The sequence below is a fragment of the Bacillus sp. BC08 genome (genome assembly GCF_054326875.1).
The window spans coordinates 1-53,682 of the sequence record NZ_JBTGPA010000041.1 but is presented as its reverse complement, the minus strand read 5'-3'; the positions used below and the strand labels follow the sequence as shown (position 1 = coordinate 53,682).

The following is a 53,682-nucleotide window of genomic DNA, read 5'->3' as shown; positions in this document are numbered from 1 at the left end:
ACAATTTCGTCCGTCATAACGTCACAACACCTCCTAGTGACAGTATTCCATGACGAATAGGAATCTCCTGCAAAGAAAAAAGTCCTATGCAGCCAAGGTTCCTGGCTTTTTTTGAGTTACTGAATCATGAATACTTATCCTTTTATAATTGTATAATTCAAAAAAAAAAATATATTTTTTAATTTATATATTCGCTTTTTTCTAAAAATATATTGAATTCTAACAAAAATATAACTATAATGGTAAATGTTTAATAAATTAACTTATTTTGGGAGGTTTTTACGTTGAAAAAAAAATTATTGTCAATATCTTTAGTAATCCCTTTAGCCCTATCCGTATTTCCTTCGTTACAAGCATCAGCAGAAACAGATAATCTAGGTTATGAATATCAAAAGAAAAAATCAAGTGAAATAGATTTCACTAATTTAGATCAATATCCTGTATTATTAGACGGTGAACCAACAAACCCTGATGCTGTATATGCTGTATATGACTCTAAAGAAATAGATAAATTTGAAAGAGATAATTATCTTTACAATCCAATCTCAGGTTCAGATGCGCCTTTAATTATGCGAGCTTCTGCTCCTACGAGTTGGTCCTCTTTCTATTCTTCTGGATCGTGGATAACAAGAGATGGGGTTATTTCATTAAGCTTATACCCTAAAAGCCCTGCTTATGTAAAAAGTCCAAACGCAATGGTACAAGCTCATCATGAAAAATATCGTTGGTCAGTTGTTTATAATAGATTTAGTGGGGATAAAAGATGGAAAAATACTGGAAGTATGAAAGCGCAATTACATTGTCATGCAGATTACGCTAAAGGTCATAAAACTCCTTGGAATTTAGAACCTCACAGAACAACAACAAATTACCAAGTAACTGTCGCTAATGCATGCAATCCAAAATAATATATAAAGCACAAAAAAACAGTCTATTAAGCTAATAGACTGTTTTTTTGTGCTTTATATAAGAAAATCCCTAAAGTACCCATATTAATAAAAATATTTAACCATCTTATAATATGGCTTAAATTGTTTAACTCCCCTAAACCGTAATAATCTGTTATAGATATTTCTAAAAATGAAGCAATAGCGCCAATTACCCCTAATATAATCGCTACAATAAACGTGAAAAATAAAGTTTGTTTTTTCTTAGCTAAAATAGCTACAACAAAACATATAAATGTAAAGATTAATATTGTTATTAAAAGTGGTAAAAAATAAGTGAACAATTTATCTCCTCCTATATTTTAACAAAACAATAATATCATTCCTTTTGTGAAATTACCATTAAAAATAAATTTTAACATAGGAATTTTCAAAATATTATCTCTGAGTCACAAGTACAATCAATCTCGTGACCTCTATTTAATAGATTTTATTTTTTTATATCATTACATTTAAGCTATGGTATTAACAATTTCATCTTGAATAAAGTAAATTAAATTGTCTTTTGTTTTGTTATATTCTATATAGCTTTAGCGATTTCAACTAACAATCTCATAAACAACGGAATCATTTGAACAACTATATAACCAATCCCAGCACGACTTATTAGCGAGAATCCCCGTTCCTGACTACCAACCATAATGAATAAACCACCGCATAATGCTACAACGGATGCGATTAGTTAGGATACTACTTTAATCCCAAAGATAGTTAGCTCAAAACCAATTCCTTATAGTTTGTTTTATTTTTTTGAAAAAGCCTCTTCGTAAAAGAACATATATTCGTATATAATAAGAACTAACGTTCTGTTATTTAGGGGGAATAACGGTGTATGACTATTCAATATTGCCAAATCGAATTGTTTTATGTGTAGATCTTCGTTCGTTCTATGCCAGCGTATCGTGCATCAAAATGGGATTAGACCCACTTCATACTAAATTGGCTGTAGTTGGTAATGTGAATAGGAGTGGCTCAATTGTTTTGGCTGCAACCCCACCATTAAAAGCATTAGGCGTTAAGAAAATGGCGAGATTGTATGAAATACCACGTCGTAAAGACATTCTTGTGGTAAACCCAATTATGAGCACTTACATAAAATGCTCTAATTACATCACTAAGTTAGCTCTACAATACGTACCAATTGAGGATTTCCACCAATATTCCATCGATGAGTTCTTTATGGACATTACGGATAGTATGCATTTGTTTGCTAACGATCCATATGAATTCGCTTTAAAATTCAAACGTGAAATTTATACGAAGACACGAATCGAATGCACGATTGGAATTGGTCCTAATCCTTTAATGAGCAAAGTGGCTTTAGATGTGGAAGCGAAGAAAACAAAAGATTGCATAGCATACTGGAAGTACGAAGATGTACCCATAAAATTATGGCCAATACGACCACTCAGCAAATTTTGGGGGATTTCAGGAAAAACAGAAGCGAAGTTAAACCGAAAAGGAATCCATTCAATCGGAGACTTGGCACAATATCCACTCAAATATTTAAAACAGAGCTTTGGGGTCATTGGCGAAGAACTACACTTACATAGCAACGGCATTGATTTTAGCCGAATATCAGAAAAATACGTTCCAGCAACAACTTCTATTGGTAAAAGCCAAATACTTATGCGTGATTACACAATAGAGGAATTCCCAATTATTCTACTGGAACATATCGAAGAAGTTTGTTATCGAATGCGAAGGCAAAACAAACTAGCTCAAACTATTCATTTTTCTATTGGTTACAGTAAAAATTACGCTGGCGGTTTCAGAAAAACTCACACCATGAACCGACCAACCAATTTAACAATGGATATATATAAGATTTGTACATATTTTTTACACGAGTTTTATACTGGAGAACCCATTAGATCCATCAATGTTTCTTTAACTAACTTAATCAATGAGGGTGAAGAACAAATCTCACTATTCGATAACGTAATACAACGAGAAAAAGAAATGAAACTAACTAAAGTAATGGACGAAATACGCACTAAATTTGGTAAGAACAGCATATTAAGAGGGATTTCGTATACAAATAGTGCAACAGCAAGATACAGAAACACATTGTTAGGGGGACATAAAGCATGAACAACGCTAATATGCCAAAGGGAAGAGGAATGGTCAAATGGACTCCATTCGCAGCGATGCCCGAGCAATTCACTGGTATCCGTGAAATTGTTAAAGAAAACACGAAGGTAGAACGCCCTATATTAACCCAGGATGAACAAGAACTTATTGAGAACATGTTGTTATGTTCATTGTTATCTGAAGAAGAAATATTGATTACATATTACGAAGGCGGTTTTTTACTCACTAACTATATGACCGTTGTTGATATTGACCCGTTGAATAAATCTATACTTTGTACAGATGCATTTTACAATAATATGACGTTGAATTTTATTGATATTGTTGATGCAAAATAAACAGGAATCCACATAGTGGATTCTTTTTTATGAAACTCTATATCATTTTTTATAAAAGTTTAAATGCCAGTAAATCTACTTTATTTATAAATAAGGAAATGGTAATATATTAATATATAAAATGTATTGAGGTGTTTTTTGTGAAAAAAGCAAGTCTGTTACTAACTACTTTTGTAATGATTCTGTCATTTTTTATTCCTAATCTTGCAAGTGCTAAATCTTTCCCAGATGTACAAACTAATCATTGGGCGTACAAAGAAATTAACTATTTAACTGAAAAAGGCATTATTAATGGTACTCCAGAAGGATACTTCAAACCTAGCGATAATGTAACTCGTGGTCAAATGGCTGTAATGTTAGATAAAGCATTAGATTTAAAAATGCCATATAACTACAAAGACACGTACCAGGATATTCCGGCTGATTCCTATTACTATGATGCTGCACATAAATTAATGCATTACGGTTACATAGCTAATAGTTTTAATTTCTCTGGCGAACGAGAATTAACACGCGCAGAAATGGCTGTAGCACTGGTTAAGGCTTTTAATCTAAAATCGACTGGAGCTCACGTTAGATTCAAAGATGTCCCACTTACTCATTGGGCATATGACTATGTTGTAATCTTAGCTCAAAATAACATTACTGTTGGATTCCCAGATGGCTCATTTGCACCTACAGCAAAAGTTACTCGTGAACAGTTCGCTGCTTTCTTAGCGCGTTTACAAGAACCAAGTTTCCGTCCAGTTCGTAATTAATAAGAATTATTAAGTAAACACAAAAAAGGGTCTGCTCAGATATGAGCAGACCTTTTTTCACCTTATTTCACATAAATATTATTATACTAATCTAAAGTTTCCGTATTTACATTTTTTTCTTTTTATCTCATAATTTTAATTGGGGAAAGGGAGGAAAAAAATGGTTCAAATCAAAGTAACACCTGAAATGCTAGAAGAAGTTGCTAATTGTGCAAATAATACCAGAATCGCATTAGAATCTATACATAATAATCTATGTAATGAAATAGATCGTTTATATTTTCAATGGGTTGGTGCCTCTAATCAACAATTCGTTCAAATGTTCAATGATGCGAGACCAAAAGCTTTTACAGCTATCAATTCAATTATACAAGTGGAAGAAGATTTAAAACGGATTGCTGAAAAATTCCGTAATGCAGATGATCAAGATGTTACAATGGAAGAAGGTGCAATGTGTGGTAAGCCTTCTTCGGAGGAAAAAGGCTTTGATGGTAAAAAATTAGCCAGAGATATAGCTGGTGAGATAAGTGGAGAATATGATATTAAAAGGGCCTGGGATGGAGTTGATCCTTCTACTGGCGAAAAACTTTCAACCTGGGATAGAATTTTTGCAGGTGGAGTGGCAGTAGCTGGTCTTACACCAGTTGGAAAGATTGCTAAAGTAGGAAAAGGTGTTAAAATGACTGCAAATGCGGTAGAGACTGCAAATACAGCTAAAAAAGTCACTGTTGGGGAAAATATCGGAGCGAATTCTACTAAAGTAATTAAAGAACTTAACGGCCCAGTTATAGATGGAAAACGAGTTGGGAGTGGGAAAAAGGTTGATAAAGTAAAACCAATTTGGGGAAGAGACGAAAAAGGAAAACCTTTTATAGAAAAAGAGTTCCCTCATGTATCAAAAGAACATGGTTTTTCTGATGTTATTGATAATTATTCAAGATTTGCGGAGGAGTTTCCACTGGTAGGTGGGGACGGTATTAAAAGGGAATTATATCAAATAACAGGAAGTAATAATGGTAAGAAAGGTGTTTTTGAGTGGATTGTTGAGCCACATGGTGACGTGAGCCACAGGAGATTCATTGAAAATGGTGTTATGACGGGTAAGCCAAATCAAATTCCAAAAAAGTAAGAGGTAAATAATATGAACTTAAAAGATTTAAAAAATAAACATATTAAGTATGACTGGAAAACTATTTTTGTAGGTGTCCAAGAAAATTATTTTAATAAAGATGTTATTTCTGATTATGCGGTAGAATTGATGGATATTGGTGATGAAAGTAGTTTTGTTAGTGAACTTGCATGGGGAGTATCTAGTGAAGATTTAGATAAGATTATGTTAGAAATAAAAACTAATTATTTTCCTCAATTAGATGAAGAAAGCACAATGTTAGTAGAGGAGAATAGAAAACTAAGATTTGTTTGTTTATCTGAAATAAAAGAAAGATATAAGGAGGACACTGAATTATTAAATGAAATTGCAGAGTTTTATGGAAATCATAACTACCCAGAAGATATGGTAAGTTTTATTAATTATATGCCTCAAGAAATCCCAACTACGAAAGAAGATATGATAAATAGATTTGAAAATTTTTTAAAATTAGAGAGATTGAGATTTAAATCCTAATGTATGTAATACGGGTGAGTATAGGTGAGATGACATTTTACTTACAAGGACCACTCTAGATACCATACTGTTAATATAAAAACACCTTAAAAAACTTGCAAAATTAATAAACTTAGAAAATATATAAATTTAAAGCACTTGTTTGTCTATGAAAAGCACTGGATGCTTTGTTAATCTTTGAAAAGAATCCTTATTTATCAAATGAACAAGTTAGAAAGATTATGAATAAAACTGCCCTTCCTCTTGGTAACAAACCCTAACATGGTAATGGCAAGATAAATGTAGACGTTGCTCTAAATATGGAAAATTAAACATAATGTTAAAAGGTGCACTTAAATATGAGTGCACCTTTTAACATTATTTCACACATACATAGGCTTCATTTACAATTACATAGATTGTTAACGAAAAGACGAAGATAGAACGGCCTACATTAACCTAGGATGAACAAAAGCTTGTTGAGAACTTGCTACTATGTTCATTGTTATCTGAAGAAGAAATACTGATTACATATTATGAAGGTAGTTTTTTACTTACTAACTATATGACCATCGTTGATATTGATTCGCTGAATAAATATATAATTTCGGTAGATTTCATCCGGATTATCCAATAGCACAAGGATGGAAACGTCTTGAAAGTGGAGAATTTTTATCAAATGATATGGAATTAATTAGACATGAAATATTCGAATCTCGATTTGAAGGGATTTTTAAAACTGGTTATAAAACAGCACATGATGCAACTTTAAGATCCGGTCGCCCTTGGAAAATACCTGATATAGATGCAGAATAAAAATGGAGGAGATACACTATGGCAATCCATATAACAATGAATAAAGAATTTGAATATGAGGAGATAGTTGTATTTCAATATTATCCATCTGAATCACCAGAAAAAGTTGGGAAAATGTATTTTCATAAAAAAGAGGAAATGTTTTATGATTTAGAACCTGTTCCAGAAGAATCAATCGGAACAAGAAAGCATTATTTTAATTGTGCGATTTCTAGGATAGTAATATGCCTGAGAAATGGCGGAGAATTTTTGGAAGAAATGACATACGGAGTATAGCACAACAAACAAGGATATAAAAAAGAAACCGGCTCAAATAAAGAGCCGGTTTCTTTTTTATACTGTTACTAGGTTAATAGACTTATACATAGACTTCTTTTACGGTAACATCTTTACCCTGCCAAAAAGAGTATTATTGAAACATAGATTATTAATCTATAAACCCTGCTGATTAATAATAGGAGGAAAAAATATGAATTACATGGCATATGTAGAAAAAACCGATGAGCTAATCGATGAGGAAGTTACAATAAAAATTAACGGTGTAGTATTCACAGGGTTCTCCACTGTTTGTCCATATAAAATTGAAGAAGGAAAAAATCATCCTGTTATTCTCGACATTACAGCTTTTGATGATATTGAAATAAATGAAGGAATAGATGGAGCAACTTTTCATAGGGAAATTATTGACGGCGTAAAAATTGATGTAATAAAAATAGGTGACAATGTGGTTAGTGGATATCCAACAGGTCAAATTAATGCACCATTACCAGGTGTATTTACCAAATAGAGGAGGAACATAAATGTATGAAAAAGTAGATGCAGTATTATCTGAAAATAGCTCAGATAATTACTTCTATGATGATGAATTTATGTATGTACAAGAGTTGATAAGTGAATTTACTGAAAATGATTGGGATAAATTGCTTCAAAATCTAAAGGACAGAGATGATAAATATAAAATTAGATTAGTATATTGTATAGATGAAGATACTGGGATGAATGGATTCAATTTATTACTAGATTTACTCAATGCGAATGATGAATTAGCTGAATATGTAATAGACTCTTTGCGTTCTTTTAACAATGAAGAATATAAAAAAATAATCGCTTCCAACAAGAAAATAATGGATAAAGCAGAGAGTCTACTGAAAAAATCGAGTCTGCCAGTTAAAAGAATTTTAGAAGCATTTTTACAACAAAATACACAGTCTTAGTATTTATATCTTTAGAAACAGAATTGTTTAAACTAAATAAAAACGAACTCTATTATTCGATTGGCGTCAAATAATAGAGGATTGACTAGTAAGTGTATCACCTGAGATTCCCAGAAACGTATGGCGTGAAGCTGAAGTGTCTGAAATAGAATGGCGTTGGAGATAAGTAAAAAGGTTCTCTTACTTTACTGAGAACCTTTTTTATTTTACTCCACATACACATAGGCTTCACTTGCTGTAATATAGTATATTTTACTTAACTTCATACCACCAACCTTTACGTTCAAGGTATTCCTTCATCGCGTTTAATTGTGTATCACTCGTAGGATCTGTCACTAAGAAAGTTAATCCATCTCCTTGGAGAAGAAACGTACCTGTCATTTTCAAGGAAGAAAGTGCTCCTGCTACGTCTGGCACCTCATAAGGTGAAAACGCTCCTGTTTGAATGATATTCTGCTTAGTTGGTTGATCAGATACAACACTTGAGCTTATTCCTCCACATTCTTGTCCAAAGTAAGCGAAGATTACCGCTGAAGTAATTGCATCAACATTCCACTTGGCCATATCTCCATCATTATCTATAAACCCTGCTTCCACCAAGAAGAACGGACAGTTAGATGAGCGAATTACTCCAATGTCTGGACGTATCTTGGCTCCACGGTCTTTCCATCCAGTACGTTTAGCGATTTCTGCTGAAATACGAGCTGCCATAGGTGCTTCCTTCGCAGAATAACAAAGTACTTCTACTCCGTGACCATTTCCATCAGAGGCGTTGAGATGCCATGCAAATCCTACATCATTAGGTCTATCATTGATATTTCTAACTTGGTTACCTACAATAGCATTTGCTGTGCGGCCTACATCATCAGTGTCGTCCTCTACAGAATGACCTAAAGAGCGCAATTTATTAATGAAATCCTTATTACACTCACGATCCATTAGATGTTCTTTACGGTTACCCCAGTTAGCTCCTGGTACAATAGCGTTATGTCCTCCGTGGCTTGATACTCTCATTATTCAACATCTCCTTTTTGATTGCCGTCATGATCTGACCAAATCCCTAAAGCAATACCAACAGATAATAAATAAGGCGCCAGTTCATCTAAGAAAGTCTTAGCTTCTGGCACCCCAAATTTCGTAAACAAAAATCCAAGCAATGAAAAAACCGCAATCCAGGTCTTCCAATTGCGGAGTCGTTTTTTGATATTCTCTTTTGATTGATTCATAGTTAATTTATCTCCTTTTCTACATTATCAAGGCGCTTATGTGCTTGTTTAGTACTTTCCTCGACCCTTGTAATCCGCTCGCCAAGTACAATCATCTGTCTTTCATTCGTCTTTATATCTATACGAATATCATCAACACCTTTACTGATGTACTCTAATTTCGCGTTAGTTTCTGCTCCCTGTCTACCATCAGACTTAATTTCTTTCGAGCGATTCAGTGAATAAGACATATACCCTATTAACGCTGATACGATTGTAATAAGAACTCCTACTTCAATTGTCATTCTTTCACTCCTTTCAAAATAAAAAAGCCTGCTGCTGCACGCTTATCGTTAAAAGCCGTATTTTGTACAAAATAAAAATCCCACTATAGTACGCTAACTGTAATTAAATCTGCTCTTCCATTGTCAGTTAGGTATTTATCAATTCTTTCTTTATATGCCTTCATTTTTACAATGATAAATGCATACGTAAAAACTTCATCGATTACTCGTTGCGCCATGTATTCTGCCATTTTGCATACACTCCTTTTATTGAATACTAGTAATGATTAACTCATCTACAGCTTTTTGAATTAGCTCTTGTTGTCCAATTAGCGCTTTGAATTCTTCTTGCCCTGAATTTTTTATAATCATTTCATCCATTGCTTGCTGCATTAGTTCCAGCTGTTGTTTAATCTTTTCTAATTCGGACGGTTCTTCAGGTTGTAGTTCTACTGGCTCTGGCTCAACTGTTTTCACCCATTTACCATCTCTGAATCTTGGCTCGTAGCCTAACCAAGGGCAAACCTCTAAAGTGCAATTTTCAGGAATATCAGGTTCAAAACCTATGACAACATCTTCCTCGTACGGTACTTTAATAGTTTCATAAGCTACATTCGCCATTACACAATCGGAACACTCGTATTTACTGAGGGGTTCTGTCTCGTCCTCATACGTACCGTCCTCAATTGACTGGTGTAGCTCACATAACTTTTCTTCTGTGACAACTTCTTTCTGTTCTTCACGTTCGAAAGTCTGTTTCTCGTAAATTGGTTTCTCATCAATGGGAATCATTTCAGTGAACTTCCCGTTTTCGTCATAACAATAACCGTAATATTTAGCCATGTTCTTTCCTCCTTTTTAGTCGACTACGTAAGTGAACGCTATCATAAAACGTTTGCCTTTTGAAGTGTTATCAGCTATATGGATTTCCCCATTAAATCTAAACATAATACGTGAAGGTGTTCCGTCAGTAGCAAATCCAGTATAGTTTATAGTATCTGTCGGTCGCATTCCTTCTGGTAATGTTGCCATTACTGGGTTAGTAGAATCTGCATTCCTGATAACGTCCATCATTACTGTTACGGTGTTACCTCTACGGGTCGCCACTTGGACAGCAGTTCCGCTACTCGGAGTTGCATCAGCAGTTAAAGTTAATGTAGCTTTTCCGTCTTTCTCGTTCCCTGATAAGCAGACCCACTTAGGAGTAGGTGTATTATTAAAATAAAGTCCCCAATATTTGTCGTCTGAGGTGCATCCAATTACATACCCATAAGCAGTTCCTTGCATATTCACGACTCCACGGAAAGGTTTTCCTCCAGGGGGGCCGTTTAAAGCTGATCCTGGAACGTAAACTGTACGGAATCCTCTTCCTGCTTCTAGAGCTTTAGCAAGGAAATCCTCTCCTGCCTTTATTGACAGTGTAGCATCTCCGTTGGGAGCACTTATATCTAGCTTCATATTAGTAGTATCTGCACTCTGTATCCAGCCACCCCATATCCCATTATTTTTAACTCTGAGGAATGATGCGCCTGATAAAAAATTAGTAGCTTTCTGGAGAGAGAAATTGTCACTATTATAACGAATTACTTCAACATAAAAGAACCCCGTGTTACCTTCTGGGCAGTTTCCTAATCTCTGCCCCGTGTACTGCCCTGAATCTATTAAGGTGTTTAAATCTACATCGTTAATCACTTTAGATTTCCCAAGAGAATCCGTAAACCCACTATATATCTCACTCTTCTTGACAACGTTAGAGTCCCGTACAATAGTAGTTGTCCCCGTTCCTCCAAGTCGTAATTCCTGCGTAGCAGGTCTATATTCAATAGGGATTACATTGTTCTTAGCATCCCATAACATGAAGTTATTAGACCCATTAAGTCCCCATCTAAACGCCTCAGTCCCATCTATACTCCATGCAAAGTTTCTCCAACTAGAACTGCTTGCAGGAGACTTATCAAGAGTAAGGTTCCCTGTCATCGTATCCCCTGTTTTCTTTACGGCCCCCTCCGCTTTCGCACCAGCGGCAATAATTTCATTAATATCTACGCCCTCAAGTTTCTCTCCTGCTTCAATTGCTTTTTGAATTACTGGGAATTCATTTGTAGATGCCACTGCTTCATCAGACATTATCGATTCATCAACAGCAAAAACAAATTTGCACGTTTCAATTACTTTGTTATTAGGGAAAGTTAATCTTAATTGCGCAATCACGTTTCCGTATGCAATAAGTGTTTGTGTGCTCAATACTACATAATACTTACCTTGCATTTGGTTTACATTCTGTACTTCTTGGAACACTCTTTCACCATCAGGCTTTAAAAATGCAATTTGTACCTTTGTGGCCGTTGAAAAATCCGTAACTACTTTGTCATGAGTTACATTGATTAATAGCTTGGCAGAGTTTAAATCATTCTGATAAAACCGCATTACCTTTAGTTCTTCTTCTTTTGTGGCAAAGTCTTTATATTGCATTGTATCTACTGTTAGCTCTCTTACTTTTAATAGTTCTGCCAAATGGATCACTCCTTTTGTTCAAAATAAAAAAGCCTGCTTGTGCATGCTTTTGGAAAATACTTATTGTTGTGTTACTTGTACTGCTTGTTGTTGTAAATTAGTTAAGCAATCAGAGCACACATTTAATGTACCTAGCTTATGCAAATGAGCATTCTTTTTGCACAACTCACAAAATGTATCTGTTTTACGTAAATAAACCTGGTCATGATCTGAGAAAATCTCAACTACATCACCAGGTTTAACACCAATATCGGCTAATTTATCTAACGGTACTTTTACTGTCCCATCTTCAGAAATCGTTACCGTTACTCCTAAGTATTGATATGTCATGAATACCTCCTATAATGAAATGTTCATAAATGCCCATCCGTTTGTACCTATATGAAGATAAGCGCCCCATCCTTTACTTCCATTCATGTATTTGATAGTTCCTAAGGCGTCAGGACCGCCACCAGCAATATTTACTCCTTGTGTACTTACTTGGCAGTTAAATGAAGCTTTAGGGGCAATTACCGCGAATGAATTTGATGGGTTTGTTATATTGAAGGTTACACCCTTATATGCTTCAACCCAATATGAACCATTTTTTGCATAATGACTAATCCCGGAATTCCCTCTAATGGTTACACTGTTATTTGAATCCATCCATATTGGACCGCTATTCGCATATTGTGTTATCCCTTCAGCTTCCAACCAGAATTGCCCACCTCTTGCATATTGGGTTAAACTTTTACCGGAATCAATAGTTATGTTATTATCTCCTTGTATAAGAGTATCACCATTAGAAAAGAGGTTAATCTTACTAGGATATTTCGGATCACCTGAAACTGTTTTCCCATTAACTACCCCCATACTAGCAACATAATAACTACCTATATTTTGTTGCGCAATTACCATTGTTCCATCTTTAAAATCAGATGAGTCTACATTCTCGTGTAATAGAATTGTAGGTTGAATTCTTCCGTCTTTATTCCAATAGTAACCAAGATACATTCTATTTAAATTCGATTCCATCAAACGTATGAATTGTTTTTCGATATGAACGTAGTTAGATCCACTATCAGTGCGCAGTGTAGAACCTTTAATTTCTCCTGCTAAAATCCGTTCTGCAACGATACCTCTTCCTGTAATCGCGTTCCTAAAGGTCATTCCTCCGTCAGTACTTACACCTAATCCGGCACTATTCAAGACTACAACATAATTTGGATTATTCTTATCCTTCGCGATTAATCCTTGTGGTGTGATATCTAATTCACTAGTTACGCCTAAAATCATACTCGTGACATTTGCAACTTCTGCTGCCATTGCATTAATTGGGAGCTTCTCTCGACCCTCGATCAAATCATTAATTGTTTTAGCGGCATGATCTAAATTAGACTGATACCTTTTGGTAATGTCTTGATTCCCAAAGGTTAATTGAACATCAAGGATATTTCCGCGCCAATCACGTAATACGCTGCGATTCACAACACGTACTTCAGCATCCAATCCAATTCTTTCATCAATAAGAAATACCCGATCACCAAGTCCACTCTGAGCAATCGGGTATTTCTGTTTCGTTAAATCGTGTATATCAGCGGTTACGCTAATTTTTAAACTTTCATTCACAATCTTTTTTAAACCGCTATCCATTGTGGCGGATAATTTTATGCGGCCGTCTTTTAAAGGTGGAGCATGACGCACTCCAATTCCAGGAATACTTGCAAGTGGTGATGTATACTCACGAATCAATTTAGCACCTTGCCATCCATCTTCTTCTGTGAAATCACCGTACCCTTTAGCGTATGTCCAAAAACCTGATGCATCAACTTCTTGAACTATATTTGAAGCATTCAATCTATGGCGGTACATGACGTTTAAGTCAACTCCGATTTGAGGTTCAATGGTTACAACCTTGCCGAGCACCTTAAATTCTGCCCCATAACGATTCAATGCATCTTTAAACATTTCAAGTCGGGTAGACCCACCACCAAATCCTTCCCATTGTAACGAATTATAACTACCATTCAATTGATAAACATAGCCACTTCCATTAAAAATGGTTGCAAAACAAGCATTCGCAGTAAAGGATTGATTATATTCTTCATACACACGGCCATTGTCGAAGTCATCATAAAATTTCGGTACCGCTTTAATCTCAGCAGTTAACGTTTGCCCTTCACCCTGCTTCTTCAGGTAAACAACTTTGTATTCCGTTTCATTATCATCAACTAAAGTCCACATTTCTGAGAGTCTATTAAGAAATATCAAGTTCACTTTATTAGGTGGTATCTTTGCAGAAAACACGCTATTCCCATTTAATTCTTCTTCAATTAGATAGGTTATTTGTGTGATATACTCTATATTTTCTAAATCACGTACATACATATTAAATCACCTCACTTGTAGTAAAACCTAAAATCAAATTCTATCGTTGCTGAGGTGCAATTAAACACTTCAAAAGTATTCCAACCTGGGACTAACTCGATGAAATCTTTTTTTGTATTTCTTAAAAATTCTAATCCATTTCTTCCAATATTCGGGCCGTTATAAATTACTATATCTGAACTAGAAAGAGGATAATTAATTGTAGCAGTACTAAAATTCGTTAGATTTTTCACTATAAAACGTATAGAACCACCTACAACATCACTAATAACTATCTTTAATTCTTGTTCAAAAGGATGAACTGGTATATTACCAGGATTGTAAATTTTAAATTTCTGACCTGGTACGATATTATGCTTATATTTGTGTGAAACAGGATCAACTATAATACCCATTCCTGCTCCCCAAAGTCCACTCGACACATCTATACCATCGCGTTGGATATCAGATGATTTGCCAATCGATTCAGCGAATGGTAAGTCTGCTGTTTCGAATTCTATCTCACCAAATCCATATTTGAGTTGCTGATCTATATCAAATGTAGAGGAGATATTAACTTTGTATCGTTTGCCACTAACGATTAGATTATCTCCATTTTGATACTCTAATCGTCGTAATTCACGAATATAAAAAGATTCCGTACTTAGCATCATTTCAAATAGTTTATCTCTCGTTATTGCTACATCTAGTAAATCCTGCGCCTTAAAATAAAAAGGTACGGTTATAGTCCGTACCCCGTAAGTAGATCCTGTGCTAATTCTTCCATTTGCCCCTTCTACTTCTGTATAAATAGGACGCATTTCAATCGATCCCACACGGAAGTCTTGCGCCTGGACGTTTATGTCAGATAGCTTCATAGTTTGTCCATTCATTCTTGTGATTTGCACGTCCATTAGAAATACCTCCTTACTGTGTTTTCGACTGCATTCCCTTCATTTACATGAGGTCGTACAATACGTCCTACCGTTTCACCTTCCATAACAACTTGTAGATTATCTAATTTGTCACCTAGATTTTTAACTGCAGCTGCTACTAACCTATTATCATTTTGACTTGCAACATTAGCTGATTGAGAGTTAATCATTGCTTGTTGCCCGAAATCTGATGATGAATTAACACCAGATACATATGATGGGGCATTGTAACTTCCTGAAATTGAAGGAATCACAGGAGCTACTACATTACCAGGAAGAATGTCACCCATCTGAATTGAATCTGTCAAACTGGAAAATCCATCTTTAACAGCAGATGCCATGTCTAATGCAGTACGTACAAGAGGATTTATCATACTATCCATTCCTTGATCCAAACCTTGACCTACGTATACCCCTATATCTCTCATCACACGTGAAGGAGAGTGGATACGGAAAAATCCGGTAATTGTATCTTTTATGGAACGACCAATATTAAACACCTGGTCTATAAGTTTATTAGCATAACTGTAAATACCATTAATAAGACCAGAAATCATTTGCTGACCAATTGTGAAAAAGGAACTGACAAAACGTTGGACTGTATTTACTGCTTGTCCTAGTACCCAACCAATCGCCGAAACCACATTGTTCATTTTGCTTTGTATTCCGCCTATAATTGCATCCCAAATTCCCACAAAGAAATTTTTGAACATACCGCCCCAACTTTGCGCTAGACGGGTTATAGTTTCTAATTTCGAACCGAAGAATACATATAAATCTGCAAGGGCATCATTCCAAATTTTCTTTATATCTCCCCAAAACTTACCGAATAACCGACCTATGTCATTTCCAAATTTACCAAGCCACTTCAGGACTCTTCCAGCACCCCATAATTGCAGGTAACCCCAAATCGCTTCTAGTGCTCCGAACCAAATTTCCTTAACCCCTTCCCAAACTCCAGCCCAATCACCAGTAAAAAGGGAAGAAAAAACTTTCACGATTCCGAGTATAACTTTTAGAATTCCTTGGATAAAATCACGTATCGCTTCTAGCGTTCCAATCACAATCTCTTTAATAATCGGCCACGCAAATTGGAAAACTGCGACTATAATCGGCATTACCGATTTTATTATTTCACTCGCTACGGACCAACAATCGGAAAAGGCTTGTTTTATCTGGCTGCCGTTTTCTAGCCAAAACTGAGCTATTTGAGAGCCGATTGCAGTCATGAAGGACCAGATTTCGCTTAAAAATTCGCTTATTGCTTGCTTGATAGACGATACAGTATTAACAACCGTTGTAATTGTTGCCTGATTCATCCCTAGCGATTTTAATAATGCTGTTCCGTTTTCTTCATCACCTGCGAACAACGCAAAAATGCCTTGCATGAATACTGCAAAGCCTGAAAAAACTTGTTTAATTGTTTCAATTACCCCTCGAACTGTTTCACCAAATGATATAATCGCTCTAGTATTCTCTGGTGACATTCCAAGTGAAGTGAGCATACTAGCTGCACCATCGCTATTTCCTTGTAAAACTTGCCAAAACGCTTTAAAAACGGTTATCACGTTATTTACCGCGTTCCTAAATGGTTCTATATTTTTATAAGCATAAGTAAATCCTAAAGCTAAACCTGTTATCGCAGCTGCTAGCGCCCATGCTACAGGACTCGCCATGGCTAACACCATTACTGCCGGTTTAATAATCATCCATAAAGCAGCAAACGCCGCTCTATATCCTTTTAATAATCCCATTCCTGCACCTAATGGCAGCAATAGGAGTGTTAAGGCTGGAACTAACATCATTGTCCCTTGGATGAATTTTGCTAAAGTAGGATGTGCTTCATTAAATGCGATGACCATTTTTGCCATTGTGTTAACAAAATTATAAATAGGTATCATTAAAGCAGCAAATGCATCCCTCATCGGTTGTAACGCTTCAGTAAGTGACTCCATCATGTCTTTATATGCTTTTGCGTATTTAGGGTTCATTTCCATATTAGCTTTATGCAATTTGCCATAAAACATAACTGCTCCAGCACCAACGACTAAAAATGCTTGTCCCATTCCCATAACAGATTGGTTAATAATACGAATTTGATCATTTAACTGCTTCATATTCGCAGTAGGCCCAAGAAATTCTAAAGCTAACTGCGCAGCACTACTTCTATTCGCCAATCGTTCCATTGCGTTTGTTGCTGCTAAAGCCCCTCTAGAAACGTTGTATAATGGGTTACCCATACGTTGTAAGTTACCTTGTAGTTTACTTGATGTTGTAGACATATTGTTCAGCATACCGATGGTTTGCAAAATACTAGCTTGTTTCATTCTGTCTAGTTTCATAATTTCATCATTCGCGGTTTTTTCTGCTTTACCAATTCTGTTAACTTGAGCAATTAAATCCTGGGCGCTACCAGAGTATGTTGCCATGCTCATAGCAGCATCCAAATAAGCAAGTTTAGTTCGTTTTAACTCTTCAATATGAGGCTTCATCGCTTCTCGTTGTTCGTATTTCATCTGCCTTAATCGACGACTATATTCACTGTTTGCATCTCCCATATTTTCAATACTACGTCGATATTCTCTGGAGCTTCGACTGGTTGATGTAACAAAATCGTTCATTTCACGACGCATCTGTTGAATTTCACGACGCATTTGATCCGTTTCAGCCCTGAACTGAACAACTAATTCTTCTTGTGTAGCCAAATCTCTCCCTCCTTTCTAATTGAAGTTGAGATTTTGTAAGAACTGCATATGTTCTTGCGCTTTTTGCATTTTTTCTTCAATAGTTAACTCTTGATTATTTTCTCCATTCAACTTATTACGGTCGAATAAATCAGTTGGTTTCAATTTCTTTTTAGGATCATGATGATAGGCTACACGCATCATAAGTGCAAATACGCTATTTGTTTGCAACTCATCAAGGTGTTGCTCATTCCGGCCTATCATCAAATTTTTGAATTCACGAGGGGTAAGCTCCATAACCTCGCTAGGTAATAATTTTAAATACCTAAACCCATCTTGCTGAATTTTATCTAAGTCTTCGCGAGTAAATTCTTTTATTCTTCGACCTTCCCGAACATTTCCTCTACCATTTCCATCATCTCTGGGTTCTCCGCTGCTTCTGGATTCTTTGCTAGATACTGCTTCTTCATTTGTTTTCTCAACTTTTTTGTAGTCTTTTGGTAAAAAGTACTTTCTGCTACCACCTCATTTAAAAGTTCTTCAATAAACTCTTGAGAGATTTTCCCCTCTTCAAATTGTTTTTCAATGTTCTCCATAACTTTATCGCGTGTAAATCCTTCTTTTGCATGCATTAATCCAAAGTAGATAGCATCAACAAACAACTCTAAATCTCCTTGCATACAAGCCATTACAACTTCGTTTGAACCACCTTCATATTTTTTATTTAATTCATAGATGTTTCCGAAGGTAAGTTTTAATTCGTATTCTTTTTTATCGATTTCAAAACGCATATATATCAATCTCCCTTTAATTGGATATTATTTTCAAATTTAAAAAGGACGGTAAAAACCGCCCTTTACTGCCCTGCACCTTTAGGAATTACTGTAAGTGTTTCTGTCCTTACAGATCCGGATAATTTTACTTCAACTGAATAAGAAACAAATTCACCGTTAGATGAAGAACGTTCAAAAGAAGTAATCATATAGCTACCAGCTTCTGCTTCTTTCGTTCTCATATTAATTTCATAAATCTCCATATATTCACCATTTCTAATGGCAGCCTTAACAGCAGGATAATATGGATCTCCTTCTGCTAATGTACAAGAGAATGAACGAGTTTCTTTTCTTTTTCCATAATCGGAATATGATCTATCTTTAGACTCTGCTTCAATTTCATCAGCCTCAATATTATGAGAGTCTTCGGTTTGGTCAAATGGTCTAACTAATATGGATTGATTGGTCTGGTCCTTTATTTTTGCAGCGATAATAAACTCATCACCACGGTACATTTTGTTCTTAACTGTTCCAGGTGTTTCAGCCATAAATTTCACACTCCTTAATTTACATAGGCTTGTTGGTATTCAAAAATCATTGTTAGTTGTGCAGAACCAACTCCACTTGGAGCGGTTGTTACTCGCTTAAAATAAACCGTGTCAGACGATTCACTACCATCTTCGTTACGAAGGTATAGCGTTCGACTGCGCCTTATCTTATCTGCAATTTCTTCTGCAATTTGCATAGCTTCAGATGAAGTTGCATAAAAAATCCTTACTGTCATCGTGTACAGTAAGGTGAATGAATCTTTTGTATTATTCATGTCATTCGTTGATAAGTGCGGGAAGTAAACTGAAGGTATCCTTATTTCTTCTGGGACCTGCTCATGGTAAGCAAATGTTCCTTTCGGTAAATTATCAAAGACAAAAGCCTTCATAGATCCATGTATTTGTGCGTACATACTCTAACCTCCATTTACCCACTGTCTAAATTGGCGGTCAAATGCAGTTTGGAACATGCGCTCATATATAGCGATAGCATTATCCCAGTAAGGACGACCTTCTATGAATTTAGCAGTAAGCATCATCCCAGTAGGTGCATGTGGATCATACTCGAAATTATGGCCTTCCCATCTTCCTGGGACGAATCGTCTCACTTGTTGGTGACCGTCATTCAAGACCTTAGCATAAGAAACCGAAGTCCCCACATCAAGCGTCACCCCACCGTCAGAGGAGCGCCATACGTTCTCTCCATCTCCTTTTGTGAATGAATTCAAAAGAAGCCTAGTATCTACAACTGCTAATGAAATGATTTGATTTTGCACCTCTTCTAGAAATTGAAATCCGCTAGCTTCAAGCCATAAAGCAACGTTCCGATCTAATCCGCTTGCCATACGATTCAACTTTGCACTGAACTCACGAAATCCCCTAGTTGTTATTTGGCTAGCCATGGCTCACTCTTCCTCTCCGCAGTGGCCTTTATATGTGAAACCTCACCAGTAAGTGGATGTACTACTGGAAATGGATTGCGTATATAGTAAACGACACTAGTATTCTTCTTGATTACCTTGTCATTATGTTTTATATCTGTACCAGTCATAAATAACACTCGTGTATGCTGTTCATTTAACTGGTTCGGCGCAGATTGTATTGCAGTAGGTCTAGCAACCGCCATATTCTCTGCAAAGTAGCAGCTTTGTTCTGCTATATCAGGAGTATCATGGTATAAATAAACCTCTTCTCCTGGTTGCCCATACTTCCCAGGATTTGTTTCCTTCTGTAAATGGTAAATATCACATTCATGGACCATCATCCCTTGCAAAGACATTAAATAGCCCCCATTTTGAATGTGATTTTATTTTTTCCTTTATGATCCATAAACTTTTGCAAAAGGTATAATACAGAAGGTTTTGTGATGCTGGAACTATCCTTTGTATAAGAATAGTCACCACTACCAATACTTTCAGACTTAATACCCTTCATTGCAGTAGTATCAGCATTTGTATACGCATAATACTGAGCTAATTTCTTACAAGCTAGTTTTACCTCTTCGGGAATTACCGGGAATTTCGTCTTATCAGCAAAATTAGCTATGTTAGGGATATTATTAATCTCTGTTTCTGCCTCAAGAATATCCTGCTCCAATAGAGGAACAGGACGTTTCTTCACTTCAGGCAGTACAGTGTAATCTATTAATTCTTGAGCAGTAATAAGCGGCATACTTATCACTCCTCTCCTTTAGATTTGCTACCTTCTTTTCGAACTTCAAATTGTTCATTACCATTTAGATAATCATAAGTTTTCTTTGTAACCTTATCTTCTTGGCCCAATAAAAAAAGACGTTCATGGACGTCATATGTTTTACCAACAATTAATTTAACGTAATAATTCAAAAGTCATCACTCCTTAACTTTGATAACTTTTGCAACTGCATCTTCCTCTTCGAACTTCACATCAACCTTCGCAGTTAAAACAATAATGAATTTACGAGAGCGAATATCCTTATCTACCTCAATTCGAATATTACGGCTCATACCTGTCACAATATTTTTAGGCGGCGTTAATAAAATATCAGATACAGTATTTTCTCCATCATTATATGGTTGTAACATAGCAATCCCCTCTACTGGAACACCATAAGCAGAAGCTAAACCACCTTGAAGTGAAACATCCCCTAAGTTAGTTTGTCGCATCGCTACTTGGTCTTTCCATTCAATTTCTAAACCATGCGATGTGTAAAACTTCCAGTCTTTAGGGTTACGTAGGTACTTAGCAGGAACAGCTTTATAGGCTTTCTTAAATACATCTTTAGTAAATGCACCTGCAGCACAATCTACAACATGCGAAGTTGCTTGTTTGCGAAGCCCATCTAATAAAGCTAAATATGAATCTGTAGACGCTATATCACCATTCAAAATTAGCTCTTCGATATCTAATGCAGCACGATCTGCTATCATCTGCATGATAGTATTTTGAAGATTACCTCCCTCAATATTGTTTTCCAATGTATCATAAGTAATATGCACTTCCGCAATTACTTCTTTAGCATTTAACGTAATTGTGCTAGTTGATGGAGCAGAGCGATCAGAGTCTTTTAAAGGTACACCTTCAACACCAGGGCGAAGAATACGGGAACCAAATCCGATTTTTTCAATTTTAAGTGTGTCTGAAGCCATTTGAACAAAACGTGAGTCCTTTAGAATAGTAGGAGAATTTTGCACCATACGTAAGAATGTATCAGCTTGTTCAGGATTCATTAAACCACCACTAGCTAATGTGGCAAGAGTAACGTCCGCTTTTTCAATAATTGTTTTGTTATTAAGTGTCATATATTTTCCTCCTTCAGGCTTACAGTAAGCCATTCCATACAGATTTTTTAACTTCTGCTTTCTCGATAACATCAGTATCTTGCTGGTTACTAATACCTTGAGATTTCTTTAATGCTTCAATCTCTTCACGTAAAGGAGCAGTAGCAGCTTCAACAGCTTTTTCTACCTTAATATCTTCTTCTGTTTTTTCCTCGTCGAGATTAAGGTGTTTCTTAACAATAGCTAACTCTTCCTTAATTGGACCAACAGCCTTTTCTACTGCTGAAGTTAATGTTTTTTCTAATTGTTCTTGGTTAAACTCCATATTGTTTCCCTCACTCTCTGCGCCTTCCGTTGAAGGTGTGACGCGTGTTTTTATATTTGTTAATGACTCAATAGCAGCGTCGATATCTCCCATGTTTGGAACACTGATCTTCTTAGCTGCTTTCTCTACTTCTTCAGCAAGAGATACAACAGGTTTTTCCTCCCATGCCTTTACAACTGCTTCTGTATCCTTCAATTCATTGATAATCTCAACAAATTCAAGTGCGGCTACTTCAATACGATCTAAGTCGATAGCATCAGCAGTAGGGGCATTCCATAACGATTGATAGAAAGTATCTTCTAATGCAGAGAACGAGGCGTTAACATCACGGCGGTGTTTATTCTGGTTAAATTTATCCCTAACCTCGCCTTTTTGAACGTTTTCTCCACTAAAAAAGCCCTTCACCAATTGGAAGAAGGACTTCATTTGTTTCTCTTCAGTTTTCGTTACTTCTTCCTCAATTACTTCTGTTTCAGCGATTCCCGCTAAAGAATAACCTTTGTAGTCACCCTTCTGGATTGCCTCCCATACCTCTTCGGTTGCTTTAGTGACAAGTATCCATGTACCTTTTGTAATAGTCTCACCATTCACTTCCATATCAGCAGGAGCGATATAGGATTCTACAACTTCACCAACACCCGCTTGGAAATCGTGGTCCTTATCGATTTGACGATATTTCAACATGAATTCATGAGCTGCTTTTTCGATAGTTGATTCGTCCGTGAAATCGTTATGACTGTCTAAAACGCCAGGTTCATAAACAATTCCATATACTAAACGTTTTTCTTCATCATTTGATTTAATAACACGCACTTCTTTTTCAAAGTTCGGTTCTTGGTCTGATTTAGTCAAAAAGAATTCTCTTTTATTTGCACCTGCATTTACATAAGAAACGTGTGAGACTTGTAGATTCTTCAATTTTCGCTTTGTCATCTGTTCTATTCACCTCCTTTCAAATATGAATCAGCATAGTTTTAGAAGTCTTCATTTTCTACTCAACTCCTTCAAAGTTTCTTCCCTAATCTTCTGCTTCTCTTCTTCAGATAGCCCTAATATGTTGTTATCTACTGCAGGCTGAAGAACACATTTGCAATTTACTCTTTCTTTCGCACTTAACGAACTATCACGAGGAAACATACATTTTTCACCGGAATCTGGTAGAACGAAAGGTTCTTCAACCGGAACCGTTGTACCGTCATACGCCACATGATTGTCACGCGGTTGGTTATTCTTCGCACCGCTATGACGCCACTTCTTACCCGTAACCGCAGGGGATTGGCAATATGATTCAAATTGAGAAGCGGAACATGCTGCAAGGACTTCGGTCTGCGCTGTCCTCTTCGCTCTTTTACGGTCGAATTCCGGAAGCTTCGCAAGTTCTCCTGCTATTTCACGAATACCTTTCCCTTTCTCTAATCCTTCGTTTAAAATCCGCTCTACTGCTTTGTGAGAGTTAATCTTCATAATCTTTCCTAATTCATCCGCCCAACTTTCAATCCACTTTGTAGTACGTTTTGAGAAGATATTAAATTGAATATCCGGGTCAATCGCATCCATAAAAGCTTTTGTCATGTCCTTCATCGTATAATCAAGAAACTTCCTTGCTGCTTTGCTCAGGCTTTTAGCAAAGGTATCCGCCCCAAATAGGCTACCAGTGACAAAGTCGATAATGTCCTTTATCTTGATACCCTTCTCCACATCATCTTTTTTCATATAGTTCTTAATTCCATCGACAAAGTACTTCTTCTGTTTCCGAAGCAGTTTAGCAATTTCTTTTTCAAATTCCTCAACGTATCCTGGTAACATGTCCAATACTTCTAGATCAGTAGGCAAAGAAACTGTGAAATCGTCCGTATCAGCCTTTGCAATCCATTCATTAAGAGAAACTAAGAGCTTATCAATCTTCTGCATTTTGCATCGACTCCAGTAAGTCACATAGGTCTTTCATTACATTGACTAGTTCCTCATTTGAATTGCTGTCAGCTGACTTCTGTAGAGTTTCTCCTAATCCTTTTTGCCAACCACTTACTTTACGATGTCTTTCTAAAACTAAAGCAACCGGTTGATCTACTTCAGGAATATCATAATCAGAGAACTCTTTATTTAGCATATTACCAGCGATATTACGTATATCTCGAAATGTTAAACCGCCCTTATCAGCCAATACCTCAATGGTTTTAACCATATCTTCCGTGTTACTAATTTCTGACTTACGTAGGTTCACATATACGTGTTTTAATCCATATGGAAGCAGAAGAACGTTATTAATGATGAACTCTAAGCTGTTACGCTCAGGTTCAAACACCTGCTCTTCTGTAATCTCACGCACAGATTCAGCAGTTGCTCTGTTAAAGTCTCTAATGTAACCAACATATACATCTGGCAAACGGAATGCTGATTGTACCTTTTGGCGTGATTTCTCATCGTATTCAAGGAATAAGGCATCATTTTGCAATACATCCGCTAGTGATTTCAACTCTATATCAATGTTTGGCTGTGTATCACCAACTACACCTTCATCTGCATTTTCAACTTGCAATAAGAGATATTTATGTTGATTATCTTCACCTTCGACATTTGAAACATAATCGGTAAGAGCAGCTTCGCTTTCTTCTGATAGAATGCCATTCTTCAGCAATATAGCCATTGGAATATGCCTACCTTGTTTGAAATAGCGAAGGTTTAATTCTTCTGCCTTTCTAGCCCCTACCATGTGTACAACATGCGATACCCAACGCGGAATGCCATATGTTCCATTACCAATCTTCAAATGAATGACTTCGGTAGCGTTTTTCTCTCCTAACGAAACATCGGAAAACTCACCAGTCTCTTTATTTAAGAAACGCGGATCGCCAAACTCTTTGAAATAAGTATCTACTGATCCTACTCGTTGTACATAGCGACGGAACCTTTTCTTTCTTTTGACTTCTTTTCCGTTAATTAAGTATGTAACTTCTTGGGGGTTATCATCTTTACGAGTCACTCGCATGTACTGCGGTAACATATTTATTAATTCAGCAGGCTTTCCTTCTAAATTACGAATCGCTTCAATATAACCATTGCCAGTCGTCTCTTTATCATCAATGCCCGTTTCAAGAATCTCCTTGAATGGCTTTTCGAAGCTAAATAACGGAATAATTTCAGTATCAACTAACGTCCACTCCGCCCTCATTTCAGGGGTTTCTTTGTTATCATCTTGCTTATACTTCATTTCATGACCAAACCCAGCTATATTACGCTTGTACGCATCAATACATTGCCCAAGAATCGTACTATTTTCTCTAATCTGCTGTAGGTCTTCTATTCTATAAGGTGGTTCAATGATTTCATTTACAGCATACTTCTCATTTTCACTCTCTTGCTGGCGGGATAGTACCTGAGCACTTGTTCCCGCCGCCTTAATTACTTTGGCACTAACTTTCCTTTTATTCATCATTAAGTTGCTTCACCTCTTTTCTTTTTCTTCTTTTTACGCAGTCCGTAAATAATTGTATTAACAAAGTATCTTGTTTCGTCCATATGGTGATCATTCTCTTTCAGTGGCTTATCTTCACCACGTTCAACTGATTTTTCATCCCATATATAAGAAGCGAATTCTTTAAATGTTTCGTTACAGCAATCGTTAAAATAAATAATGCCCGTGTTAAGTGCAACACCGACATTACCAATACCCTCTTTAACATTATTTCGGGCCTTATATACTTTTCGTTTGTTCCTAACTAGCAAAGCTATAAATGAAGCAGCGGACGGGTCAACTACTGTACCACGGATTGGCAACTCCCCTACAAATCCCTCAAAGTCTTCGTAGTATTCCTGATCTGTTTTCTGCTTTTCTGTTTCTCTACCGCTATAACGGTACTCTTTCACCTTGTACCATACTTCTTCACCTTTTTCGATGCACTTACCCCACAATCCATATACCATGGCGTTCTGCGTACCATAGTCACAAGAGACAAAGTATTCAACGTACTCCCTTTGAATCGTAGGAACTTTATGCTTATTTTCATCAAACATATCGAATATAAGTCCAGAAGCAGCTGCCCAAAGTCCTAATATATACCGCTTGTAGAAAACTCCACTGTACATTTTGTAATAACGCTTTTTTACTTTTTCGGACAGTGATAAGTTGTCATTCATAGTAAAGCGAAGGTGCAGCATGTTCTTTTCTTTCGCTTTATCTAGCCATTCTGTTTTAAACCAATGATACGGACCACCTGGATTGCAGTTAAACCAGACTTTTGAACCTTCTACAGAACAACGGCCAGTCGCTTGGTTAACAAATGAACGTACCATAAGCACTACTTCATCAAAGAAACATCCGGCTAAAGTGATCTAATTGTTATCGCAAAGGCTTTTTATCCTCTGCTTCTTATAGTTTCCTATAAGTTCGGCGTACGTTTTCAACCAATAAAAAAGACAACCTTTTACTGGCTGTCGGGCACTCTTGGAGGGATTATATTTATTCACCCTCTACGCTCTACGGTGACGAGTAGCCTTTCGCAATCTACTCGTTTACCTCGGCATTCACTTATCTCTTTTTAACAGGATCTAATATTTCTTCTACAGTCTTACCTTTTTTTCTTCTGTTTGCTAATGTTGAATACGGAAGTTTTAAATACCTAGCCCATTCAGGCAAAGTCATTGTTAATCCGTTGTGAGTCAACACGATATTGTTTCGCTTGTTATTACCTTGTGTGATGTCATCAACCCACCTACAATTATCAGGATTATAGTTCCCGTTATAATCGATTCTATCAATAGATAAATCATCATTATAACCGTTTTCCAAAGACCAATTGTAGAACGATAAGAAGTCATTTCTCCATTCATCACACATTTTAATACCTCGTCCACCATATAAATGGAACTCTTCGTATTTTTCGTAGTAACAGCGTTCTATTACTTTTCTATAAATTTTATATAATCGTGTATTTGACAAACCATGAGTTTTATTTGGATTATTTTCATTGAAAAATCGCTTTGAAAACTCCAGTCGATAGCAACCGCAACTTTTATAGCCACGTTTAGTTTTTATTTGGTCTGTTCTTCTCACAAACTCTTTTCCGCATTCGCATTTACACTTCCAAAAAGAACGGTATCTCTTATTCTCATAAGTTTTATGAGAAAATTCTAAGACTGTAATCATATCAAACACTTGACCTGTTAAATCTTGCAAGTATAACACCCCTTTCTAATATAAATATATTACGCCACCCAATGTCATACCCGCAAATACCAAAGACTTAGCGTCTGCCGATTTTGCCCGATGTTTGCCACCATATTACTATAGTGGAGGGCATCACTACCCTGGATCAAATCCTGGGAACTTTCATCTTTACCACCAAAAATATAAAAGAAGTTTGTTACGCTATCTTTAGTAATGGTAAGCATATTCTCACTTCTATGATCTTTAACCCTATACCCGCGTGACTTCAGCATCTTTTTAAGTGGCGTTATAACGTTACGACGGTGTGATCCAATCGTTTTACCACACATACCAAAGTTCTCGCCTTCAAATGATTCCATTGCCCACATAACATAGGAAAGAGCCATCGATACTGTTTTTCCCGCACGAATAGAACCATCGCAAATAATCCCGTCATAATCTTTAACGGGACTGTTAGGCTTCCACCAGGTTAATACCTTCAGCTGCTTTTTGGAGAATGGCTTAAATTTGAATGGAGCAGGTTTCTTTTTACGCTTCGGAATCGTTATCATGGTCATCCCACACTTTCTCTACCTTACCTTCTAGCGCTTCTTTGAAACCGTCGTCTTCGTACTCTTCACCATCTTCACCCTTAATACGAGCAGTATCAGCTTTCGTTTTCTCTATATCAGCTTTCAATTTATCTAACTCTAATCTTCTCTTATCATCAACACTCGCTAGTCTATCGAATCTTTCTATAAGCTGCGATAAAGTAGTCATTGCCCTTGATTGTGCATTTAAGAAAGTAGCATGTTTGTCCCAAGCAAATTGAATTTCCCATTCTTCTTCAAAACCACTCTCAGTAACTTTATTTTTTCGTAGTTCTTTTGTTGTATCTTCTTGATATTCAACAAACATCAATCGTTGTGCCCTAATAATTGCTGTATATTGAATCGTTATGTTTTCCCATAACATATCAATTGGATTCTTCTCCATGATCTCAGCAGCTAAATCAGCCACATCTTCTGGAAAGTGTTTTCGAAAGAAACCATGCGTCATAGCGTTATGGTTCCCTTTTGGCGGGCCATGCCCTACAGCATTCTTATTACCCCATTTAGGATTCTTGTTGCCCGAATTACCCACTGCATTCTTATTGCCAAGGGGTGCACCCGTTTTCTTGGTTTTGGTGCATCCTTTTTCATCTTTTGGGTGCACCCCTTTTCGATTCCAACCATGCCTTTTTCTCCAGGACTTAATTGTATTAATACTGACCTCATATTTCTCAGCCAGTTCCTTATACTTCATACCTTGCATGTAATCTTCTTGAGCTAACTCGTGTTTTTGTTTCACTCCATATCACCCACCACCTTCTATATAATAAGAAGAAACTCGTTATAACTCCTCCTTATGGTAATTCCTTTTGAAAATCCTTTTATTTAAATGTATAATTATATAAAAAGTTCTAAAAATTCGAATCGAGGTGAAAATCATGAGAAGTTTTGGCTCATTAATGATTTCTACTGTCTGCTCAGTACTTCTTGTAATTTGGAATGCCTATGAATTCTATAACGGATTCACAACAGGGCGCACATACTACTGGATTAATGGCATCGGAGCTGTTATCTTCCTTCTATTCTTTATCCTCAACATGCGAGATTTCAAAAAGAAAAACTACAGAACCTCATAACAATAGGAGTTGATACATATGTGGAAAAAAATTAAGAATTATAGATTGAGCTTAAAAGATTTGAAATTCATGTTATGGTTATTCGGTATTACATGTTTTATATACGGCTACAATTTTATTACAGGATTAGCTTTTGACCACAAATTCCAAGTCTATTATTTAGGTGGTGCTATAGCTACATTCGCCGCATTTATGGATACTAAAAATAGGATTAAAAATAAAAATTATAAGACAGCGTAATATAAAAGGGAGCCTTTGTGGTTTCCTTTTTTATATGCAAAATAAAAAGCAGCCTATTCGCTGTCTGTCATATTCCCCTAACTCACGGTAATTCCTTTACATTTCATTTTAAATCCATTAATACCCATGTATAATTGTATAAAAAGTCACAACTTTTAGAACCGAGGTGAACACCTTGAAAAGTTTTGGTACGTTAGTAATTTCTACCGTCCTTTCAGCAGGCTTATTATATTATAATGTCGATTCCTTTTATAATAAGTTCACATCAGGAAATACATATTACTGGGTAAATGGTATCCTAGCTGCTGGATTTCTTATATCCTTAATTATCAATATAAAAGATATCATCAAGAAAAACTACACAACTTCTGAATCGAATTAATCAGCCACTATGCGAACACTTCATGGTATTATATTTAAGCTATATTAATGTAGTGTAGTGCTATCCTAAGGAGAAGTAAAAAATTCCTCTTGGTAATAGTACTATTTTTATACCGTAAACAGTTGTTTTGTGCCTTTTAAGACACTTACAGAAAATTAGTATTTTTTAAAATCCTAATCTACCCCTGTTTCAATTTAACGCAGATTGTTTGCTTTTCGCGGCTACGCTTTCCTGAACACGATAGCAGCACCAAGCGCCGAGGCCGCCGGTACGAAGATGTCGCCCGAGTTCGTCTCCGCTATCGGTAAACCGTTCTCTTCGAGATAACTTCGTGTGTGGGAGATGTCGCTCACTGTTACCGCGTACCCGGCGAATCCCGGCACCGGGGGTGCCATCTCTCCTGGTAGCAACTCTGACAACCGCGATTTGGGAACGATTGTGATGCGAGCCCCTTCCAAATTGAAGATGTGTGTCACTCCATTCGTCCGGACCTCACAATCCAAGTATCGGCCGTATCGCCTAGTGAATTCGTCCAGCTCGGTATCGTCTACGCATAAGATTGATTCGACTAGATCCGTCGCCCCATTCGGATGGTTCGGAGGCATTTGCCCCTCCATTATGGCTGAGGGTGGGCTTTCCGCTGCAGCCAAACGACCTTCGTGCACGTTGTCCCCGTCAATTTCCAAATAGCGCACAGGAATAAGTTGAATTCCCCCGGACAACTCAAGAGGTCGCTGCACGGTGTTAACGCCGCTATGACTGATTCCACTCCGTTGGAAACGGTCCGCTGTCTGGTCGGCATCCTCTGTACCGAAACAAAGAATATGCGCTCCTTCATAACGGGATAGACATCTGGAGACAGTATCGACAGTGCGTTTGATTTTTCTAATTATTTCTTGGAGCACATCCGGCGATGCCTGCAACGGAACGAGTTTTGCATTGATCGGAATCCTCGCGCCTTTCTCGGCAACCGTTACGATTTCGATAAAGCTGCTTAAAAATTCAACATGCGAATTGGCTGCTCCGAATGGCTTCGGAAGTTCTCCTTCATTTTCAGCCAACGCCGGATAGGACGGCGGTGAACAGACAAATCCCAGTTTTCTGTACAGCTCGAGTGTAGCTTCCATATCGGAGACTACATGGCCGACGTGATGAATGAATTTAATTTCAGCATGCATCTTCATCCACTCTCCTTGAATTCAATAATTGTGATAAAAGAAAAATTCGTTTTAATTACATTGAACAATTTGGGCTAGAGACACATAGCCATCAAGCTAAGGTTTTTTTGCACCCCTAGAACGAAATTTTTAGGCATTCTTGTAATGAAGAAGCTTATTTATCGTTTTTGGGGTGACTTGTTTTCTTAAGTTGATGGATATGTGGTGGTACCCCAATTTATAATCCTTTGTTTAGTTGATTATTCTTATTTTTAAGATCCTCGATGCTTTACATCTGCGGATACGCCTACCGCTATAGGCTATGTCCTCCTCCAAAAGCAATTAATCCCTTATATAATTCCTTTGTTTTATACTCTTTCGCGTATAGTATGTAATCTTATATTTTCAGCTAATTTATTGTGAAAAGACTATGGAAATTCAGATTGATATATAGGTGAACGAATGGAGAATAAGCAACCTGAACAAAAGTACGATCTAAGCAAAATATACACATACAAAGAACATCCCGATAAAATCAGCGGTCACTGTGATAATTGCGACAATACCGCATTCAAGAGTTCCGTTAAAGATTTCATCTTCTTAAGAGAATGTCGTCAATGTGGTATGAAGAAAATCATATAGCCTAGGTAGGGCTTTTTTTCTTTATAAAATAAAAAAAGCAGCAGATTCGCTACTTTTAATTAATTATAATTTCATATTGTTTTCTAATTAACAATGATACAGTTGACCACGAATTTCGCCATTAGGATGTTGTACTGTATGAACATTAATATAAATATTTCCAGCCATGATTTCATTTACAAGAGCATCTAATGTTTGACCAGCCAACGGCCCAACCAAATCCTCTTGAGTGATCATTCCTGTAAAAGTTGCACACTCTATTGAAACCGGATTTGTTATAGGTCCAAATAAAAAAGCTACAACAGGACCGTTCGTTCCTTTTGCTCCTAGATGCAGATGGGCAACTACTACATTCTCAATATCGAATAACTCCAACTTGAATTTTAAACTAAGCTCGTCCCGGCTTAATTTAAAGAAAGCTTGTCCTCGAGCATCGGTTTCTACTGGCGGAACTTCATTTCTGCCACGTAACTTTGCGAAGAACATATTTATCACTCCTATGCCTTTTATTTACTCCTAATATATGCTCGTCCTTTTTAAATGGTGACAAAATAAAAAAGCAGCGGATTCGCTACTTTAATTCTTTAGCTTTAGCATAAATAGTAGAGCGTGGGACACCAGTCATTTTAAAAATATCATTCACACTTAAACCATTTTCTTTTCTATTAAAAAATAAGTTCATGGCTTGTTTCACTTGTTTTTCATCCTGCCCTTTACGTCCCATATGTTTGCCCATCGCTTTAGCCCTTTCTCGGCCTTCAGATGTTCTTTCATTAATTAAATCTCTTTCAAACTCAGCAATAGCCCCTAGCATAGTAAACATCAATTTACCTGCAGGTGTTGAAAAATCAATTTGTTCTTTAAGAAATACCACCGCTATTCCTCGATCAGCTAATTCATTTGCAATCTTATGTAAGTCGAATATTGATCTAGCTAAACGGTCTATTTTACAAACAACAAATTTATCTCCGTCTCTCATATACTCTAATGCTTTTTGCAATTCTTCTCGATCGCTATTAGCTCCACTGTATTTTTCAGAATATATTTTGTCACATCCATAATCTGTTAACATTTCAATTTGCGCATCTAAATTTTGATCTTTTGTACTTACCCTTGCATAACCAACAATAGCCATCCAAATCACCTCAAAATAGTCTAAAAGTCTTAAGAATTATATACTTTAATTTTAGACTATCTTCTAGACATTAACAACTATCCATTTACCAAGTTTTTAATCTATAAATTTTAATTGTACAAAAGGGTCAACTTTTAGACACACGAACAGGACATATGATAATAAATAAAAACAGGTTTGATAACCAAAAAAATAATTATTTAATTCGCTGATCCTCCTTACAAAATTATTGAACACAATATAATAAACATATAAGCAATGGTACTAATCGATTAATAATCAAACATTACTTCGGAAAGAGGCTTACACATGAAATTAAAACTAGAATTCAAATCATCTAATGGAACACAATTAAAAATTAATACGGACAAGAAACAGCGAAACTTCACCTCTTTAGAAAAGATTTACTTTTCAGTCCAAACCATATATGTTTTTATCAAACTTGCACAAGCATTAGTTAACTAATGCTTATTTTCGTTCGTTGTGTTCGTTTGTTTTGTTTAAATGGGCTAATCTATCAATTATATCAAATCACTTAATCAAACTATTACATATTAGTGATTGATTCATATACTATAGTAGATTGCTAGAAAGGAGGCGTAACCATGGATAGTTGCGTAGTGTTTGTAAATGGACAACCTTTTTTAGTTCTCTCAGTAGCTGGTATTGAAATTGCTAGATTAGAGATTTCTCTTCAAGTAGCATTGGCTCTAAGAGTGCTTGGAATACCAATCTGCGATTAATTACCACATCAAAAAAAGAGGGCATTAGCTCTCTTTTTTTATTTACCCCTTATCTTTCCTTAACAACAAACAAGACACCATCAGATCACGGCAGCGCCTACGATAATTGCTATTGGTTTTATCATGCGTAATTCCATCCAATTCATGGTTACTATTCTAAATAGACCAACGATGTATTATAATCCTTTATATACCCAAGGAGGTTTATCATGCTCAGCTTTCATAAAAAACTACCCATCTTAGGATTCTTTTTGTTTTTATACGGTTTCATCGGTATCATCTTTTTATTACTATTCCTTAACGTGTAGGAACACAACGTATAAATATATGTTTAATATGTAATTTTTATATAACAAAGAAAAAAGCATCCATATTGGATGCTTACTGTATACTAATATTAATATTGAATAGCTTCATTGATAGGATTTCTAGAACAATAAATATACTAGCTGAAACTGATCTATATCCGATATTCTTTCCTGTAACATTAATAGTAATCTCCGCTAAATGGGTTGGTACATTATCTTTTTCAAAAATTTTATCTTCAACCTTTTCAACTATTGCTACATTATCCACTTCTTTAAAAGTTTTCAGCAATTTTGTTTCTAATAAAGTAAAATCAAAATTTTCATCTTTAATCACATCAAATATAATCTTCATTTTTCTTTCCCCATTTTTAACTAGTTAATATATTAACATCAATATAATTATATATATTTGTATTAAATAATTCAAAAAATATGTTTTATAAACTTTCCCATAGTTAACCCATCTAATAGAGAAAGAAAGAAAAAACAAATGGAAGAAGTTCCTCTTCCAAGGTCAAAATCACACTCTCAATCTTCTCGTTTATATCCCGTAGAGCTAACTCAATACTTCGGCTACTTAATGTCATTTTCGCCTTTTCTGGCCAATATTTAATTATAAAGGATTTATATCAAGACGTATGTGTTTCTTCCGACGCCTTGTTTGAACCAATACACTAGAGGGACGGAAGGGGAATGTTTCCGCTGTATTGGCTCAAACAAAGAGTGGAACTCTTTGCCCTCGTTTTGGTCATTAATAAGAATCGTGAGTAATTACTAATGCACGAGATCACGTATACTTTTTAGATTTTTAGAATGCAAGCGTCACTCAATCATGAGCAACCACCCCCATTCCACTTTCAAGAACCGACATACTAGAGAGTAATAGACTTATATTTATTATCAACCCAGAGGACGCGTTCCGAGCTGATTGATAAATACAAATTAGAAACAGTATGACGAATGCGAGTTATCTCACACCCGCCACACTGGAATTTGTCATTATTAATCATTTAAGGGAATCTTACCACCCTTACGGCGAGATTCTTACCGCCCATGCCCGCCCTGCCGCGGTATACGTTAAGGAGTACTAATCCTCTTCGATATGCGGTTTTCAAAGAGCTTGTACCTAAAATTTACCGTTATTTTCATTTGCAAAAACTCCCCAAAAAATATGCTATTTCTCTGCTTTTTCTCTGCCATTTTTAAATGATTCCTAATGCAGTAGCGATCAGTTTAATTGCACTCTTCTTCTTCTCGTAAAAGTATGAGTTCTTCATCATCAATTCGTTTTGTACGAATGAATCTTTAACTGGTTTATTATCTAGGAACTTCATAGTAATGATATTTCTTTCATCTTCATCCAAGATGTTATGTAATGCCTTTTCAATTTGTTGTACCTTCATCCTACTTGTTACCCTTGAATCACGTAACTCAGGGAATAAACTGATTCCTTCCTGTTCCACATCATTACTGAATCGCATCTTAAGTGCTCTGTATTCCTTTAATACGCTTACTACTTCCTTTTGTACTTTCTTATCATCGATAGCTGGTAAGAATGTTAATTGTCTTTCCATGAAGGAATCCCCCTATTTCGAATTTTGGTTTTTACATTCACATCAGGTACGTGAAATTTTACTATCTCTTTGTTGAATAAGGGAAACATTCATAGCGAGTAGCCCCCACCATCCACTCTGCATGGTTCCGTTATCCATTAAGCCTTTAATAATTTTCGTTGCTTGTTGGCCATCTTCTCTTTCGCTGCTTCAATGTTATTCGTTACCTTTTTATGGTCCTGATCAAATTGAATCATTCCATCAAACATAACTGGTGCTACTACTTCATCTACATATTGTAAGTAATCCACTGGCGCTCTTTCTGTCTGTTCTACTAAGTACCCATAAACATCAAAATCTGCTCTTGGTATTGACTTCTTGCCTTTTGGCTGCTGTGCCATCCCTACGTAAGATTGGATGACTGAGAGTGGTACCACGAATACTGACTTATCCTTACTAAACTCTATAAGGAAGAAGCAAATCGCTCCCATCTTCTCTGCTTTCTCCAGGTAATCCAACTGATGCTGCGCAATATTCTTTAAATCAAATCGTGTAGCATTCTCTGTAGACTTCGCTTCAAATGCTATAGCTCGTCCCTTATACATGCCGTCATAGTCTACCGTACTCTTAGCTTCATAGAATCCATTTAGTACACGGCCACCTTTACTTTTTAACACCTTCACAGGAGTCGGACGCTTGTTTATAAGCGCCACTTCCCCTCTCTGATACATTTCATTCGCTAGATTGATAAGCATTTCAAAAGCCATACCACGGTTTCCTTGTCCCATTGTTATTCCCCACTTTCTAATTCAATTGAATATGCAATATTTCATATTTTCTTATTATAATATTCCTTTATTAAACATCATTTTCTATCAAACCATTAATACTCATTGATAAATCAACATTTGTAATTTAATTCCTGATGTTTAATCCCTTTAAAACACATTTAATTTATATATCAAAATAATTGTATTGGAATTTCTTGTTCTACACATCTATACGTGTTTTGTGTATTATATAGTGGAAGAGTAAGGTAAGAGTTACTCTTTGCCATTTTAGGAAAGGTCCTGTTGGAGACAACGGGGCCTTTTTTCATATAGAGATAGTTTTGTTTAATTTTTCGCCATTAACCACAAAAACATCTTATAATTGTTATATGCTAAATCAATTAATGTATTAGGAGTAGATAAAATGCCAGTTACACTCGAACTTACTCTTTTCATTCTTATAGCAATTAGTGCTGTTGGCTATTTGTTAAAAGAATCTCAAAAAGCTAAGAAAAGAACACTTGGAATTTTACTAGAACTTTTAGTTCTTTTCTGGTCAATATGGAGAATATCGACTATCATAATCCAAATTTTAGAATATAATCTCTCGTGAATAAAACTCAATATTCCGTCAATAATATAGATAGGCGATAGCCTGAACCCATTTAATGAAGTCCCTAGCCTTTCTCCTAGTTCCCCCTTGGAGATGAGCAGTTAGCTTTTGCTAGCTGCTCTTTTATTTATGAAAAAAGATAAAATTTTTTATAATAATTCTTCTTTATTTCTCAATATAAAGAGTCCTGGATTTTCATTAACAATCTTATAGTATATAAACAAAGAGTAAGGTAAGAGTTACTCTTTGCCATTTTAGGAAAGGTCCTGTTGAAGACAACAGGGCCTTTTTACATATAGAGATAGTTTTGTTTAATTTTTCACCATTAACCGCAAAAACATCTTATAATCGTTATATGATAAATTAATCAATTAATTAGGAGTAGATCAAATGCCAGTTACACTAGAACTTATTCTTTTCATTCTTCTAGCAATTTGTGCTGTTGGCTATTTAGTAAAAGAATTTCAAAAAACTAGGAAAAGAACACTTGGAATTTTCCTAGAATTCTTGGTTCTTTTCTGGTCAATATGGAGAATATCGACTATCATAATCTGATTTGTAAAACATGAATTCCTTCGAATAAAACCCAATATTATGTCCATAATGTTGATAGGCTGTATGCCAAAATCCATTTAATTTTCTCTGTATCTCCTTGTATTGAGCAGTTAGCTTTTGCTAGCTGCTCTTTGTTTGTAAAAAAGCACTCAATTGACAGGAAATACATATAATATTCTGTGTTCCTTTCTTTATAAAATAGTCGTTACAAAATGAATCTCGTCACAAGAGCACTTTATTAAGTGCTCTTTTTTGGTTTAAAACTAAAACAAAATGAAGTTTTTACCATGAAGATAATTGTTAAATATTTTACGCCCATGCATTATAATAGAATAGTTATTGTATATTGGCGTTAAGAGGAGCGACCTGATTAAGGGCTTCTCTTTTTTATTAAATATTGATAACTGCCCTTTGATCTCAACCTGTTCAATCATTTCCTCATTCCCCTTTCAAATAAAAAAACATTTTGTTAGTTCTACTACGCCATCAATGTATAGACAACTATATATCAAGGTGTTAAAATATTATTATGATTCTTATATAGAGTCATATACGACCTTTTCTTTGTTCATGGGGCTCTTACATAGTAGTAAGGGCCATTTTTTTATAAATAAATAGTTTATTTATATATTAATTCGAATATACAGTTGTAAAAATCATTAGTTAAGTGTTAAAATTCCCTATATACTCCTTAGGGAGTTCTTATGTAATTAACAAGAGTTTAAAACTTCTCGAATCTTAAATCTTAGCCCCTTGGAGCGCCCTCCAAGGGGCTGCAACAATTAAAATAACGTTTTTGTTCACTTTTTTGATACATTTATGAAACATTCATGTGTTATCTTCAATACGTTCTATTCTTTTTATTATGTCGTGTGAGATATACCAAGTTTTGAAACCCTAGACCCCCTAAACCTAGGGTGATTTTATTTAATTACTAGTTTTCATCAACCCGATAACTTAGTAATTACATCCACAGGCTCAACTCTCTCCCTTTTGAGAATTGAGCTTTTTTATTTAATCCCCGTTGATCCGAAGCCATAGCTTCCTCTTTTGCTCTCAGACAACTCGTCCACCTCAACGAAATTAGCTGTTTCCACTGGCGCTATGACACCTTGAGCAATACGAGTACCCTTTTCAATTACACTAGCTTGCATGTTTGCTGCTTTAGGTATTTCGATGTTATCAACTAGTACTCCAACTTCTCCACGGTATCCACTATCCACCGTACCAAGAATAACTCTTAATTTTGTATTACGCGTCATACCGCTACGCGGGCGCACCTGCAACTCATATCTTGGCGGAATCTCAAAAGCCAATCCAGTTTGTACAACCTTTGTTTCGCCCGGCCATATAATCGTGTCCTCTGCTGCTACAAGATCAAAACCACTATCCCCTGGCCTTGCGTATTTCGGTAATTCCACATCTCTCAATCTTTTAATTTTCACTCTTAAATTCATTTTCTCGGCTCCTTATACATAACCTTTCAATTCCTCTTTCCGATTCTTCAGCTCTTCCAAAGAACGCTTTGTTTTCCGCTTCTCGCTATCCAATCCAACCAAGTGATATTCCATCTTACGAATCTCACTTTCGATTACTTCGAGTTCACTTTGCACCTGCACCGCGGTTTCTTTTTTCATCACTTACCTCCCTTTGATTCGCTAATTAACTCAGTGATTTCGAATAAACCATTCTCCATTGGTTGCATTACTTATCATCTCCTTTCAATAACTGTCTTAGTTCCTCACATGACCCTTCATATAAATCACGGCCATCAGGTAATTTAAATACATGCCTATCAATCAACCGCTCTATTAACTTGGCTTGCTCGCTCATGTTGCCTCCTAGCTGATTTGTTTCTTTTTATACTTACGTGGCGGCTTTGTCGCTGCTTTGTATGGATCCATCTTCCTTTTAACCCTCTGGTAAAAGGTCTTATTACTAATACCATTCGATTCCGCTAAAGGAATATACTTCTCGAATCCTTTTGCCGTGGTAGCTACATCGTATGGCGTCATGCCGTTACGTTTTCGTCTGTAAAAGGTGGATTCACTAATCCCATTTTTCTCAGTTAATCTCAGTCATTTTTTATTCTTTTCATTTCCTTCCCAGCTTGTACTGACTGGTGTCGTTATAGCGCGTTTCAAACTCCAATGTAACTCTCCCATTCGTTGATCTACATTCTTCTTGCTAACGCCAATTTCAGTAGCCTTTGCATAATCTTTTAATGTTGGCTTCTCCATTTGCTCCCTCCTAATCCAGTGACATAATTTCATTTCGTGTACGATTAGAAATAGTTATCCTATAAATTACATAACTAGAACTCCATTAGGGAGTGGAGCAGTTAGCGAAAACTAACTGCTTTTTATAAATTAACTATTTTGTTTAAATTTACCTTAATTCATATCTAATTTTCTTAACATTCTAATTAACGACTGTATAATATAATTAAACTATTTGTATGAGAGGTGATTATTATGAACTGGAAACAAAAATACAATCCAAAGTATCTCTTTTACCGCATGTATAGTTATATTTATAAAGCCCTTGATGATATATCATGGTCCTTAAAATAATTTAGATTGTTATGAGTACACATTTTTTGTGTGCTCTTTTCACATTTCTATAAAATAACTATTTTATTTAATTTCATTGTTCAATTTTCTTATAGACCTTACAAACTTGTAATATTACTGTCACCTAAATGGATAGTTAATTGGTTAATCTTGGCTTAACATACAGAATGACTAAACAAAACATCAATGAAAGGTGCCACTTGATGGAAAGAAAATTATTACGCTACGGAATTATGAGTATAGCTTTTCTCACTATCCCAATGATATTTATACTTTTGGTATCGTCTCAATCCATTCCCAAAGAATACGGTAAAGAATGGCCAGAAGTTAAAAGAACAGCTGAACTAGTAACTATCGGTTATTTTAAAAAAGAAAAAAATCTTGATATTGTAATTGATAAAATTAGTCCATCAGAAGAATATAGAACGCATGAAATCTTCCTATACGGGCATGTCACTGATAATGAACTACAAAAAGTTTATGCTGTTGTAAATTTTAGTGAGTACTATTCGGTTGAAGTCATTTCTGAATACGAATTGAAATCCAAGAGCAGTTAACTTAATGTTAGGTGCTCTTTTAATTAAAATAACTATCTTGTTAAATTTATAAAATACAACCGCTTGTCCATTTCGCTTTGTGTTAAAATGGCGTTTTTGTATAAGATAATTTCTCCAGATTAATTGGACATATTTACCGATTTATTCACCACTAAATCCATGTTAAAATCTCTTGTGAGTACGACATAGCTCAATTTTATGAAGCCCAGCAACATTTTCTGCAGGGCTTCTTTTTTTCAACAAGCCGTTAGTTATCTGAATTTAGCCAATTTGATCCCGTGTCATAGCGCTATGCCTCCTAATCCAAATTCATGATTTCCTCTAAAGTTCTATCCGAAATATAAGTATTAATGATTTGTATCCTTTCGTATTTCTTTTTAGCCATTTCTATAGCCTCGCTCTCGGACTTCGCCTCAAACCAACGAAGCTTCCACTTTTCGTCTTTGTCGTAAAACTCTATTGAGTACGTCATAACGCTATTACGCTTCAAAAATTTGTCCACGGTACTTGTTGCGGTATAATCAAAACTTCCGACTACATCCTCCAGTGTTAGTTGCTTCATGTCCCTAACCCCATTGGACGAGATTTGATTTTATTCTTATCAGCCTGATCCATAATCAATGCTGCGATTTCTAATTGGTGTCTTCCTAACTCTTTTGCGATTTCAAGGATTCCTTTGTCTTCCTTCCACATTTCTTGTAATCGAATTACCTCACTTTCATCAAATACCAAGTCTAACTCTTCTAAAGCGATATACAAATTACGACGCGATTTCTTCATGTACTTTCTCTGTTGCAATGCCATTCTGTAATTCTCTTTTTCCAAATCCGTCCCAAGTCTCGGCATCCCATTTCCCCTCCAGTTGTAATTGATGAATCTCTCTTAGCTCCGCCATAATAGCATGACGCTTTCTATCCACTTCTTTAGGATCGCAATTCCCTGCCCCGCAAATACACGGTGCAAATTGATAGCAGCCTTTCCCTATATCGTTCTTAATTACTCCCGTTCCTTCACATGCGCACATTCTAATTTCCCCTTTCTATCTTTGCTATTGCTGCAAATATCGGATAAATTTGGTGAGGTACAACTGCATTACCTAAGCTTCTAATTCTGTCCATCCGGTTGGGAACCCCATCATCTCTTCCCAAAAAACCGGATTGGAACGCCCTCTTTTCCCAGTCAATATCATTAAATAGTTTGGAAGTTGCCCCAAATGAGCTCTTTCCCCATTTTTCAATTTTGCTAATGTCTTCTCGTAATTGTTGAGTCCCCTGGTATCCGACGCAGTTGGAGTTGGAAAGAAATGAGATAATAAAGACTCTGTCCCTTCTATGCGGGGCACCGATGGCACAAGCCGGAATAACAAACGGTTGTGAGGTGTAGCCGATACTTTCCAAGTCAGTAAGCACATTGTCGAGCCCCAATGTGACATGTCCAGCAACATTTTCACCAATAAACCAAGTTGGTCTGATTTCTTGTAATAAGCGGAATACCTCTGGCCAGAGATGACGGTCATCCGCCTCGCCCTTTCTGTCCCCGGCAACACTGAAAGGTTGGCAAGGATATCCTCCTGCCACAATGCTAATTGTTCCAACATCAATACCCCGTTCTTCTAATGATTGTTTTGTAAGTTTTCGTATATCTGAAAAGATTGGTACTATAGGCCAATGCTTATTTAGTACTTTCTGATTGAATTGTTCAATCTCGCAAAAGGCTACTGTTTCAATTCCAGCCCAATCCGCCGCTAAACTAATACCGCCGATTCCTGAAAATAGATCAAGCATTTGCATATTGCGTCCCCCTTTTTAAAATGGCAATGCTTTTCTTCTATAATCCTTTGTATCTTTGAAAACTAGCGCCCTGAATTTATTGAAGATACGTGATACAATCCGTTCATCGTATGCGCCCTCTAAGCGCTCTCCTGTAAGGTTTGTGGTAAAGATAGTGGATTTACCTTGCCTTCCATCGAAAACATCGAATAATACCCTGTTAATGAAGTTTGTCGCTTTTGTATTGGCATCTAATGCGCCTAATTCTGCTCCCAAATCATCGACTATCAATACTTCTGCTCTTACTAAACTTCGTATAATTGCATCCTCGGTTAATTTGGAATCTTTACTGAATGTACTTTTTATCTTTCGTAGCAATTCACCAACTGTGACGAAGACAACTGACTTTCCTGCCCCAGCAAGCTGATCCGCTATAGCATAAGCAAGATGTGTTTTCCCTGCTCCACAATTCCCGGCCATAATCGTGTTAAACACTTTCCCGTTGAGATAATCCGTTACGATAACCTTCGCAAGTTCAAGATTCTTCGCTCCTTCATCGCTAGTAGGTTGGTAATTATCAAAGTTAGCTTTCTTGATGTTGCTATCTGCAATCATACTTTGCTGGTGAAACATGAATTTCTTCTCATTCGCTTTATCTGCATCGTATTTCGCTTGTTCTTGTTGCTGAAGCTTCTTACTTTCGTTTTCAAGGAAGCATCGAGGGCAAACAACTTGTCCACCGAACTTCATCTTATTCATGCCGTGCGTATCACACACATCAGAACCCATAGTCATATTCACCTTTTTGGCTATATCTGTTGGTATTGCTGCCGCTGCTCTCTGCATTGTTTTTCGCTCCTTTTTTAGAATTCATCTGAATAGTTAGTTGGTCGAACTTTTCGCGTAGCTTCTTAGGAGATAAAATGTTACCTTGCCAGAATGGATCAGCTTGGCACCAATCAATAACATCCTTAATCTCCTGTAATTCACGGTTATCCTTTTCACGCATCAATCTAAAATCGTTTGCCCAAGAATCAAAGTTAGGTTCTTTTTGTTTAGGATTATTACCCTTAATTTTTTCAAACAAATACTTAGCTCCGTTGGTGTCGCAAGTTTCAAACTTGTGACGGGAAGGTTTTTCTTTCTTCTTTTTATCTTTTTCTTTATCTATATCTAATTCTTTATCTTCTTCTATATCTGTTGCGTCACGTGACGTCACGCAAGCGTCACTTTCTTCACCCTTATCTTCTAGTGCTAATTGCTGTTGTTTCTTGCGTTCGCGGTACTTTTTGTTTCGTTCTGCATTCAATTGTTTTACGCGTTCTAATCCATCAATGTTCTGATGCTTCTCCCAGTTCGAGATGCATATGTACTGATCATCTGTTATATCAATCATTCCGAACTGTTTAAATGTTTGTAGTGCCAGTCTTACAGTTGCTATCGGTCTATTAAAAAGTGTAGAAAGCATTTCTTCTGTAAAAGGAATGTTTTTACTCAAGAAAATGTAACCATTGGCATTCGTTCTACCTGCTTGAGACAACAATTTAATCCAAATAATTAGTAATGTGTCTGCCTCTGGTAAGCTTTCAATCAGGCGAATCTTTTCATCTTCAAACATACTAGTAGAGAGTTTTATCCATTTAACATCTGCCATTTAGTCCACCTTCTTCATCCAACATTCGTAACTGACATGATCATCCATGCCTGTAAATCTAATCTTGTCTTTCCCTTTGAATTTTCCATCGTTATAGAATGTTTTTTCTGCCCTGTACAATCTCTTAATAGGAGTTATATAGTCGTAACCTCGTTTTTCTAAATCACGAACCGCTTTTAGCATTTCTTTCATTGATCCACGTCTCACCGGCACTTGAAACATTATGCATTCTCCCTTCCGCATACCGCTATGTCGCCTTGAATCTCAATAATTTTGTATCCTGGATAACGATCGGGAGTAATGTACTCTATCGCCCTTGCTTTTACTTCTTTTTCATTTTGCACGCCCTTCCACACCCATGAAGGAAGGACGATTTTAGATTGATTTTTGTCTAACATGGTTTCATCTCCTTATCCTGCTTGACTGTATTGATTCTCCCAACCAGACAGTACTTGTATTGCTTTAGATGCTAACTGTGAACTGATTTCGCTTAAATTTGTAAAAGCAACTTGATTCTTAAGTGTTTCTTCAACCATTTGTTTGTCTGTCTGTGTTAATGTCGCTACATGCGCTATTTTTGCGTGTATCATTTTTAACTGCTTTTCAGATGCTTTTCCATTACTGCTGTTTCCTTGTAGCCTGTTTGGAGCTTGTCCCCTGTTACTTTTCTGATTTTGTTTGTTACCTTTTCCATAAGTAGCGCCGTTACCATCATCATCTTCCCCTGTATTTAAGCTAAGGAATGCTGCTAGTGAATATCGTCTTGCGTATGTGATACAACTTCCTACTGCTTGCGGATCATTCTTCACTGGCTTCATCGTTAGTTCGTCCGACTCAAGCCATTCGCCACTCTCATGTAAGAGGAGTGTTTTTAACGTTACGTTTTGACCATCACCGCTTGGTATTTGCATAATACTTAATCCATGTTTAGAAAGGATTGGTCTAATTTCATCTATAATCGTGTCTAGCGTTGCATAGTTGTTTTTAAAGAAAGGATTGTCTGCATCTTTTGCTATTTTGTTAACCTCTGAATTGAATTTCACTAGCGCTTTAGCTAATTCCGTGATTGTGTCGCTTTTATTCATCGGATACGCACCCCATTTTTATAATTGATTTCTAATTTATATAAATTCATATCCTCCTAGAAAGGCATATCCCCGTGTTTTTTATTCGTTAATACTGTGATTACATAGTCGATATCAAGTTTTTTCAGCTTGTCCGTTTCTTTATCGGACATTTCTTTTAAAGCTTTTACTGCATGGCTTACTTGAATCTGCAAAACATCTTTCATTTCCACATTCCTCCTTATTTACTTAGAAGAAACGACTATGTTAAAATATAGGTATAAAATATTGCGTCGTTTCTTTAAAACAGTCGATTAGGGGTAATCGGCTGTTTTTATTTTATTTTGATGCTTTCACACATTAGAATATCTAGGAACCCATTTTAGGTGGGGGAATACCATTTAATTCGCAAATATTCCGACAATCAAGATCTTGCCTATGTTCATAAAATCGTAAAATTTCTATATAAAGTTTAAATAAAATATATACTAAACTGATTACATTCCAAGAAGTTCTTGTGGAATCGACATTTAGATTTAAATCCCTTAACACTGCCCTGCATCCCCTGTAGGGTTTTTCTTATTTAGCTAGAGTAATATATTTGTATTTTTCCTCAACCTTATCTGCGCTGTTATGTATTCCTCTAGCTCTTAAATCACGGATCATTTTGATGATTTTTGATTTCTCTTCTTTGTCCCGCTGCTGTCTATCCATCAATTTCATCCTTTATCATCTGCTTTATGCGTTTGTAGCTTAATCCTACAAAAATGAGAAACACAACCAATACCATGAAGTGTGAAAATGAACTTTCTTCCATTGTTTACACCGCCTCCTGTTCTTGTTCTTTCTTCAGTCGGTCTATGATGTAGGCTTGTCCTTTTGATGTTACGTATGTTGTTGTCCATGTGAATGGTTCTCCGCTTGGCTTCTGTTTAACGCCTTGCGCAATTTCGAAGTATCCCTTTTCGACTGCTGATTGAGTTGGTTCAGTAGAACGTTTGAACATTAAGTTCCATTCTCTAAGTTTTGCGAATAACTGACGTTGCCCGATTTTGACATTGTGCTTAGCTGCCAATTTAGCAACTTCACTTACTTTCAGAGATTCATTTGATTGCATACACGCTTCAGCGAATGTTACCAACGGTTGTTGCTGTACAATTTGTTGTTGCGCTGCTGCAAGCTTTTCCTTCTCTTCTTTTAATTTAGTGAGAAGACCAATTGCAAAGTCTGGATTAGTTACCGCCTGTTCCAGGACTTGATCTGTCATGTATGCTCCGTGTTTTCTAATAGAAGGAAGCACTTCAATCGCTAACCAATCTTGAAAAGCTTCTGCTACTTCGTTACTTGTTTTGAAGGCTAATTTGTACACTAAAGGTTCTGGAATTAAATCTCCTTTCGCCACTTGTGGCGAATTCTTAGGCAGGTAAGAATTAACTCTGTTCCATCTCACATACTTCCTTCCATTTTTGATGTCAACTATTCCTAAGCTCTTAGCAACTTGTTCTACATCAAACAACACTTCGCCATTTTCGAATTTTGCTGATACCTCAAAAATTTCATTTTTAAATTCCGTTAGTTGATTCATGTTTTCACTCCTTATTTTAAGTTCGAAAAAATCGAACTTTATATTTAAAAAAATATCGATTTTAAAGTTATCAAGTTTTATTTACTCAACCCTTTTAAAAAGTTCTTCCACAGGTATTGAAAATACTCTAGAAATAGCGAAAGCTGCCTCTTTACCTGGTGATTTGGTACCCTTAATATATTCACAAACTGTACTTTTAGATCGTTTTATCTCTTTAGCCAGCTGTATTTGCCTCATTTCATTTTCATCAAGCAAATCCGATAATTTTTTGTTGTCAAAAATCACTTTTCTGTTCACCTCGCTTACAAGTAATATTATATCAAAAAGTTCGAAAAAAGGGAACTTATTTTCAAAAAACTTTTTGACACCCCCGGAATAATAGGTCTTAATTTTCAGATTATTTTTTAAGAGAGTTTGCTCTGAGCGAACTTTTATAATAAAATGTACTTAATTACAGTAACACTACTCCAGTATTATTACGGTACTAATGAAGTTATTTATAAATTAATCATATATAAGTTTGAACTTGATAAAGAGGGTGGATTAATTATGCGTGGGGATAGGGTAAAACAATTAAGGAAAAAAATGAAGTGGACACAAGAAGAATTAGGTAATCGTGTTGATTTAAAGAAATCAACAATATCAGAGATAGAAAACAATAAGAAAGATGCAGGCAGAAAGGCTATTACAAAAATTGCTACAGTTCTAAATTGTACTACTGATTACTTATTAGGGCTTTCTGATGATCCGGAACTTAAAGAAGAAGAAAATAAGATTGTTACTGAAGAAGGTAAGAACATAATGGCTTTAATTGAAAGTCTCCCAGAAGAAGAGCGAAAGAAAGCTTGGGAGCAATTAGAGATGTATGTTACTTATATGCAAAATAAAAAGAATGATTAACCAAAGAAGACAGCCCCCACAATGGCAGTCTTCTTTTTATGTATTTGCTTTTTCTTTATACGACTCATCATGGCATGCCTTTAAAATTTCCTCTGCTTTTACCGAAGTCCCCAATTGTAAACTTAATTTTATTACTTCCCTAGCTAATTGTTCTTTCGTCATCATAAATTCTCCCTGTATCATCTTTGTAGTTTATGAATTTTTCACGATATATCACTTTTTACTTAAATTAAGAAAAAGCGAGTTTCCTCAGAAAGCACAAAAACCAACGCCACCTATTTTTATGTCCATATTATACCACAAAGAAGAACGTACGTTCTCAAAGATATGTATTATTTAAATATTTTTCTAATAATATATTATTTTTAATTCATAACGCTAAAACTTCAGCCAATGATGGTATTTGGAATTAATAGATAAAAGAAAAAGAGAGCTTTTGCTCTCTTTTTTTCATTATTAAAATTAATAATAAGTTCAATGACATCCAACGAGCTTATGAAGAGCTAAATGGACGTCAACAAGATCTTTTTGCTAAACAAGTTTCATTATATGTGAAAATGCTGCTCCACTCAAAAAATCATACGAGTCAAACTCATTTTTCTCTGACATACGTCACCTCCGCGAATTACTTATCATACCTAATAAATGTAGTGGGGTGACAAAATGACATTTGTACCCTTTATTTACTAAGGAGATGAATACATATCATCTTAAAATCAACCTCCGTTCCATATTTTCACCAAATAAAAAAGAGAGCCCAACGGCTCTCTTTTTTACTATTCATCTTCTTATTAAGATTATTTTTTTAACGTCCAATACTAGTCTGCAATTCTTGTTACCACTAAAGATGGATTCCCATAAGAAGAAATTTCCCCTTGTGCAACATCAATTATAATACTTAATGAATCATTTGCATTTAATCTAATTAATACTGTTTTCCCGATGGTATAGGCATTCAAAACGTTTGCAGGGACATCTGTACTTATAGATGTCGTACCTTCAATTTCACTTTCTTGAACTGGGGTAATGTCATTAATATATAACCTGAATTTCAAAACTGTATTAGCAGGGGTTAAATCACGATTAAAGACTCTTGCTGTTAAATCCATATTAATTTCATATATTCCACCACTCAACACCTGGATACTATTAGTTAATAAATCAAGATTTGTTCCCAAGGATGGACCAAGATTCTGGAAAATTACTTTTTGGCCCACATTTGCTGTACGAAGTGTATTAGATCTATCATACAACGCCCCATAAGCTATAGTACTTCCCCCTGGGCCAGTAGGTCCAGTTATGCCAATCCCAGTGGGACCCATTGGGCCAGTTGGACCTGTTATACCAATTCCAGTTTCCCCAGTCGGACCCGTTGGACCAGTACTTCCAATTCCAGTAGGACCCGTTGGGCCAGTTGGACCTGTAGAACCAGTCGGGCCAGTTGGACCTGTAGAACCAGTCGGGCCAGTCGGTAAAGTGAATGGCGGAATTGGTGGCAATGTAGGACCCAACAAATTAGGATCAAATGCTATTGCACTTAAAAACTCATTTTTTTCATTCATGTACACACCTCCTTACAATGCTTGTACTTATCATAATTATTAAATGCTCAATACTAGATAAATGATCTTTACACAAGCGGAATCTCTCTTTTTTATTTTCGTTCGACAAAATATGACAATATACGAATACTTTATTTGCTATGATTAGCTCGGAAATCTTACATTTTACATAATTGGAGGAACTGAGATGTACAAAAAACTAGTTACGATTGCTTTAACTGGAGCACTTGCTTTTAGCTTGGCTGCATGTGGAGATACGGACGAATCAGCAAAGAAAGTCTCTACCAATGAAAATAAAACAGAACAACCAAGCGAGAAGAAAGAAGAAAAAAAAGAATTTAAGGTTGGAGAAACAATTCAATTGGGCAATCACAAATTAACTGTTTCTAACATTGAAAAGTCTCAAGGTGGAGAATTCGATAAACCTAAAGAGGGCCATGAATTTATAATAGCTAACTTAACTATTGAGAATGGTGGCAAAGAGGAAATCAGTTATAACCCTTTCGATTTTACCTTACAGAATAGTGAAGGAAATATTGTGAACGAAACATTTACTACTGTAAATCAAAATACACAATTAAATGCCGGACAACTTGCTCCGAACGGGAAAGTTACAGGGAGTATTGCCTTTGAAGCGAAACAAGGCGATCCAAAACTTCAATTAATCTTTAAACCTAACTTCTTATCTTCAAAAGAGATTAGAGTTAATCTTCAATAAATACATACGTAGGAGAATTTAAAATGAAAAGAACAGCTGAATTTGTATTAGGACTTATTGGTGGTATTTTTGGTATTATTTGTGCATTTATTGCATTATTAATCGGTGGTATGGGGGCTGCTTTCGAAGCTGAAGGCGCAAATACGATTATCGGATTAGGTTGGGGAGCTGTAGGCCTATCAATCTTAGGAATCGTTGGTTCAGTTATGGTAAGAAATAAAGCGAAAGTTGGCGGTATCATGATGACTATCGCTGCTATTGGTGGATTTATTTGTATTTCTATCTTCTTCTTATTACCAGGAGTTTTATTATTGATAGGTGGATTAATGGGTATCTTCCGTAAAGATAAAGTTACTGTATCTGCTTAATCATACGTTATGTTAATCAAAATTAGAGGGCAAAGCTCTCTTTTTTTGTATATTCTAAATATCTTGTACTCAAATAATAGAAATTTTGATACTATTTTATTATTAAAATCTAATATATAAGGGGAGAAATACAGGTGGAAGTTGAAAAAAAATCAAAGGTTTGGGAATATATTGGATGGGGAAGCTTCATTTTAGTCGGTTCTTTCTTATTTTTTTGTGCGTTGATATTAGTATTTGGTGATCCGAAAACTAAATACCAACCTCAAGAGGTGACAGCCCAAGGTCAAGAAGTTAAAAATGCTGAAAAAGATTCGAAAAAGGAATATTCGATTGGCGAGACTATTAAATTAGGTGATCACAGATTAACTGTAACCGAAGTTAAAAAATCTCCTGGTGGAGAATTCGATAAACCAAGACAAGGCCATGAATACATATTGGTAGCAGTAAACATATATAATGGTGGAAAAGAGGATATCTCATACAATACGCTTGACTTCGAAATGAGAAATAGCCAAGGGAATATCACTAGACCTACCTTATCAATGATCAATCAAAATACCGCACTTAATTCTGGCCAATTAGCGCCCAAAGGACAAGTGGCAGGAACTCTTGTATTTGAACAACCTATAGGTGAAAAATTAAAATTACAATTCACACCTAACTTCTGGAGTAAGAAAAAGATCATCATTAATCTTTAAAATAAAAAAAGCACAGGGGAAGGAAATCCCATGCGCAATAATAACTTAGGTAATTACAGTATAACATAAAACTTCTAATACATGTTATTTTTATTTTATTCAAATACATAAATATTAATTAATACTAAAATAATATTTGGATGGGAGTCCAATACATATTATTAGAATTAAAGTGGTTCAAGTCGGAGGAAGGCACCTTAGGGTGCCTTTTTTTCACTAATTAATAGTTTGTTTTCTGCTATATGATTATAATGAAACTGCAATTTTCTAATATAATAGGTGTAAAATAACCACTAAATAAAAAGAACTGATTCCACAGAAATCAGTTCTTTTATATTACATATAGTCTTTGTACTGCGCAGCAAATGATTTGTTTTTTATTAAGTTCTTTATGTCCCACGATAACAAAATAACGTTAACTAGTCTATCCTATTTATATTTCAATTAATGAATTTAACAGTGGTAAAATATTGGGCTTCTTTGTTACAGGACTTACCCCAATTTTTTGTACTTCTTTATTTTTGAAAAAATCAATTTCACTATCCCAGTAATTTATATAGAAAAATTCTCTATTCAATTCATCAATCTCTTTTGCAAATTGTACTATATATTCTAAATTAAGGCTATTAAACACAATTATATTCCCAAGTTTCATACGTAATTTCAGCGAATTAACACTTTCGTAGTTCTTCCATTCCTGATTTGGCTTTGTCGTTGACAATACAGCAATTTTATCGTAGTTCCATAATGATTCTAAATCTTTACGAACTTTTAGTTGTAAAATTCCAAAAGGAATAACTAATATAACATCAAAACCTTTAGAAAGTATCTCTTTTGCTAAATCTTTTTCATAGCTACTTCCCCATCCAAGGGTAAAAACAAATTCACCTACTGGAAGTTCATTTATCACCTTTAATAAAGCATTCTTTTCTCTATCACTTGATTTATAATTTGCTACAATAGCTATATTCTTTTTACTTAATAATTTAGTATTCCCCTCACAATATATTTCGGGTGTAGAATGTCCTATTAGTTTAGGTGGATAATACTTATCATTCGGTAATAACCTCTGAATATTTCGATCTTTTAGTTGTATATCATCTAATTTAACATTAGATGTTCTTCTTGAACTACTGGGTTCAAATACTAGGATTTGCGCATTTAGATCGCTTAAGTATTTATTAATCATAATTTTAACGTTATTCCAGTCGAGTCCGCCATGTCCACAACCTAGAGCAGGTAAGGTTACAGTGGAATTCTCTTTTTCTAAGAGATATTGCCTTAACCAAATTAATCCTTCTTCTATGTACTCATATTCTGAAGGGTTTCTCCAGTGAACTTTTGTGGGAAAGTTAATGATGGTACATGAAGAGAACAAATTTTCATCCTTCCACACGTGGGGTTTACCTGGTTTAACTTCATTTCTATTGCATGCATTACGGTAATCAATAAACATATCTGGAAACTTTTTTTTAAAAACTAAAGCAACCCCTTTACCCATAACCCCTACACAATTTACAGTATTTATTCGGATATCAGCATTATAATCAAAAAAATCACCTGATACGAACTTTAGCATTTTAAATCTCCTTACTTATTTTTTTAATAAATCCCGGTAACTTTCTATTGATATCAAAAGTCCAAAAAGGGTTAATTGCAGAAACATCCGCCATAGATATGGCAATTAACATATTTAATTCATTATCATCTATTTTTAGACTTAATAATTCTTTTTCACTTCTGCCTTTAGCAAGAATCTCTCCAATTATGTCATGGTAGATGACCAATAAGCAAATTTTCCGGATTTCATCTATTGACATTGTTTTAAATTCCTCAACTAAAATTCTTTCTAACATTGGAATTGAATCTGCTGGGTGATCCGGATATGCAACTTGAATTCCGCCTTTCCATTTTGACTTAGGGCCTTTACCTATGTCATGTAAATACGCAGATAATTCAACTAACTTTTTATCACCTTCAGAGAGGTTTCTATAATACTCGTTATCTTCTAAATTACTGACCACCTTAAGTGTATGATCGCTAACATTATCAGAATGTACTTTATTATCAGTCTCTAATTCAAAAATATCTTCTAACTCTTTTAAAATACAAAAATTCTTTTTTATTTTGACTAATGCATCATTTATGTCCTGAAAAGCACTTAGTTTTGATTCTTCACTTTCCCTTTTTTCTATAATATTTCGAATTGCCTCATTAAAATCATTTCTAAGAAAAATTGGACCGGTTACTAAAGTTTCTTTTTTCCTACCAGCCATAAAGAATTTTGTAAAATAGAAATGTCTATTATTAAATGGTGTATATGAAATATTGGGTGATTTTAGTTCATAATCTTGATAAATTTTCTCAATTTCTTTTTTGCAAACTTTATTAAAAACAACATAGCTGTCTATCCATTCAATTGGGACTTTTTTGTATATTAGAACTTCAGCCATTCGAGAATGTAACTCGTCAGTGGTACCACTATTCCATTTATTACTATCAATCAAATCCCATTTCAGATTCTCTAAATCTTCAGGATTCCTGTAAAAATTAGGAGATATCGAAGTGTTTGCAGATGCATCAGTAAATAAGACATTTTCCTTCAATAATTTCTCTATTGATATTGCAATAAATACTACTAATGGTTGATCGATATTTTTCCTATTAAGTACACCTAATAACATAGGATTTATTGTTGCAAAATAAAAAGGAACATAATCATGAATTTTCCCACAAGGTTCTAGCGGAACATCCATTCTACTTCTCCTTTGTTGAATATCTTCATTTGCCAAATCAATATGTTCAACACTTTTACTTTCCTTTTCATTAGTTGATAAAAGTCCATGTTTCACTATTGATTCAATATTATCAATATGTGTAAAGTGATAAAAATATTTCCCTTTATATTTTTGTGGAATTTTCATAGTACTCTCCTTTAATTAAAAGATTTTAAAATAACTCGATGTTTTTACAAACATTTTCTCCATATTTTTCCCCCGAGTGACTTTCAGATTAACTTGTCATTGTCCATCGTTGTTATCCCCCCTAATATATGTGCAATACTAATTAGCCAATAATTCCCTTATACATTATATCAGCTACGGTACATGCGATCATAACAAATTATTTATATAGTTTAGTTTATTAATCGATATCATAT

The 53,682-nt window shown here is 35.7% G+C and carries 72 protein-coding genes and 6 pseudogenes (1 of these 78 only partly in view); 22 read left to right on the top strand and 56 right to left on the bottom strand.

Going from position 1 to position 53,682, the window contains the following annotated elements:
• A protein-coding gene (locus tag ACXVYO_RS27070; protein WP_458469335.1) for a DUF3967 domain-containing protein crosses the window boundary here: on the bottom strand, positions 1 to 17 show its start. 574 nt of this gene lie to the left of the window's left edge; only the first 17 of its 591 coding nucleotides appear in the window; its start codon is at positions 15 to 17; its stop codon lies beyond the left edge, outside the window.
• Between the two features lie 267 nt (positions 18 to 284).
• Here ACXVYO_RS27070 and ACXVYO_RS27065 point away from each other — a divergent pair, with 267 nt between their 5' ends.
• Positions 285 to 908, top strand: a complete 624-nt coding sequence (locus ACXVYO_RS27065; protein ID WP_458469334.1) for a DUF2599 domain-containing protein — start codon at positions 285 to 287, stop codon at positions 906 to 908.
• Between the two features lie 26 nt (positions 909 to 934).
• Here ACXVYO_RS27065 and ACXVYO_RS27060 read toward each other — a convergent pair whose 3' ends face one another.
• Complete coding sequence (locus ACXVYO_RS27060; protein WP_458469332.1) at positions 935 to 1,231, bottom strand: hypothetical protein; 297 nt, start codon at positions 1,229 to 1,231, stop codon at positions 935 to 937.
• A gap of 236 nt (positions 1,232 to 1,467) precedes the next feature.
• Positions 1,468 to 1,668: pseudogene (locus ACXVYO_RS27055) on the bottom strand (hypothetical protein); the annotation flags it as partial.
• Positions 1,669 to 1,775: 107 nt separating this feature from the next.
• On the opposite strand from ACXVYO_RS27055, the gene ACXVYO_RS27050 reads away from it, so the two are divergent.
• The 9 genes and pseudogenes from ACXVYO_RS27050 (at position 1,776) to ACXVYO_RS27010 (ending at position 7,770) form a co-directional block, all read left to right on the top strand.
• Positions 1,776 to 3,041 carry a Y-family DNA polymerase gene (locus tag ACXVYO_RS27050; protein WP_458469330.1) on the top strand — a complete coding sequence of 422 codons (1,266 nt, stop codon included), beginning with the start codon at positions 1,776 to 1,778 and terminating at the stop codon, positions 3,039 to 3,041.
• On the top strand, positions 3,038 to 3,379 hold the full coding sequence (locus ACXVYO_RS27045) for a YolD-like family protein (RefSeq protein WP_458469328.1): 342 nt from the start codon (positions 3,038 to 3,040) through the stop codon (positions 3,377 to 3,379). The genes ACXVYO_RS27050 and ACXVYO_RS27045 overlap by 4 nt, the downstream gene beginning before the upstream one ends.
• A gap of 140 nt (positions 3,380 to 3,519) precedes the next feature.
• Positions 3,520 to 4,125 (top strand): annotated as a pseudogene (locus ACXVYO_RS27040) (S-layer homology domain-containing protein); the annotation flags it as partial.
• A 172-nt stretch (positions 4,126 to 4,297) separates the two neighbouring features.
• Entirely contained in the window at positions 4,298 to 5,266 is a 969-nt protein-coding gene (locus ACXVYO_RS27035) for a WXG100 family type VII secretion target (protein ID WP_458469326.1), read from the top strand.
• 12 nt (positions 5,267 to 5,278) lie between these two features.
• The gene (locus tag ACXVYO_RS27030) at positions 5,279 to 5,761 is read left to right on the top strand and encodes a DUF2247 family protein (protein WP_429704869.1); all 483 of its coding nucleotides are present in this window, start codon (positions 5,279 to 5,281) and stop codon (positions 5,759 to 5,761) included.
• A 397-nt stretch (positions 5,762 to 6,158) separates the two neighbouring features.
• A pseudogene (locus ACXVYO_RS27025) lies at positions 6,159 to 6,377 on the top strand (YolD-like family protein).
• Positions 6,378 to 6,574: 197 nt separating this feature from the next.
• Entirely contained in the window at positions 6,575 to 6,832 is a 258-nt protein-coding gene (locus ACXVYO_RS27020; RefSeq protein ID WP_458469324.1) for a hypothetical protein, read from the top strand.
• Positions 6,833 to 7,025: 193 nt separating this feature from the next.
• Positions 7,026 to 7,343 carry a hypothetical protein gene (locus ACXVYO_RS27015; protein WP_429704871.1) on the top strand — a complete coding sequence of 106 codons (318 nt, stop codon included), beginning with the start codon at positions 7,026 to 7,028 and terminating at the stop codon, positions 7,341 to 7,343.
• 13 nt (positions 7,344 to 7,356) lie between these two features.
• Positions 7,357 to 7,770 (top strand): hypothetical protein, encoded by a 414-nt coding sequence (locus ACXVYO_RS27010; RefSeq protein ID WP_000273069.1) that lies wholly within the window; start codon positions 7,357 to 7,359, stop codon positions 7,768 to 7,770.
• Between the two features lie 252 nt (positions 7,771 to 8,022).
• Here the strand turns inward: ACXVYO_RS27010 and ACXVYO_RS27005 are convergent, their stop codons facing one another.
• The 26 genes and pseudogenes from ACXVYO_RS27005 to terS all read right to left on the bottom strand — a co-directional run bounded on the left by ACXVYO_RS27005 (position 8,023) and on the right by terS (position 28,639).
• Complete coding sequence (locus ACXVYO_RS27005; RefSeq protein ID WP_458469322.1) at positions 8,023 to 8,784, bottom strand: N-acetylmuramoyl-L-alanine amidase C-terminal domain-containing protein; 762 nt, start codon at positions 8,782 to 8,784, stop codon at positions 8,023 to 8,025.
• Complete coding sequence (locus ACXVYO_RS27000; protein WP_458469321.1) at positions 8,784 to 8,996, bottom strand: hypothetical protein; 213 nt, start codon at positions 8,994 to 8,996, stop codon at positions 8,784 to 8,786. The genes ACXVYO_RS27005 and ACXVYO_RS27000 overlap by 1 nt, the downstream gene beginning before the upstream one ends.
• Positions 8,997 to 8,998: 2 nt before the next feature.
• The gene (locus tag ACXVYO_RS26995; RefSeq protein ID WP_098238688.1) at positions 8,999 to 9,280 is read right to left on the bottom strand and encodes a hypothetical protein; all 282 of its coding nucleotides are present in this window, start codon (positions 9,278 to 9,280) and stop codon (positions 8,999 to 9,001) included.
• Positions 9,281 to 9,363: 83 nt separating this feature from the next.
• On the bottom strand, positions 9,364 to 9,510 hold the full coding sequence (locus tag ACXVYO_RS26990; protein ID WP_458469319.1) for a hypothetical protein: 147 nt from the start codon (positions 9,508 to 9,510) through the stop codon (positions 9,364 to 9,366).
• 16 nt (positions 9,511 to 9,526) lie between these two features.
• A complete protein-coding gene (locus tag ACXVYO_RS26985) occupies positions 9,527 to 10,102 on the bottom strand; it encodes a hypothetical protein (RefSeq protein ID WP_458469317.1) in 576 nt (191 codons plus the stop codon).
• A 15-nt stretch (positions 10,103 to 10,117) separates the two neighbouring features.
• Positions 10,118 to 11,782, bottom strand: a complete 1,665-nt coding sequence (locus tag ACXVYO_RS26980; RefSeq protein WP_458469315.1) for a BppU family phage baseplate upper protein — start codon at positions 11,780 to 11,782, stop codon at positions 10,118 to 10,120.
• 51 nt (positions 11,783 to 11,833) lie between these two features.
• Positions 11,834 to 12,103, bottom strand: coding sequence for a transcriptional regulator (locus ACXVYO_RS26975; protein ID WP_458469313.1), 270 nt, complete (start codon positions 12,101 to 12,103; stop codon positions 11,834 to 11,836).
• A gap of 9 nt (positions 12,104 to 12,112) precedes the next feature.
• A complete protein-coding gene (locus ACXVYO_RS26970; RefSeq protein ID WP_458469311.1) occupies positions 12,113 to 14,140 on the bottom strand; it encodes a phage tail protein in 2,028 nt (675 codons plus the stop codon).
• 11 nt (positions 14,141 to 14,151) lie between these two features.
• Entirely contained in the window at positions 14,152 to 15,033 is an 882-nt protein-coding gene (locus tag ACXVYO_RS26965) for a phage tail domain-containing protein (protein ID WP_458469309.1), read from the bottom strand.
• Entirely contained in the window at positions 15,033 to 17,759 is a 2,727-nt protein-coding gene (locus ACXVYO_RS26960; protein ID WP_458469308.1) for a phage tail protein, read from the bottom strand. Before ACXVYO_RS26960 ends, ACXVYO_RS26965 begins: the two co-directional genes overlap by 1 nt.
• Before the next feature lie 15 nt (positions 17,760 to 17,774).
• Positions 17,775 to 18,035, bottom strand: a complete 261-nt coding sequence (locus ACXVYO_RS26955) for a hypothetical protein (RefSeq protein WP_458469306.1) — start codon at positions 18,033 to 18,035, stop codon at positions 17,775 to 17,777.
• A 77-nt stretch (positions 18,036 to 18,112) separates the two neighbouring features.
• Positions 18,113 to 18,529 carry a DUF6096 family protein gene (locus tag ACXVYO_RS26950; protein WP_458469305.1) on the bottom strand — a complete coding sequence of 139 codons (417 nt, stop codon included), beginning with the start codon at positions 18,527 to 18,529 and terminating at the stop codon, positions 18,113 to 18,115.
• Positions 18,530 to 18,594: 65 nt separating this feature from the next.
• The gene (locus ACXVYO_RS26945) at positions 18,595 to 19,059 is read right to left on the bottom strand and encodes a phage major tail protein, TP901-1 family (RefSeq protein ID WP_429704824.1); all 465 of its coding nucleotides are present in this window, start codon (positions 19,057 to 19,059) and stop codon (positions 18,595 to 18,597) included.
• 14 nt (positions 19,060 to 19,073) lie between these two features.
• Positions 19,074 to 19,472 carry a hypothetical protein gene (locus ACXVYO_RS26940; protein WP_458469303.1) on the bottom strand — a complete coding sequence of 133 codons (399 nt, stop codon included), beginning with the start codon at positions 19,470 to 19,472 and terminating at the stop codon, positions 19,074 to 19,076.
• A gap of 3 nt (positions 19,473 to 19,475) precedes the next feature.
• Positions 19,476 to 19,961 carry an HK97 gp10 family phage protein gene (locus tag ACXVYO_RS26935; protein WP_458469301.1) on the bottom strand — a complete coding sequence of 162 codons (486 nt, stop codon included), beginning with the start codon at positions 19,959 to 19,961 and terminating at the stop codon, positions 19,476 to 19,478.
• On the bottom strand, positions 19,946 to 20,338 hold the full coding sequence (locus tag ACXVYO_RS26930) for a DUF3599 family protein (RefSeq protein WP_458469299.1): 393 nt from the start codon (positions 20,336 to 20,338) through the stop codon (positions 19,946 to 19,948). Before ACXVYO_RS26930 ends, ACXVYO_RS26935 begins: the two co-directional genes overlap by 16 nt.
• A complete protein-coding gene (yqbG, locus tag ACXVYO_RS26925) occupies positions 20,338 to 20,730 on the bottom strand; it encodes a protein YqbG (protein ID WP_429704828.1) in 393 nt (130 codons plus the stop codon). Before yqbG ends, ACXVYO_RS26930 begins: the two co-directional genes overlap by 1 nt.
• A 5-nt stretch (positions 20,731 to 20,735) precedes the next feature.
• Positions 20,736 to 20,903, bottom strand: coding sequence for a YqbF domain-containing protein (locus ACXVYO_RS26920; RefSeq protein WP_429704829.1), 168 nt, complete (start codon positions 20,901 to 20,903; stop codon positions 20,736 to 20,738).
• 6 nt (positions 20,904 to 20,909) lie between these two features.
• The gene (locus ACXVYO_RS26915; protein WP_458469297.1) at positions 20,910 to 21,839 is read right to left on the bottom strand and encodes a phage major capsid protein; all 930 of its coding nucleotides are present in this window, start codon (positions 21,837 to 21,839) and stop codon (positions 20,910 to 20,912) included.
• A 19-nt stretch (positions 21,840 to 21,858) separates the two neighbouring features.
• A complete protein-coding gene (locus ACXVYO_RS26910; protein WP_458469295.1) occupies positions 21,859 to 23,076 on the bottom strand; it encodes an XkdF-like putative serine protease domain-containing protein in 1,218 nt (405 codons plus the stop codon).
• Between the two features lie 51 nt (positions 23,077 to 23,127).
• Complete coding sequence (locus ACXVYO_RS26905; protein WP_458469293.1) at positions 23,128 to 24,054, bottom strand: phage minor head protein; 927 nt, start codon at positions 24,052 to 24,054, stop codon at positions 23,128 to 23,130.
• Entirely contained in the window at positions 24,041 to 25,579 is a 1,539-nt protein-coding gene (locus tag ACXVYO_RS26900) for a phage portal protein (RefSeq protein ID WP_458469292.1), read from the bottom strand. Before ACXVYO_RS26900 ends, ACXVYO_RS26905 begins: the two co-directional genes overlap by 14 nt.
• A pseudogene (locus ACXVYO_RS26895) lies at positions 25,579 to 26,475 on the bottom strand (PBSX family phage terminase large subunit); the annotation flags it as partial. The gene ACXVYO_RS26900 and the pseudogene ACXVYO_RS26895, both read right to left, overlap by 1 nt.
• Before the next feature lie 196 nt (positions 26,476 to 26,671).
• Positions 26,672 to 27,328, bottom strand: coding sequence for a hypothetical protein (locus ACXVYO_RS26890; RefSeq protein ID WP_458469291.1), 657 nt, complete (start codon positions 27,326 to 27,328; stop codon positions 26,672 to 26,674).
• 119 nt (positions 27,329 to 27,447) lie between these two features.
• Positions 27,448 to 27,867: pseudogene (locus ACXVYO_RS26885) on the bottom strand (PBSX family phage terminase large subunit); the annotation flags it as partial.
• Positions 27,839 to 28,639 (bottom strand): phage terminase small subunit, encoded by an 801-nt coding sequence (terS, locus tag ACXVYO_RS26880; RefSeq protein WP_458469290.1) that lies wholly within the window; start codon positions 28,637 to 28,639, stop codon positions 27,839 to 27,841. The pseudogene ACXVYO_RS26885 and the gene terS, both read right to left, overlap by 29 nt.
• A gap of 139 nt (positions 28,640 to 28,778) precedes the next feature.
• Here terS and ACXVYO_RS26875 point away from each other — a divergent pair, with 139 nt between their 5' ends.
• The 3 genes from ACXVYO_RS26875 (at position 28,779) to ACXVYO_RS26865 (ending at position 29,598) form a co-directional block, all read left to right on the top strand.
• Positions 28,779 to 28,976, top strand: coding sequence for a hypothetical protein (locus tag ACXVYO_RS26875; protein ID WP_025967175.1), 198 nt, complete (start codon positions 28,779 to 28,781; stop codon positions 28,974 to 28,976).
• An 18-nt stretch (positions 28,977 to 28,994) separates the two neighbouring features.
• A complete protein-coding gene (locus ACXVYO_RS26870; RefSeq protein ID WP_097879987.1) occupies positions 28,995 to 29,216 on the top strand; it encodes a hypothetical protein in 222 nt (73 codons plus the stop codon).
• Positions 29,217 to 29,391: 175 nt separating this feature from the next.
• Positions 29,392 to 29,598, top strand: coding sequence for a hypothetical protein (locus tag ACXVYO_RS26865; RefSeq protein WP_458469288.1), 207 nt, complete (start codon positions 29,392 to 29,394; stop codon positions 29,596 to 29,598).
• A gap of 221 nt (positions 29,599 to 29,819) precedes the next feature.
• Here the strand turns inward: ACXVYO_RS26865 and ACXVYO_RS26860 are convergent, their stop codons facing one another.
• Positions 29,820 to 30,776, bottom strand: coding sequence for a VOC family protein (locus ACXVYO_RS26860; protein WP_458469287.1), 957 nt, complete (start codon positions 30,774 to 30,776; stop codon positions 29,820 to 29,822).
• 441 nt (positions 30,777 to 31,217) lie between these two features.
• Here ACXVYO_RS26860 and ACXVYO_RS26855 point away from each other — a divergent pair, with 441 nt between their 5' ends.
• Complete coding sequence (locus tag ACXVYO_RS26855) at positions 31,218 to 31,397, top strand: hypothetical protein (protein WP_458469285.1); 180 nt, start codon at positions 31,218 to 31,220, stop codon at positions 31,395 to 31,397.
• An 87-nt stretch (positions 31,398 to 31,484) separates the two neighbouring features.
• Here the strand turns inward: ACXVYO_RS26855 and ACXVYO_RS26850 are convergent, their stop codons facing one another.
• On the bottom strand, positions 31,485 to 31,883 hold the full coding sequence (locus tag ACXVYO_RS26850) for a CHRD domain-containing protein (RefSeq protein ID WP_458469283.1): 399 nt from the start codon (positions 31,881 to 31,883) through the stop codon (positions 31,485 to 31,487).
• Between the two features lie 85 nt (positions 31,884 to 31,968).
• Complete coding sequence (locus tag ACXVYO_RS26845) at positions 31,969 to 32,532, bottom strand: recombinase family protein (protein WP_439998496.1); 564 nt, start codon at positions 32,530 to 32,532, stop codon at positions 31,969 to 31,971.
• Positions 32,533 to 33,137: 605 nt separating this feature from the next.
• Between ACXVYO_RS26845 and ACXVYO_RS26840 the strand changes: the two genes are divergently transcribed.
• Positions 33,138 to 33,275, top strand: a complete 138-nt coding sequence (locus ACXVYO_RS26840) for a DUF3956 domain-containing protein (protein WP_000376554.1) — start codon at positions 33,138 to 33,140, stop codon at positions 33,273 to 33,275.
• 381 nt (positions 33,276 to 33,656) lie between these two features.
• Here ACXVYO_RS26840 and ACXVYO_RS26835 read toward each other — a convergent pair whose 3' ends face one another.
• The 3 genes from ACXVYO_RS26835 to ACXVYO_RS26825 form a co-directional block, all read right to left on the bottom strand.
• Positions 33,657 to 33,935, bottom strand: coding sequence for a hypothetical protein (locus ACXVYO_RS26835; protein ID WP_098238653.1), 279 nt, complete (start codon positions 33,933 to 33,935; stop codon positions 33,657 to 33,659).
• An 850-nt stretch (positions 33,936 to 34,785) separates the two neighbouring features.
• A complete protein-coding gene (locus ACXVYO_RS26830; protein WP_458469281.1) occupies positions 34,786 to 35,157 on the bottom strand; it encodes an ArpU family phage packaging/lysis transcriptional regulator in 372 nt (123 codons plus the stop codon).
• A gap of 137 nt (positions 35,158 to 35,294) precedes the next feature.
• Positions 35,295 to 35,924, bottom strand: a complete 630-nt coding sequence (locus ACXVYO_RS26825; protein WP_458469279.1) for a Holliday junction resolvase RecU — start codon at positions 35,922 to 35,924, stop codon at positions 35,295 to 35,297.
• Positions 35,925 to 36,330: 406 nt separating this feature from the next.
• Between ACXVYO_RS26825 and ACXVYO_RS26820 the strand changes: the two genes are divergently transcribed.
• Positions 36,331 to 36,519 carry a hypothetical protein gene (locus tag ACXVYO_RS26820; RefSeq protein ID WP_087955509.1) on the top strand — a complete coding sequence of 63 codons (189 nt, stop codon included), beginning with the start codon at positions 36,331 to 36,333 and terminating at the stop codon, positions 36,517 to 36,519.
• 1,565 nt (positions 36,520 to 38,084) lie between these two features.
• Here ACXVYO_RS26820 and dut read toward each other — a convergent pair.
• The 4 genes from dut to ACXVYO_RS26800 form a co-directional block, all read right to left on the bottom strand.
• A complete protein-coding gene (dut, locus tag ACXVYO_RS26815) occupies positions 38,085 to 38,531 on the bottom strand; it encodes a dUTP diphosphatase (RefSeq protein ID WP_458469277.1) in 447 nt (148 codons plus the stop codon).
• A 12-nt stretch (positions 38,532 to 38,543) separates the two neighbouring features.
• Positions 38,544 to 38,711, bottom strand: coding sequence for a hypothetical protein (locus ACXVYO_RS26810; RefSeq protein ID WP_458469276.1), 168 nt, complete (start codon positions 38,709 to 38,711; stop codon positions 38,544 to 38,546).
• Positions 38,712 to 38,778: 67 nt separating this feature from the next.
• Positions 38,779 to 38,907, bottom strand: coding sequence for a Fur-regulated basic protein FbpA (gene fbpA / locus ACXVYO_RS26805; protein ID WP_458469274.1), 129 nt, complete (start codon positions 38,905 to 38,907; stop codon positions 38,779 to 38,781).
• A 245-nt stretch (positions 38,908 to 39,152) separates the two neighbouring features.
• Positions 39,153 to 39,314 (bottom strand): hypothetical protein, encoded by a 162-nt coding sequence (locus ACXVYO_RS26800; RefSeq protein WP_458469273.1) that lies wholly within the window; start codon positions 39,312 to 39,314, stop codon positions 39,153 to 39,155.
• Between the two features lie 536 nt (positions 39,315 to 39,850).
• On the opposite strand from ACXVYO_RS26800, the gene ACXVYO_RS26795 reads away from it, so the two are divergent.
• Positions 39,851 to 40,204, top strand: a complete 354-nt coding sequence (locus ACXVYO_RS26795) for a phosphoglycolate phosphatase (protein ID WP_458469271.1) — start codon at positions 39,851 to 39,853, stop codon at positions 40,202 to 40,204.
• 298 nt (positions 40,205 to 40,502) lie between these two features.
• Here ACXVYO_RS26795 and ACXVYO_RS26790 read toward each other — a convergent pair whose 3' ends face one another.
• The 13 genes from ACXVYO_RS26790 to ACXVYO_RS26730 form a co-directional block, all read right to left on the bottom strand.
• Positions 40,503 to 40,766, bottom strand: a complete 264-nt coding sequence (locus tag ACXVYO_RS26790) for a hypothetical protein (RefSeq protein WP_458469269.1) — start codon at positions 40,764 to 40,766, stop codon at positions 40,503 to 40,505.
• The gene (locus ACXVYO_RS26785) at positions 40,763 to 41,008 is read right to left on the bottom strand and encodes a helix-turn-helix domain containing protein (RefSeq protein WP_458469369.1); all 246 of its coding nucleotides are present in this window, start codon (positions 41,006 to 41,008) and stop codon (positions 40,763 to 40,765) included. Before ACXVYO_RS26785 ends, ACXVYO_RS26790 begins: the two co-directional genes overlap by 4 nt.
• Positions 40,965 to 41,228 (bottom strand): hypothetical protein, encoded by a 264-nt coding sequence (locus ACXVYO_RS26780; RefSeq protein ID WP_458469267.1) that lies wholly within the window; start codon positions 41,226 to 41,228, stop codon positions 40,965 to 40,967. Before ACXVYO_RS26780 ends, ACXVYO_RS26785 begins: the two co-directional genes overlap by 44 nt.
• Before the next feature lies 1 nt (position 41,229).
• On the bottom strand, positions 41,230 to 41,994 hold the full coding sequence (locus tag ACXVYO_RS26775) for a DNA cytosine methyltransferase (RefSeq protein ID WP_458469266.1): 765 nt from the start codon (positions 41,992 to 41,994) through the stop codon (positions 41,230 to 41,232).
• Positions 41,995 to 42,009: 15 nt separating this feature from the next.
• Entirely contained in the window at positions 42,010 to 42,768 is a 759-nt protein-coding gene (locus ACXVYO_RS26770; protein WP_458469367.1) for an ATP-binding protein, read from the bottom strand.
• The gene (locus ACXVYO_RS26765; protein ID WP_458469264.1) at positions 42,752 to 43,627 is read right to left on the bottom strand and encodes a phage replisome organizer N-terminal domain-containing protein; all 876 of its coding nucleotides are present in this window, start codon (positions 43,625 to 43,627) and stop codon (positions 42,752 to 42,754) included. The genes ACXVYO_RS26770 and ACXVYO_RS26765 overlap by 17 nt, the downstream gene beginning before the upstream one ends.
• Positions 43,628 to 43,849, bottom strand: a complete 222-nt coding sequence (locus ACXVYO_RS26760; protein WP_458469262.1) for a hypothetical protein — start codon at positions 43,847 to 43,849, stop codon at positions 43,628 to 43,630.
• Entirely contained in the window at positions 43,849 to 44,025 is a 177-nt protein-coding gene (locus ACXVYO_RS26755) for a hypothetical protein (RefSeq protein WP_458469260.1), read from the bottom strand. The genes ACXVYO_RS26760 and ACXVYO_RS26755 overlap by 1 nt, the downstream gene beginning before the upstream one ends.
• A gap of 12 nt (positions 44,026 to 44,037) precedes the next feature.
• Positions 44,038 to 44,712, bottom strand: coding sequence for an ERF family protein (locus ACXVYO_RS26750; protein WP_458469258.1), 675 nt, complete (start codon positions 44,710 to 44,712; stop codon positions 44,038 to 44,040).
• A 56-nt stretch (positions 44,713 to 44,768) separates the two neighbouring features.
• Positions 44,769 to 44,918 (bottom strand): hypothetical protein, encoded by a 150-nt coding sequence (locus ACXVYO_RS26745; protein ID WP_162876073.1) that lies wholly within the window; start codon positions 44,916 to 44,918, stop codon positions 44,769 to 44,771.
• Positions 44,919 to 45,270: 352 nt separating this feature from the next.
• The gene (locus ACXVYO_RS26740; RefSeq protein WP_439195679.1) at positions 45,271 to 45,405 is read right to left on the bottom strand and encodes a hypothetical protein; all 135 of its coding nucleotides are present in this window, start codon (positions 45,403 to 45,405) and stop codon (positions 45,271 to 45,273) included.
• A 106-nt stretch (positions 45,406 to 45,511) separates the two neighbouring features.
• Positions 45,512 to 46,276 (bottom strand): phage antirepressor KilAC domain-containing protein, encoded by a 765-nt coding sequence (locus tag ACXVYO_RS26735; protein WP_439195680.1) that lies wholly within the window; start codon positions 46,274 to 46,276, stop codon positions 45,512 to 45,514.
• An 81-nt stretch (positions 46,277 to 46,357) separates the two neighbouring features.
• Complete coding sequence (locus tag ACXVYO_RS26730; protein ID WP_226641195.1) at positions 46,358 to 46,561, bottom strand: helix-turn-helix transcriptional regulator; 204 nt, start codon at positions 46,559 to 46,561, stop codon at positions 46,358 to 46,360.
• Between the two features lie 264 nt (positions 46,562 to 46,825).
• Between ACXVYO_RS26730 and ACXVYO_RS26725 the strand changes: the two genes are divergently transcribed.
• Positions 46,826 to 47,176 carry a helix-turn-helix domain-containing protein gene (locus tag ACXVYO_RS26725; protein WP_458469256.1) on the top strand — a complete coding sequence of 117 codons (351 nt, stop codon included), beginning with the start codon at positions 46,826 to 46,828 and terminating at the stop codon, positions 47,174 to 47,176.
• Between the two features lie 36 nt (positions 47,177 to 47,212).
• Here the strand turns inward: ACXVYO_RS26725 and ACXVYO_RS26720 are convergent, their stop codons facing one another.
• Positions 47,213 to 47,338, bottom strand: a complete 126-nt coding sequence (locus ACXVYO_RS26720) for a hypothetical protein (RefSeq protein WP_458469254.1) — start codon at positions 47,336 to 47,338, stop codon at positions 47,213 to 47,215.
• Between the two features lie 311 nt (positions 47,339 to 47,649).
• On the opposite strand from ACXVYO_RS26720, the pseudogene ACXVYO_RS26715 reads away from it, so the two are divergent.
• Positions 47,650 to 47,754, top strand: a pseudogene (locus ACXVYO_RS26715) (XRE family transcriptional regulator); the annotation flags it as partial.
• A 240-nt stretch (positions 47,755 to 47,994) separates the two neighbouring features.
• Here the strand turns inward: ACXVYO_RS26715 and ACXVYO_RS26710 are convergent.
• Positions 47,995 to 48,738, bottom strand: coding sequence for an exosporium leader peptide-containing protein (locus ACXVYO_RS26710; RefSeq protein ID WP_458469252.1), 744 nt, complete (start codon positions 48,736 to 48,738; stop codon positions 47,995 to 47,997).
• A 187-nt stretch (positions 48,739 to 48,925) separates the two neighbouring features.
• Here ACXVYO_RS26710 and ACXVYO_RS26705 point away from each other — a divergent pair, with 187 nt between their 5' ends.
• The 3 genes from ACXVYO_RS26705 (at position 48,926) to ACXVYO_RS26695 (ending at position 50,522) form a co-directional block, all read left to right on the top strand.
• Positions 48,926 to 49,456 (top strand): DUF4352 domain-containing protein, encoded by a 531-nt coding sequence (locus ACXVYO_RS26705; protein WP_458469251.1) that lies wholly within the window; start codon positions 48,926 to 48,928, stop codon positions 49,454 to 49,456.
• Between the two features lie 23 nt (positions 49,457 to 49,479).
• Positions 49,480 to 49,824 (top strand): DUF4064 domain-containing protein, encoded by a 345-nt coding sequence (locus ACXVYO_RS26700; RefSeq protein WP_144616259.1) that lies wholly within the window; start codon positions 49,480 to 49,482, stop codon positions 49,822 to 49,824.
• 134 nt (positions 49,825 to 49,958) lie between these two features.
• Positions 49,959 to 50,522, top strand: a complete 564-nt coding sequence (locus tag ACXVYO_RS26695; protein ID WP_098238635.1) for a DUF4352 domain-containing protein — start codon at positions 49,959 to 49,961, stop codon at positions 50,520 to 50,522.
• Between the two features lie 433 nt (positions 50,523 to 50,955).
• On the opposite strand, the gene ACXVYO_RS26690 is transcribed toward ACXVYO_RS26695, so the two are convergent.
• Positions 50,956 to 52,101 (bottom strand): macro domain-containing protein, encoded by a 1,146-nt coding sequence (locus ACXVYO_RS26690; protein WP_458469249.1) that lies wholly within the window; start codon positions 52,099 to 52,101, stop codon positions 50,956 to 50,958.
• A gap of 1 nt (position 52,102) precedes the next feature.
• Positions 52,103 to 53,446: a type II toxin-antitoxin system toxin DNA ADP-ribosyl transferase DarT gene (gene darT, locus ACXVYO_RS26685; RefSeq protein ID WP_458469247.1), complete on the bottom strand. Its 1,344-nt coding sequence runs from the start codon at positions 53,444 to 53,446 to the stop codon at positions 52,103 to 52,105.
• Between the last annotated feature and the right edge of the window lie 236 nt (positions 53,447 to 53,682).

Excerpts from the sequence above, each read along its gene's own strand:
- ACXVYO_RS27045 (WP_458469328.1), top strand. The coding sequence starts at position 3,038 with ATGAACAACGCTAATATGCCAAAGGGAAGAGGAATGGTCAAATGGACT.
- ACXVYO_RS27035 (WP_458469326.1), top strand. The coding sequence starts at position 4,298 with ATGGTTCAAATCAAAGTAACACCTGAAATGCTAGAAGAAGTTGCTAAT.
- ACXVYO_RS27030 (WP_429704869.1), top strand. The coding sequence starts at position 5,279 with ATGAACTTAAAAGATTTAAAAAATAAACATATTAAGTATGACTGGAAA.
- ACXVYO_RS27020 (WP_458469324.1), top strand. The coding sequence starts at position 6,575 with ATGGCAATCCATATAACAATGAATAAAGAATTTGAATATGAGGAGATA.
- ACXVYO_RS27015 (WP_429704871.1), top strand. The coding sequence starts at position 7,026 with ATGAATTACATGGCATATGTAGAAAAAACCGATGAGCTAATCGATGAG.
- ACXVYO_RS27010 (WP_000273069.1), top strand. The coding sequence starts at position 7,357 with ATGTATGAAAAAGTAGATGCAGTATTATCTGAAAATAGCTCAGATAAT.
- ACXVYO_RS27005 (WP_458469322.1), bottom strand. The coding sequence starts at position 8,784 with ATGAGAGTATCAAGCCACGGAGGACATAACGCTATTGTACCAGGAGCT.
- ACXVYO_RS27000 (WP_458469321.1), bottom strand. The coding sequence starts at position 8,996 with ATGAATCAATCAAAAGAGAATATCAAAAAACGACTCCGCAATTGGAAG.
- ACXVYO_RS26995 (WP_098238688.1), bottom strand. The coding sequence starts at position 9,280 with ATGACAATTGAAGTAGGAGTTCTTATTACAATCGTATCAGCGTTAATA.
- ACXVYO_RS26990 (WP_458469319.1), bottom strand. The coding sequence starts at position 9,510 with ATGGCAGAATACATGGCGCAACGAGTAATCGATGAAGTTTTTACGTAT.
- ACXVYO_RS26985 (WP_458469317.1), bottom strand. The coding sequence starts at position 10,102 with ATGGCTAAATATTACGGTTATTGTTATGACGAAAACGGGAAGTTCACT.
- ACXVYO_RS26975 (WP_458469313.1), bottom strand. The coding sequence starts at position 12,103 with ATGACATATCAATACTTAGGAGTAACGGTAACGATTTCTGAAGATGGG.
- ACXVYO_RS26970 (WP_458469311.1), bottom strand. The coding sequence starts at position 14,140 with ATGTATGTACGTGATTTAGAAAATATAGAGTATATCACACAAATAACC.
- ACXVYO_RS26965 (WP_458469309.1), bottom strand. The coding sequence starts at position 15,033 with ATGGACGTGCAAATCACAAGAATGAATGGACAAACTATGAAGCTATCT.
- ACXVYO_RS26955 (WP_458469306.1), bottom strand. The coding sequence starts at position 18,035 with ATGGAGCTTACCCCTCGTGAATTCAAAAATTTGATGATAGGCCGGAAT.
- ACXVYO_RS26950 (WP_458469305.1), bottom strand. The coding sequence starts at position 18,529 with ATGCGTTTTGAAATCGATAAAAAAGAATACGAATTAAAACTTACCTTC.
- ACXVYO_RS26945 (WP_429704824.1), bottom strand. The coding sequence starts at position 19,059 with ATGGCTGAAACACCTGGAACAGTTAAGAACAAAATGTACCGTGGTGAT.
- ACXVYO_RS26940 (WP_458469303.1), bottom strand. The coding sequence starts at position 19,472 with ATGTACGCACAAATACATGGATCTATGAAGGCTTTTGTCTTTGATAAT.
- ACXVYO_RS26935 (WP_458469301.1), bottom strand. The coding sequence starts at position 19,961 with ATGGCTAGCCAAATAACAACTAGGGGATTTCGTGAGTTCAGTGCAAAG.
- ACXVYO_RS26930 (WP_458469299.1), bottom strand. The coding sequence starts at position 20,338 with ATGTCTTTGCAAGGGATGATGGTCCATGAATGTGATATTTACCATTTA.
- yqbG (WP_429704828.1), bottom strand. The coding sequence starts at position 20,730 with ATGCCGCTTATTACTGCTCAAGAATTAATAGATTACACTGTACTGCCT.
- ACXVYO_RS26915 (WP_458469297.1), bottom strand. The coding sequence starts at position 21,839 with ATGACACTTAATAACAAAACAATTATTGAAAAAGCGGACGTTACTCTT.
- ACXVYO_RS26910 (WP_458469295.1), bottom strand. The coding sequence starts at position 23,076 with ATGACAAAGCGAAAATTGAAGAATCTACAAGTCTCACACGTTTCTTAT.
- ACXVYO_RS26905 (WP_458469293.1), bottom strand. The coding sequence starts at position 24,054 with ATGCAGAAGATTGATAAGCTCTTAGTTTCTCTTAATGAATGGATTGCA.
- ACXVYO_RS26900 (WP_458469292.1), bottom strand. The coding sequence starts at position 25,579 with ATGATGAATAAAAGGAAAGTTAGTGCCAAAGTAATTAAGGCGGCGGGA.
- ACXVYO_RS26875 (WP_025967175.1), top strand. The coding sequence starts at position 28,779 with ATGAGAAGTTTTGGCTCATTAATGATTTCTACTGTCTGCTCAGTACTT.
- ACXVYO_RS26870 (WP_097879987.1), top strand. The coding sequence starts at position 28,995 with ATGTGGAAAAAAATTAAGAATTATAGATTGAGCTTAAAAGATTTGAAA.
- ACXVYO_RS26860 (WP_458469287.1), bottom strand. The coding sequence starts at position 30,776 with ATGCATGCTGAAATTAAATTCATTCATCACGTCGGCCATGTAGTCTCC.
- ACXVYO_RS26855 (WP_458469285.1), top strand. The coding sequence starts at position 31,218 with ATGGAGAATAAGCAACCTGAACAAAAGTACGATCTAAGCAAAATATAC.
- ACXVYO_RS26850 (WP_458469283.1), bottom strand. The coding sequence starts at position 31,883 with ATGTTCTTCGCAAAGTTACGTGGCAGAAATGAAGTTCCGCCAGTAGAA.
- ACXVYO_RS26845 (WP_439998496.1), bottom strand. The coding sequence starts at position 32,532 with ATGGCTATTGTTGGTTATGCAAGGGTAAGTACAAAAGATCAAAATTTA.
- ACXVYO_RS26840 (WP_000376554.1), top strand. The coding sequence starts at position 33,138 with ATGGATAGTTGCGTAGTGTTTGTAAATGGACAACCTTTTTTAGTTCTC.
- ACXVYO_RS26835 (WP_098238653.1), bottom strand. The coding sequence starts at position 33,935 with ATGAAGATTATATTTGATGTGATTAAAGATGAAAATTTTGATTTTACT.
- ACXVYO_RS26830 (WP_458469281.1), bottom strand. The coding sequence starts at position 35,157 with ATGGAAAGACAATTAACATTCTTACCAGCTATCGATGATAAGAAAGTA.
- ACXVYO_RS26825 (WP_458469279.1), bottom strand. The coding sequence starts at position 35,924 with ATGGGACAAGGAAACCGTGGTATGGCTTTTGAAATGCTTATCAATCTA.
- ACXVYO_RS26820 (WP_087955509.1), top strand. The coding sequence starts at position 36,331 with ATGCCAGTTACACTCGAACTTACTCTTTTCATTCTTATAGCAATTAGT.
- dut (WP_458469277.1), bottom strand. The coding sequence starts at position 38,531 with ATGAATTTAAGAGTGAAAATTAAAAGATTGAGAGATGTGGAATTACCG.
- ACXVYO_RS26810 (WP_458469276.1), bottom strand. The coding sequence starts at position 38,711 with ATGAAAAAAGAAACCGCGGTGCAGGTGCAAAGTGAACTCGAAGTAATC.
- fbpA (WP_458469274.1), bottom strand. The coding sequence starts at position 38,907 with ATGAGCGAGCAAGCCAAGTTAATAGAGCGGTTGATTGATAGGCATGTA.
- ACXVYO_RS26800 (WP_458469273.1), bottom strand. The coding sequence starts at position 39,314 with ATGGAGAAGCCAACATTAAAAGATTATGCAAAGGCTACTGAAATTGGC.
- ACXVYO_RS26795 (WP_458469271.1), top strand. The coding sequence starts at position 39,851 with ATGGAAAGAAAATTATTACGCTACGGAATTATGAGTATAGCTTTTCTC.
- ACXVYO_RS26790 (WP_458469269.1), bottom strand. The coding sequence starts at position 40,766 with ATGAAGCAACTAACACTGGAGGATGTAGTCGGAAGTTTTGATTATACC.
- ACXVYO_RS26785 (WP_458469369.1), bottom strand. The coding sequence starts at position 41,008 with ATGGCATTGCAACAGAGAAAGTACATGAAGAAATCGCGTCGTAATTTG.
- ACXVYO_RS26780 (WP_458469267.1), bottom strand. The coding sequence starts at position 41,228 with ATGTGCGCATGTGAAGGAACGGGAGTAATTAAGAACGATATAGGGAAA.
- ACXVYO_RS26775 (WP_458469266.1), bottom strand. The coding sequence starts at position 41,994 with ATGCAAATGCTTGATCTATTTTCAGGAATCGGCGGTATTAGTTTAGCG.
- ACXVYO_RS26770 (WP_458469367.1), bottom strand. The coding sequence starts at position 42,768 with ATGACTATGGGTTCTGATGTGTGTGATACGCACGGCATGAATAAGATG.
- ACXVYO_RS26765 (WP_458469264.1), bottom strand. The coding sequence starts at position 43,627 with ATGGCAGATGTTAAATGGATAAAACTCTCTACTAGTATGTTTGAAGAT.
- ACXVYO_RS26760 (WP_458469262.1), bottom strand. The coding sequence starts at position 43,849 with ATGTTTCAAGTGCCGGTGAGACGTGGATCAATGAAAGAAATGCTAAAA.
- ACXVYO_RS26755 (WP_458469260.1), bottom strand. The coding sequence starts at position 44,025 with ATGTTAGACAAAAATCAATCTAAAATCGTCCTTCCTTCATGGGTGTGG.
- ACXVYO_RS26750 (WP_458469258.1), bottom strand. The coding sequence starts at position 44,712 with ATGAATAAAAGCGACACAATCACGGAATTAGCTAAAGCGCTAGTGAAA.
- ACXVYO_RS26745 (WP_162876073.1), bottom strand. The coding sequence starts at position 44,918 with ATGAAAGATGTTTTGCAGATTCAAGTAAGCCATGCAGTAAAAGCTTTA.
- ACXVYO_RS26740 (WP_439195679.1), bottom strand. The coding sequence starts at position 45,405 with ATGGATAGACAGCAGCGGGACAAAGAAGAGAAATCAAAAATCATCAAA.
- ACXVYO_RS26735 (WP_439195680.1), bottom strand. The coding sequence starts at position 46,276 with ATGAATCAACTAACGGAATTTAAAAATGAAATTTTTGAGGTATCAGCA.
- ACXVYO_RS26725 (WP_458469256.1), top strand. The coding sequence starts at position 46,826 with ATGCGTGGGGATAGGGTAAAACAATTAAGGAAAAAAATGAAGTGGACA.
- ACXVYO_RS26720 (WP_458469254.1), bottom strand. The coding sequence starts at position 47,338 with ATGACGAAAGAACAATTAGCTAGGGAAGTAATAAAATTAAGTTTACAA.
- ACXVYO_RS26710 (WP_458469252.1), bottom strand. The coding sequence starts at position 48,738 with ATGAATGAAAAAAATGAGTTTTTAAGTGCAATAGCATTTGATCCTAAT.
- ACXVYO_RS26705 (WP_458469251.1), top strand. The coding sequence starts at position 48,926 with ATGTACAAAAAACTAGTTACGATTGCTTTAACTGGAGCACTTGCTTTT.
- ACXVYO_RS26700 (WP_144616259.1), top strand. The coding sequence starts at position 49,480 with ATGAAAAGAACAGCTGAATTTGTATTAGGACTTATTGGTGGTATTTTT.
- ACXVYO_RS26690 (WP_458469249.1), bottom strand. The coding sequence starts at position 52,101 with ATGCTAAAGTTCGTATCAGGTGATTTTTTTGATTATAATGCTGATATC.
- darT (WP_458469247.1), bottom strand. The coding sequence starts at position 53,446 with ATGAAAATTCCACAAAAATATAAAGGGAAATATTTTTATCACTTTACA.